The sequence below is a fragment of the Kribbella sp. NPDC020701 genome (assembly GCF_055562215.1).
The window spans coordinates 169,009-223,194 of sequence record NZ_JBVHFT010000018.1 but is presented as its reverse complement, the minus strand read 5'-3'; the positions used below and the strand labels follow the sequence as shown (position 1 = coordinate 223,194).

The window sequence follows — 54,186 nt, the reverse complement described above, 5'->3', positions numbered from 1 at the left end:
ATGGGCAGCGTGAGAACTCCCATCATCGGAAGACCTCGACCCCTACCCGGCCACCGACGCGCCCACCCCCGCTACACCCTCAACTGCGAAGAGCCACCAAAGGCCTCTTCGTCGGCAACGACGGCGGCGCCGGCGTCCTCGGCGGACCGGCGCTGTGGTCGGCCGGGCTGGACTACCTGACCGAGGACAACCAGTTCGGCTTCGACGACCCCGCCGCGGTCGAGTCGCTGCGCAAGCTGCGCGAGTTCTGGACCTCGAAGGTTCTGTTGCTCGGGGCACCGACCGACTGGTCCGACCCGTCCGCGTTCACGCAGGGCCTGACGGCGATGCAGTTCACCGGCCTCTGGACCCTGCCGGCCATCCAGAAGGCGTTCCCCGACGACTTCGGCGTACTCCCCTGGCCGAAGCTGAACGCGACCACCGGCAAGCCGAGTGTCCCGGTCGGCGCCTACGGCTCGTGCGTGAACGCGAAGTCGAAGAACGTCGACGCGGCGAAGAAGTTCGTCAAGTGGCTGTGGGTCGACCAGACCGACGACCAGCTCGACTTCGCGCAGTCGTACGGCTTCCACATCCCGGCCCGTAAGAGCCTGCTCGCGAAGGCGGACAAGCTCACGTCCGGCCCGGCCGCCGACGCCGCGAAGTTCGTCAACGAGAACGGGCACGCCCAGACCCCGATCCTGTGGTCGCCCAAGTCCGGTACGGCGTATTCCGACGCACTCAACCGGATCATCCGCAGCGGCGCCGACCCGGCCACCGAGATCAAGAAGGTCAAGTCGGTCGTCGACGCCGAGCTCCAGCGGATCGCCGGCTGATGGACATTCAACCCCTGACCGACGACGACCGTGAGCTGATCGAGCTCGCCCGCCGTACGGTCGACGCGAACACCGACGGACCGGACGGCGTCCACACCATGGGCGCCGCGGTCCGCGGCGTGGACGGGCGGATGTACGCAGGGATCAACCTCTACCACTTCACCGGCGGCCCCTGCGCCGAACTCGTCGCCCTCGGCCGGGCCCGCGCGGAAGGCGCCCGCGAACTCACCACCATCGTGGCCGTCGGCAACGAAGGCCGCGGCGTCGTCGGTCCATGCGGCCGGGACCGCCAGGTGCTGGTCGACTACCACCCAGGCATCCGCGTCATTCTCCCCACCGCGGACGGCGTCGGCTCAGTACTGGCCACCGACCTACTCCCCGGCGCCTACCGCTGGACCCCGAACCCGTAACCCCGCAGCAGTATCAGGCGACCTTCCACGTCCTGTCACCGAGCGTTGCGACGAGGTCCACAGTGCCGCCGAGGGCGGCGACGTATGCACGAATGACCTCGATGCCGGAGATCTCGCCGTTCTCGATCTTCGAGATGCGGGCCTGCGAGACATGCAGCAACTCCGCAAGACCTGCCTGGGTAATCCCCGCGGCCTTGCGCATCTCGGCAAGCTGATGTCCGCGAACGTAGGACTCCCTACGCTCGCGGGCTACCTCCTTACCCGCGGCACGCTCGGCGGCAGTGCGCGGATCGGCGGCGCGCGCCTTGGCCTTGACGTCCTTCCAGTTGGCGTTGTCGCTCATCCTCACCCCTCCTCCTTCAGCGCGATCAGGTGTTCCGCGAACCGCTCATCCGCCAGCGGAACGGCCGTCCGGTACCAACTCTCCCACCGACCCGACCTGTCGCCTGCCACCAGATGACGGCTTCCCGCGCCGGATCGAACGCAAAGAGCATCCGGATCTCACTCTGCCCCGCCGACGGCGGTCGCAACTCCTTCATATTCTGGAATCGACTGCCCTTGACCCGGTCGACCAATGGCCGCCCGGCTGTCGGCCCCTCGCGGACCAACTGATCGATCGCATCCTCGATGAGATCGCCTGTCTCCGGCTCACTCTCGCAGATGGCCAGGTACCACGCCTCGACCTCTCGATGGAGTCTGATCTCCCAGCTCACCTGTCAGAGTATAACCTATTTGTCATATCGTGAAGCCGAGTAACGACGATCTCACTGATCGGTGCGGCGGTCAGGCCAACCGGATCTCGCCGGCGCGGAACCACCAGGTGATTACCTCGGCCTCGAGGATGCCTGCCTGCACGGCCGGATCGTCGGCCGCGTGTCGGCGGGCCTCCTCGAGGCCGGTCCGATAGACACACAGGCCACGGAGTTTCTCGTCATCGTGGTCGCGGAACGGACCGGCCGCACCCATCACGCCCTCCTTCCGGAGCGCGTCGAGGAAGTCGAGATGGGCCTGCTGGACCCGGTCCTGCTCGTCGTCGGACAGCGCGGGTGGATGGGCCGGCCGCCGGAGCAGGACGAGCGCAAGGCTCTCCATCCCCGGCCGCGGTGGTGTGCTCACGACTCCCTGGCCGTCGGCCGTGCCACTTCGACCAGCCGCTGGGCGAGCATGAACGTGTTGCCGTCCGGGTCGTAGAACGTGGCCAGGCGCACCTCGTCCGCGATCTGCCGGGTCTCGCCGTCGAAGCGCGTCCCGAGCGACTCCAGATGCGCGCGGGCCTTGTCGATATCCAGGACCCCGAAGGTGACGACCACCCCGCCGTCGGTCTTCGGCTTCTCGACCTGGCCGATCCCGACCGAGATCCCCGGCAACGGCGTACTCAGCTCGGCCCAGCCCCAGGACTCCAGCCGGTGCACGACCTCGAATCCGAGCGCCTGCTCGTACCACCGGAGCGACTGCTCCAGATCGGCAACCTCGAGCGCGCACGTCGCGCGCCCGTCGTACTCGATGCTACTCATAGTCCTGTTTTTATACTAAGCTTACTTTCGTGTCAACGCTGGTGACCCTGGTCCACCTCCGCTGGGCCGTCCCGGTGCTCGCCCAACTGCACCGCGGCTTCGGCGGCCGCTTCGTGAACCTGACGCACACCCTCGGCGTCAGCCGCGAGTCCCTCAGCCGGACGCTCGCCTTCCTGATCGAGGCCGGCCTCATCCGGCGCAACCCGGGGCACGGCCACCCGCTGCGACCGGAGTACCTGCTGACCGAAACCGGCGCCCGGCTCGCCGAGCCTGCCGCCGCGCTGACGGACCTGCTGCAGGAGCTCGACGCCGGCGATGTCGGCCTGAAGAAGTGGTCCTTGCCGATCCTCGCGCTGCTCGTGGACGGCGAGCGTCGCTTCTCCGAGCTGCGCAACGCCCTGCCCGGTACGTCGAACCGCGCGCTGACGCTGGCGTTGAAGGACCTCGAGTCCGCCGGGCTGATCATCCGGACCGTGACCACGGGCTATCCGCCCACGACGTCGTACGGCGCGACGCCCCCCGGACTGCGGTTGGCGCGCGCGGCCGAGCGACTCCAGCTCAGAACGCCGGAATGATGTCCTTGCCGTAGGCGGCCAGCGTCTCTTCCTTGGCGTCGTGCTGGAGGTAGACGGCGAACTGGTCGACGCCGAGTGCCTTCAGTTCCTCCAAGCGGGCCAGGTGATTCTCGACCGGGCCGAGGATGCAGAACCGGTCCACGACCTCGTCCGGCACGAAGTCCGTGTGCGTGTTGCCGGCCCGCCCGTGCTCGGCGTAGTCGTAGCCCTTGCGGCCCTCGATGTAGTCGGTCAGTGCCTTCGGGACCGCCCCGGACGTGCCGTACCTCGCGACGATATCGGCCACGTGGTTGCCGACCATCCCGCCGAACCACCGGGTCTGCTCACGCTGGTGCACCAGGTCGTCCCCGACGTACGCCGGTGCCGCGACACAGAACTTGATCGCCGCCGGATCACGGCCGGCCTCCTCGGCGGAACGTCGTACCGCCCCGATCATCCACTGGGCGATGTCTGGGTCGGCGAGTTGCAGGATGTACCCGTCGCCGACCTGGCCGGTCGCGGCCAGCGCCTTCGGGCCGTACGCCGCGACCCAGACGTCCAGCGCGCCGTTCTCGACCCAGGCGAACTTGAGCTGCTGACCGCGGTACTCGACTGTCTCGCCGCGCGCCAGCGACCGGACCACGTCGACGCACTGCTTCATCTCGTCGATCGTGCCGGGCTTCGAGCCGAGCGTCCGCAGCGCGGAGTCGCCGCGACCGATCCCGCAGATCGTCCGATTGCCGAACATCTCGTTCAGCGTGGCGAACTGGGACGCGATCACGGTCCAGTCCCGGGTGCCCGGGTTCGTCACCATCGGGCCGACGATCACGCGCTGGGTCGTGGCCAGGATCTGGCTGTAGATGACGAACGGCTCCTGCCAGAGCAGGTGCGAGTCGAACGTCCACACGTAGTCGAATCCGGCCTCCTCGGCCTTCCGCGCCAGGTCCACGACCGTGGACGCGGGCGGATCGCACTGGAACACCACACCGAAGTCCACTGTCGCTCCCCCAAAGAATTCAACACAGCTACATCAAATACGAGGACAGGCCGCGCTTCAGGAACTTCCCCCGGCCCTTGCGACCATGGTAGTTGCCGTCAGCCACAATCACCTCGCCGCGCGAGATCACGGTGCCCACCCGGCCCTGGATCTCGACCCCTTCGTACGCCGAGTAGTCCATGTTCATGTGATGCGTCTCGACACCGATCCGCGTCGTACCGTCCGGGTCGTAGACGACCAGGTCGGCGTCCGAGCCGGGCTGGACGATCCCCTTCTGCGGGTACAGCCCGAACATCCGGGCCGGCGTGGTCGAGATCGTCTCGACCCAGCGCTCCAGCGAGAGCTTGCCGTCCACGACGCCCTGGTAGATCAGGTCGACGCGGTGCTCGACGCCGCCGATGCCGTTCGGGATCTTGGAGAAGTCGCCGACGCCGAGCTCCTTCTGGTCCTTCATGCAGAACGGGCAGTGGTCGGTCGAGACGATCGCCAGGTCGTTGCTCCGCAGGCCCTTCCACAGGTCCTTGGCGTGCGACTCGTGCTTGCTCCGCAGCGGGGTCGAGCAGACCCACTTCGCGCCCTCGAAACCGGGCGCGCCGAGCTGGTCCTCGAGCGTCAGGTAGAGGTACTGCGGGCAGGTCTCCGCGAACACGTTCCGGCCGGCGTCGCGGGCGTGCGCGACGGCTTCCAGCGCGCCGCTCGCGGACAGGTGGACGATGTAGAGCGGGCAATCCTGCGCGACCTCGGCCAGCGCGATCGCCCGGCTGGTCGCCTCGGTCTCGAGCGCCGCGGGCCGGGTGATGCCGTGGTAGATCGGGTCGGTCTCGCCACGGGCCAGCGCCTGCTGCACGAGTACGTCGATCGCGATGCCGTTCTCCGCGTGCATCATGATCATCGCGCCGTTCTCCCGCGCGGTCTGCATCGCCCGCAGGATCTGGCCGTCATCGGAGTAGAAGACCCCCGGATAGGCCATGAACAGCTTGAAACTGGTGATGCCCTCGTCGGCGACCAGTTGGTCCATCGCCTTCAGCGCGTCGGTGTCGACCCCGCCGAGGATCATGTGGAACGCGTAGTCGATGTGACAGTTTCCATCGGCCTTGGCATGCCATGCGGCGAGCCCGTCCTGCACCACTTCACCGGTGCGCTGGACGGCGAAGTCGATGATGGTCGTCGTACCACCCCAGGCCGCCGCGCGGGTCCCGGTGTCGAAGGTGTCACTGGCCGCGGTGCCGCCGAACGGCAACTCCATGTGCGTGTGCGCGTCGATCCCGCCCGGGATCACATACTTGCCGGCGGCATCGATCACCTCGTCGGCGGTGACCGCGGGCGTGTACGACGGGTCGAGCACGGCGACGATCTTCTCGCCCTCGACCAGCACATCCGCGACCCGCGTACCGGTTGGTCCTACGACCGTTCCACCCTTGACCAGCAAAGACATCCAGGCCACTCCCCTTTGAGCGGTTGTGTGTTACGGCTTGGTCAGATCCCCGTACGCATCCGGCCGGCGGTCGCGGTAGAACTGCCAGCGGTCGCGGACCGTGTCCAGCAGGCCGAGGTCCAGGTCGCGGACGATCAGTTCCGGATCGTGGTCGTGGCCGACGTCGCCGACGAACTTCCCCTCCGGGTCGACGAAGTACGACGTACCGTAGAAATCGTTGTCACCGAAGTCGGACTCGATGCCGACCCGGTTGATCGCGCCGATGAAGTACTCGTTGGCCACCGCACTCGCCGGCTGCTCCAGCTTCCAGAGGTACGCCGAGAGCCCACGGCTGGTCGCGGACGGGTTGAACACGATCTTCGCGCCGGCCAGGCCGAGCGCCCGCCAGCCCTCGGGGAAGTGCCGGTCGTAGCAGATGTACACGCCGATCCGGCCGACCGCGGTGTCGAAGATCGGATAGCCGAGGTTCCCCGGGCGGAAGTAGAACTTCTCCCAGAACCCCTTCACCTGCGGGATGTGGTTCTTCCGGTACTTGCCCAGATACTTGCCGTCGGCATCGATGACGGCGGCCGTGTTGTACAGCACCCCCGGCTGCTCCTGCTCGTACACCGGGAGCACCATCACCATCCCGAGCTCCTTGGCCAGCGCGGCGAACCGCTCGACCGTCGGCCCCGGCACGGCTTCGGCGTACTCGTAGAACTTCGGATCCTGCAGCTGGCAGAAGTACGGCCCGTAGAACAGCTCCTGGAAACAGATCACCCGCACCCCGGCCGCAGCCGCCTGCCGCGCATACTCCTCATGCGCCTTGATCATGGACTCCTTGTCACCAGTCCACGACGTCTGCACCAACCCAGCCCTGACAACCTCCGCCACCAGAACCTCCCCTATAGCCGAGCCCCCATGCTCTATCTCCCGCCCCACACCCGTCAACGGATGCCCAGCATCGCCACCAACCCGGAACACTCGTTGCTCCACGAACCCACCCGACGTCCGTGCGTAACGCTTACTGTCTCAGCGCGGAGAACTCTTCGTCGTTCATCTCGAGGTAACCGTCACCGTCCACGAAGAAGATCTGCTGCTCGAACGCCTGGGCGAGGGTTGCCAGCATCGCGGCGAGCGACGGGTACTCGATCTCATCGCTCGAGTTGGATGGCGTGCGGGCCGGCGCCGTCGGCTACCTGCGTCGCCCCGGGCCGACAGCTCCTCCAGACCCAAGAGTCTGCTCGGGGATCGGTGCCGGGTGGTCGGCGGGAGTGTCCGGCTCCGCGCCGCTGTCCTTCGCCCAATACACCATGCGACCCCGCCAGACGCCCCAGTCGATCTGAGGCGAGCCGACGACCATCTCGGCCTCGAGCGGCGGGTCGTCGGGGAGCTGCAGGGCGTCCAGGTCGGAGAAGGCATCGTGGACGATCTCCCGGACATCGGCGGAGTCCCGTCGTACCCAGAACTTCAACGTCACATGATCACCGGGAAACTCCAGCCCCACCGCCGTGATGTCAGGCGTAATCAGCCTCAGCAACGCCTGAACGGCACTCACGACATACCCGTTCTCCAGCGCCATGCCCCGCTCGACGCTCGCCAAGCTCGATCTCCACCTCAATCCACGATCTCGGTACTTCGGCTGCCGGCCTCGTTCCTTAGCGTGGTAGATCGTCCGCCCCGCCCACGTCTCCCAATCCACCTGGCGCGGACCGACGACCACTTCACGCTGGATAGGCAGGCCGTCCGGAGTGGTCAGAGCCTCCATCTCGAACACAGCCTCGTCGACCAACTCTCGTATATCCGCGCTGTCCTGCACCACCCAGAATTTCATCACGACGAAATCACCCGGAAACTCGGGACCGACCGCCGAGATATCCGGAGTGATCAACCGAGAAGCGCCTCAACGGCCATCAAAACGTAGCCGTTCTCGACCCGAAGATCCCGATCAACTGCCATCATTTCCGCACGACCCAGTCGTACTGGCGAGTGCTACACCTGCACTCACGCTTCCCTTGATCAGATGAACATCCCCTTGACGCCCTACTCTGCCGGCGATCCCGAGGAGTCGCGGGACCGCAACTCCCTGATCTCCGCGACAAGGAGGGGCAGGAATGTTCGAGCCGCCGCTATGAGATCCAGGTATGCCGCATCGGCCAGTCGTCCCTCGCGTTCGACATAGATATCCTCACCCCGGTCCTTACCACTCCTGACCATGATGAAGCTGTCTCCGGAATCCTGGTCCCGTCCTTCCACGATCGAATGCCACGGCGGAGCATCACAGGCATCGGACAATTCCTGCAGATAATCCAGCGTCTCATCTGGAATCGCCATCAGCGCTCCTTCCATGGATTCCGGATAGTTGGCGTGAAGAGTTGGCTGAATTTATCTGCCGTGCACCCGCTCAGCAAACAGTGATACGGGTTGTTTCTTGTCGGATCTGGCGTGACAGTACCACCAGCTCGGCGAACGTCTCCAACAGTGGTAAATCCGACCTGGCCGTTCAGGATCCCGGCCGATGCCTCCTTGACAGTTCTCCCACGGGTCACGGATACGCCAGACAGGCGGCCGTCTGCGTCGGCCGTGACACCACTGCCATTGGTGAAACGCTCGGGGACGTTGGTTCCGCCTCGGACTAGGATGACATCGTCAGCGAGTTCTGGCTGCCCGCCACCTCCCCTAGCACCGCCCTTGCCTCCGCCGAGCTTGCCGCCTGCACCGGGGCCGCCGCCGAACATGAAGCCGCCGGCTACGCCTGCTTGGATTGCGCCTTGGAGGGGGGTGGGGCGGTCGCCGGCGCAGTAGATGCCGGGTTGTTTGCAGACTATTTCCATGAAGTAGCCGACGTCGAGCCAGCCGGAGCCCATGCACAGTTGTTCGTCGGCGTTGATGCAGGCGGTCGATGGGAGATGTGCCTCCTGGCTGCCGTGGCTCATCTTCTTGCGCCAGATCTTGGCCGAGGTCTCCCAGGCGACGCCGAAGGTGTGACTGCTCTCGGCGACGAGCGAGACCCGCCCGACCTTCCGCTTGGTCGGTTTCGTGTAGTAGTCGACCTGCTCGTCGTGGCTGCGGGTCAGGCCGACCCGGCCTTCGTGGTCGCTTCCGGGGTCGACCGCGGGCGGTGGGGACCACGGATCGCCGTGGCTGCCGCCCTCCGTGTCGTTCATCAGGCCGGTGGGATCCGAGCCGGTGACCGGGTTGTCGTTCGCGTAGGTGTACCCCAGCATCTGCTGCGGGTCGGTGACGTCCAGCAGCGGATCGACGCTGATGAAGCGGCCGATCGAGGGGTCGTACTCGCGAGCTCCGACAGTCGTGAGGCCGGTCGTCTCGTCCTCGGGTTTCCCGAGGAATCCGTGATTGTCGGGCCAGTCCGTCGGCGCCGCTCCCCGGAGGTCGCCGAACGGCGTCGCATAGCGGACGCTCGCATCCAGGGTCGCCGCGTTCACCGCCACATGTGACGTCTGGTGATAGTCGTTCACCAGCCAATACACGTCCGAAGTGGCCGTCCCGTTCGCGGAGCGGACCGCGATCGCCTGTCCGTTGAACTCGTACTGGCGCTTGCCCAGGACCTGCCTGGTGGCCTTGTTCAGCGTGAGCTCGAGCTCGCCCAGGAACAGAGTCGTTTCCGTCGGTCCACGACGCACCAGCAGGTTGCCGCTGGCGTCGTACACGTAGTCGGTGTCGCCACTCGAGCCCGATACCTTGGACAGCTTGCCCTGTGGGCTCCAGGTCAGCGTCTGGCCGGGACGCACGGTCGTGTTGCCACGGGCGTCGTACCCGTAGTTCTTGTCGGCACCGGCACCCGTCACCTTCGCCAGCGTGTGGGGCTGGGCGGTGTTGTAGGTGTAGGTGCTGGTGACGTTACCCGTCGTCGAGTGGTCGACCTGCGTCTGCCGTAGACCCGTCGCTGTGTAGGTCCACGACTGCCAGTACGGCGCCGCGCCGCCCAGCGAGGTCGCGTTCGGTGCCTGACTGCAGTCCCCACCGGCCGGCGTCCACGCTTCGGTGAGGCGTTGGTGCCCGTCGTAGTCGAAGCACTGGGTGTCACCGCCCCTGACCAGGTCCTGGTCCTGGATGATGTTCCCGGCCGGGTCGTAGTTGTAGAGGTGGTCGGCGAAAATCGTTCCCTTGCCACCGGTACTGCGGCTGAGCCGGCGCGTGTCGTCCTCGTACAGGTTCACGATGTTCATGTCGCTCGCAGAACCGAGGTCGTACAGCGAGGGCTCGCCCAGCTGCGTATATTGCGCCCCGTTCACATAGGTGCCACGCGTGCTGTACATCCGAGACGGCAGGCCTAGCGCGGTGTAGTCGAACTGGACGTCGTCGGCCCCCAGACCGCCTCCGCCCGAGTACGAGATCAGGCTCGGTGATTCCTGGTCCGGCTTGTAGGTGAAGTAGGTCGAGTAGGCGCCGTCCAGTTCCGTACCCTCGGCCGACGGGATGTTCCGGATGATCGTCGTCGGGTTGTAGAGGTTGTTCCGGGCGAAGATGATCTCCTGGTACGCCGGTCCGCTCTTGCCCGCGGTGTAGCTCGTCGAGGTGTACGGCTGGCCCAGCAGACCCGCCTTGTCATAGGTCCACTCGGACAGCTGGTTCGCGGGATCCACTGCCGATTTGTAGAGCCCGGTCTGTCGGTCGAGCGCGTCGTAGGTGTGAACCAGCGTGTTCTGGTCGGAATCCGTCGTCGAGATCAGCCGATCCGCGTCGTCGTACGTCGAAACGGTCAAGCCCGAGTCGGGATCGGTGCTGCGGATCTTCCGTCCCTGCACGTCGTACGTGTTCGTCCACGTCCCGCCCGCACCGACCATCTGAGTCATCCGGCCGGCCAGGTCGAAGGCGTACTTCGTGATGTCGGGCGTCCCGGTGACGGTGTTCCCGCCGTACTCCCGGCTCTCGATCACCTGGCCGCGGACGTCCATCACGGTCGCCTTGGCGCTCCCGCCGTCCGGCGGAAGAACCGTGGTCGTGTCGCCACCGTAGAGAGTCGATGTCGACCATTTCGGCTGCAGCACCGACTGGAAGGTCGCTTTGACCACGCGACCGGTACCGTCGTACTCGTTGTACGTCTGCGTCGGCACGGATGCATTGGGAACGTTGACCATGGCAGCAGCCGGCGCCCCCGAATCCCAGATGTTGCTGTTCTGGTACGTGACCAACCCGCGCGAGTCATAGCGGGACTCGGTGATGACCCGGCCGCTGTTGGCACCCGGTGCCTGCGTCTGCCTCGGCCGCAGCAATGAGTCGAACTGCGCATACGACGTGTTGTAGCCATCCGCTGTGACGTTCAGCTCGTCGGTCCGCACGACCGATGCGGCGGTCTGCGACAACGTGTAGGTGTACTTGGTGCTGGCGAGTTTGCTGGACGCCGGGGCCTGGCTCGGCAGCCACACAGTGGTCAGCCGGCCGAGTGCGTCGTACGCCAGCTCGGTGACCTTGCCGTTGGGGTCGACCGTCTTCGACGGCAGTCCCCACTCCGGTCGCAGAGTGGTAGTCGTGGCGAAGTTGGCCGTCGTCCCGCCTTGGACTGTGACAGTCGGCGTCTTCACCACCGTCTGCGTCAACGGTCCGCTGGCGGCCGGCGTGTACGCCGTGGTTGTGACGCGTCCCAGAGCATCGGTGATCGACGTCGTACGCCCCAAGGCGTCGTACACCTTCGTGCCCGTGGTGAGGTACGACGGCACACCGCCGGTGTAGTCGTGCAGCCGCTGGACGCTCGTTGCATCGCCCTTCGTCGCATCGCCATAAGCGAGGTTGTCGTAGAAGGTGCGAACGTCGGAGATGACGCGGCTCTCCGGCGGATTCGGTGAGGACGTGTCGCACACCCCCGACGAGGACACCACCCGGTTCGCAGTGGACAGCAGCCAGACGTCGGGCTTCTTGGCGAAGCTGGTGATCGTGCAGGTCTCGTCGACCTTGGTCGAGTCGCCGTAATCCGTCACCTTCGACGGCAGGTTGTTGTCGGGGTCGTACTCGGTGTTGATGATCCGGACGAGATCGGCCCGGCCACCGTCGCGCGCCGTCCGCGCCTTCGTTGCCGAGTCTCCGACGAAGTTGGCGGTCAGCGTGCCCCACGGCACCGTCTGGGTCGCCGTCGGCCGGATCACGTGATCGGTGATCGTGGCGGATACCTCGGCCGTGGTCGACGCGTTCTGATAGAGGATCTGCTCACGCGGACGACCGGCCAGCGGCGCGGCGTCGGCACGGACCGTTCCCTCCGAATCCGTGACGTCCGCACTCTTCAGCGCGGTCGACCCTTCGAGCTTGTCGCCGTCCATGCCGCGGAAGTACGTGGTTGTGGTCTTGCTGCGCTGGCCCGGACCGGCCGGGTCACCCGTGTAGGTGGTGACGGTGCCGTAGCCTCGCCAGTCCGACCAGGTCTTGTCCTTGTCCTTCAGCAGCGCCGTTTCCTGGTAGTGCCAGGCGGCACCACCGGAGTAGACGTAGTTGGTGACCATCGTCTCGCCGTTGCCGGTCTGGTCGGACGTCACGACGCTGTCGAGCACGTACTTGTGGAACCAGTCCGTCCGTTCGACCTCGCGCGGAGGCGTCCACGTCACCGGGTAGCAGCGCTTGGTGTTGCTGTCCTTATCCGGCTTGGCGCCGGCCATGCACTCCTTGCCCGCGTAGTTCAGCATGATCTTCGCGCCGGTCTCGGTGTTGATCTCACTGACCCGGTACCGAATCAGCCCGTTGAGGCCGTCCGATCCGCTGTCGACCCGATTGGCGAGACCAACGGCCTTGAACGTCACGTTCGGCACGCTCAACGTCGTACCGACCTTGCCGCTGTGCGAGATCCCGGCCAGCCACATCGGGGCGCCGGTACTGCCGTCTCCGGTCGACGGGAAGGTCAGGCTCGTCTGCCAGAAGTCGACGGCCTGGTACGCCGTCCCGTTCCAGACCTGGGTCTGGATCTGGTAAAGGCGTTTTCGGCTGAAGAAGGTCGGTGCCAGCTTGTTGGTACAGGCCGCGCCGGTGTCACAGACCTGGTCGAAGGGCACGTCCGGCCAGTTGCCCTTGGTCGTGCTGTTCAGCACGGAGCAGTTCGCCAGACACCGCTCCGCAGTCGTGAAGACGACCTGCTGCGGCGCCTTCGCGGCCAGGTTGTCGGAACGCTGGCCGTAGTCGATCCGCAGGAGATAGCCGCCCCGGTCGTACGGCGTACCGGGCGAGGCGACACCGTTCTTCGCGTAGTTGTTGGTCTCCTTCGCGTAGCTGTAGGTCATCGCGTTGCCATGCAGGTCGACGACATAGTCCAGGTTCCAGCGCCAGGCCTGGGTGCAGAACGAGCTCGCGAACACCGCGTTGTAGCAAGGCTCGCCGCTGTCGTCACTCGAGATCGGGGCGGTCCAGACCGAGTTCTGCCCGAGTGTCTGCAAGCCGAAGTAGTACTGCGTTCCGTCGGTGGTCGTGACCTTCCAGTACTCCTTGAAACGGTCACCGTTGTCGTTGGTGCCGATCACCTTCTCGACCCGCGAGCCATCGTCGTTCTTGAGTTTCCACGTGCTCGCACCGATCGTGGCACCGCTGCTGCGGACCAGTTCGTTGGCAGCGCCGTTCAGCACCAGGGTCGCGTTGTCGTATTTCCAGCACAGGTCGAACTTGTCGGCGTGCCCGTCCTGGTCGCAGCTCACGTACTTCCGCTCGACGTAGGACTCCGTCAGGTCGAATCCTTCGCCGACCCAGGACGCCTGGTTGTTGCTCGCCGACGTACGACCGTCGACTGCCTGCGACGAGTACTGGAACGCCAGCTTCGGTTGCGGACCTGCTGCGGGCGGCGGCACCCGCAGTGGGTACGACCAGTTGAAATCTCCGCTGGCGCCGCCACCCGACCAGCTGGCCGACGGTGACAGCTGTGTCGCCGCATAGTCTCCGGTGCTCGACTCGGACCCGGCGGTCACCGCGAGCACCGCTGCGGTCGGTCCGACCGGGACGGCTGCTGTCACCTTGCGGACGGCGGTGTCGTTCTGCGTCACCAGCGGGGTTGCGACTGTGCAGGCGGGCGCCTTCGGTGTGGTGAGGATGCACGCTGGCAGGGCAACCACAGTCAGCCGCGAACTCCAGTCCGCACCGAATGCGTTGGCATAACCCGAGTAGTCGAACGTCAACTCCACATCGCCGCGGGCCGGGGCTTTCGCGGTGACCAGGACGCCGCTGATACCGGCTCGCAGGCTAGCGGCCTGGTCGAGAAAGTCCAGCTCGACGGTGCCCGTGGGCCGCGCCGACTTCGATCGCGCCGACACCTGAGCTGCCGTCGCCGAGTCGACAGGCGTGACCGCGAGACTGCGGCGCCCGGGCGCCGGCCACACCACGGGCTTGGCCGCGTCCGCGGCCGTCTTGTCGACCGCCTTCTTCATCTCGGCGGACTCGGTGGGTGCCGCGACCGGCTTGACCGGTTCGACATCGGCATCCTTGAGATCGGCCGGCTTCACCTTGGCCGGCTCCGGCGTCGAGCCTGCCTGTGCCGGGCTGGTGGCTCCGGCGAGCAGAACAGCTGCCGTCAACGACAGGGCCAGAACTGCCGGCAGGACGCGGGTTCGGAGATCGCGATGGATTCGCTTCATCACGAGCAACTCGTTTCGTCGCCGAGGTCGGTGCAGAGCTGGCGTTGGGGAACTACTCCCGCATAAAGCCGGAAGTCATCGACGTAACCGGCGAACGGCAGTGCCGTTCCACTGGTGGGGGCCTTGCCGACGACTGTCGATCCGGACGTCACAGGGGTCGTGGTGAAGGATGCGAGGCCGCCATCCTGGGACCGGTCCGCGACCTTGAGAGAGATGGTGTCGCTGGCCGCGTCGTACTGACCGACCAAGGCCGTCCAGTCGGTGGCGGTGAAGACGTTCGTGGATTGGGTCACCTCGGTGACCGTCCCCGAGCTCGAGTCACTGCTCGTGCGTGAGAAGACCCAGAGTCCCTCGTCGGTTGTCTCGCCGAGCCGGTACTCCAGACGCCAGGAGTCTTTCGTCGTGCCGGCCTGGCGCACGATGACGTGAGGTGTGGAGGTGTCCGAGAGCTTGACCCAGACGGTCATGGTGAAACTGGCCGACGCATCAATGATCGGGCGGGGCAGCGAGACCGCCTCTGTGGCGGCACCGGTCATCGCCAGGACTTTGCCACGGTCCGGATCCTCGACAATGGCGGACGACTGGTCGGCCGTCCCGCCGAACCCGGACACCACCATGTTGGCGCCGTACACGGTCTCACCGGTCCGCCAGACCTGATCGGTGCCGGCGGCAGAGTTGTTGAACGGGTAGTTCGCGGTCAGGCCGGCGACGGGTTCGTCGTTGCCGGAGGGGCCGCCGCGCGGATCGGCCGCCTGGTTCGCCTCGGCGGCCGTGAGAATGCGGGGGTAGATCTTGACGTCGTCGACTCCGCCGGTCATGACGCCCTTGTAGGTGCCGACCCGGTACGACCCGACTTCGACCGAGCCGGTGGCCTTCCATGGTGTGTGGGTGAAGGCGGCCGTGCCCTGCAGGCGACCGTTGACGTAGAGCTGGATCGTCTTGCTGCTGGCGTCGAAGACCCCGAGCAGGTGCGTCCACGTGTAGAGCACCGGGGGCGCGAGCGAGTCGACCCGGGCCTGGGCCGCGGTCGTCGAGTCGGAGACGTTCTGGATGAACGTCCACCGGCCGGCCGAGGCGGCGTACCGCAGGATCGCGCCGTAGGCCTGGGTTCCGGTTACGGCGACCACGCCGAAGTCGTTCAACGCGGTCGGCCGGACCCAGGCCGAGATGCTGAAGTTCGCCGAGGTGTCAACGATCTGGCCTGGGACGGTCGCCCGGTTGTCACCGTCGTTCTGCCCGTTGAAGACCATCGACCCGGCGATCCGGCCGGCGTCGTCGAACTGGGCGCCGGTGACTGTCAGGGGATGATTCTTCCCGGACGAATCGGCCACCGTCGTACCGCCGCCCTCGTCGAACGCCCAGGCCGCCACGGGCGGCAGTCCTGGACCGACGTTGATACGGAAGATCGACGTCGTGCTGGTGTGATTGGCGGCGTCGTGGCTCTTCGCTTCCAGGTCGATGAGTGTCTGGCTCGGGGTGACCAGCGAGACCGTCACCGATCGTCCGGTGACCTTGGTCAGCTGCCCGTTGAAGCCGTAGCTGAGGGCAACGACATCGGTGCTGGTCGACGAGATCGTGTAGGTCACCTTGGCACCGAACGGAACGACCTCCGGGCAGATGTCAGGCGTGGAACTCTTCGCGCAATTGGTCAGCGCTGTGCCGTTGTAGGTGGCAGTAATGGTCGGAGCGGGTGGCGGAGTGGTATCCACCTTGAAGTAGCAGGTGCCTGACCATGCCGAGACCAAGGTTCCACCCGGGATTGCATAGAGCGTCCGGGCCCGGTAGGTGTACAGGGATCCGGAGGCGAGGTTCGACGGGGCGAGCATCTTGACCAGAACGCCTGGGGCGACAGTCGTGCCCTGGAACTCCCAGATCTGCTGGGACTGGCTGATGATCTGGAACTGGACGACGATCCGCGCGCCGGTGTCGCCGGTTCCGACCCGGCCCTTGGCCGAGATCTCCGGCCTCGACGACGCGACGATGGTGGGGTCGTTCGACGGCGCGCACGGGTTGGGCAGATCGGTCTGGGTCGCGGCGCCGAGCTCGTAGGCCGGCAACGGGTAGGCGACGTACTCGATGGTCAGGATGCCCGTGCTGTCGAACTGCTTCCAGGCGATCTCGTCCGCCTCGTTGGCCGCCCGGAGGCGGAACGTGGCCACGCTGCCGTTAGCGGTGGACGTGTACTGGATCGAACTCGTCACGCTGAACTCGACGAAGGCCGCTGGACAGGACGAGTTGTAGCCGTTCGCACCGACGTAGGTCGCGACGTCGGCCTGCCACGCCGGTTGCTTGTTCCACGTCGTGGCCGACGAGATCGGGCCGGTCCGCGACAAGGTCACCTGCCGGTCCGAGCAACTCGCGGAGTGGATCTCGTAGGTCCGCAGCGACGCGGAGATGATCTTCTTGCTGGTGAACGCCCTGGTGTCGAACTGGAAGAACGACCGGACGATCTTGTCCTGCTCGAATCCTTCGTAGCCGACCCCGAGGCTGTGCGTGGTCTTCCAGAACGACGTGGTCGGATACAGCTCCCAGGCCGCGGTCCAGCCGGTCTTGGGCGCGGTGCCCGTGATGGTCGGATCGAGCACGACCGGGAAGACGGTGGCGGCGTCCTTGAGCATCCGCTGATCCGGCGTGACGGTCAGCCCCTTCGCGTCACCGCCGAACTGCATCAGGGCTCGCTTCGCCTGACCGGACGGACCTTCGTCGACCGCTGCGGCGGCGTTCGACTTCGACTTGCTGCTCGCGCCGGCCGAGTCCCACATCAGTGCCTCGCCGACCGTCAGCACCTGCCGCCCCTCGCGGTCGACGTACGCCGGACGCCCGGCCTGCGTGGTCCGCAGTTCGAGGTTCCGCGTCGTCACCGGGAACGTCAGCGTCCGCAGCGCCGGGTTCGCCGCCGCCGCGCGTGACTTGACCACGAGGTTGTAGCTGAACCCTTCCTTGGTGGCGTCGACCACCAGGTCCACGCCGGGAAGTACGTCGGCGTACGTGGCGATGGAGCCGACGATCACCGGTTTCGCCAGCGGCCAGGGCGACTTCATTTCGAAGACGCCGTCGCTGTCGGTGTACCGCGCCAGCACGCCGTCACCGCCGCCCGAGAAGGCGACGTCAATCGTCGACGCCTTCGGCGCGATCATGCCGTCCGGCCGGGTGGCCAGGGTGGTGTCGATCGACACCCAGCCCGAGTCCTTCTTCACCCGCACCGGCTGGTTCGACACCTCGGCGCTGAGCGTCCCGTTCGGCGTCGCGACGGTCCGCGAGTACTCCGTCGTCTTCTCCTCGACCTCGACCGAGGTGCCGTACTGAGCCGCGAGCCGAGTTGCCTCGGCAACCGTCTTGGCGGATGCCGGTGGACTCACCGGCTTGGCGGCAGCGGGAACCGCGACCAGCCCCGCGGCGATGACCGAGAGAATTCCGACCTGGCGCACGAGCGCGCGCAGAAACCACCCGTTGGATGACATAACCCCACCCCTGAAAGTGACAACAGCCGAACTGCGAGCACCCCCGAGGTGCGCCACCCAGCGACGCTGAGGGCGGACTAAGAGTGACCGGCCGTTACCCGACGCGTCAACGAAATTGCAACAAGTGACAGACCTCGTCCGGACCCCTGGTGTTTTGGCCGCAGAAATGCTGTCAGACGTCGATGGTGCGGGGTTCTGCTGGGAGGACTCGGCCGCCCACGGTGGCATGGGCCGGGGGGTGCCAGGTGGTGTGGAGGTGGGAGCCAGCGCCTTGGATGACGAGGAGGTCGCGGCAGAGTCGAGCGGTTAGCTGGGTGACGGCGGAGCCGGTGGCTTCGTCTTCGGGGACGTTCATGGCGGGGGCGAAGGCTCGGGCTCGGACGGTGGCGGTGGGCTCGTCGATCCAGGACCAGAGGAAGGTGTGACCGGCTGAGTACGTCGTGGGGTCGGCGGACAGCACGTCATCGGGGGTGGGCAGCTGGTGCCAGTCCCAGGTGCTGCCCCAGGTGGTGTCGGCTTGGACGAAGATCAGGTCGCCGGTGCGGGTGACGGGGATCGTGCCGGCGGGGACGTGGAGGGTGTCGACCGGGTGGCCGTGGTGGTGGAGCCACCAGGCGGCGCCGACGGTGGGGTGGCCGGCGAAGGACATCTCGCCCGTGGCTGTGTAGATGCGGAGAGTGCCGGTCGCCGGATCGTCGACGTACACGGTCTCGCTGTAGCCGAGTTCGGCGGCGACGCGCCGGCGGTCGGCGGGTGGGACGAGGTGGCCTTCGACGATGCCGAGGGGGTTGCCGAACCGGCCGTCGGGGTCGGCGAAGACCCTGACGACCTCGACGTGGAGGGTGGTCAACCCGTCAGAAGACGGCGATCGCGGCGATGACCGCGATCAGGACCACCGCGGCACCGACGACGGCCAGGACGCGGCCGTTCAGCTTGGGATCGGTGGCGGCCTCGGTCTGGCCCTCGTTGACGAAGGCGCGGAACATCTGGGTGTTCGCGCCCGGGTCCTGCTCGTTCTCCAGGTTCTGCGGGACGTTCTGCTCAGCCATGGCCACAGACCCTACCTGGCACCGGAACGAGCGCGACGGACGCCCGTCGAAGCCTGACACAGTGCTGACCTTTCTCTTGGCCTGATGTACCATTTGGTACATGCGCTTCGATCATTCCAGCACGATTCAGGCCTCCCCCGAGCGGGTGTGGCAGGTGTTCAGCGACGTCGAGCGGTGGCCCGAGTGGACCCCGACCGTCGAATCCGTCGAGCGGCTCGACGCGGGCCGCATCCACATCGGCGCCAAGACCCGGATCCGCCAGCCGAAGCTGCCGGTCGCGATCTGGGAGGTGACGGAACTCAAGGAGGGCGAGTACTTCGAGTGGGTCTCCAAAGGTCCCGGCATCAAGACCACCGGCGGTCACCGCGTCGTCAGTACGCCGGAAGGCACGGTGGCGACCGCGACGATCATCCAGGAGGGTCCGCTCGGCTGGCTGTTCGGCAAGCTGTACGCCGGTCTCACCAAGCGCTACATCGCGACCGAGACGGCAAAGCTGAAGCAAATCAGTGAGTCGTGAGTCTCTGCTGTCCGAGGCCGTCGAGCACTTCGCGAAGAACGGCATCGGAGACGCCAGCCTGCGTAGTATCGCGACCTCGATCGGCACCAGCCACCGGATGCTGATCTACCACTTCGGCTCCCGCGAGGGATTGCTCGCCGAGGTGGTGCGCACCGTCGAACGACAGCAGCGCGATCTGCTGGCCGAGGTGATGGCAACCGACCTACCCCTGGCCGAGCAGAACGAACTGTTCTGGCGACGTGTCACCGAGGCGACGCTGATCTACGGGCCGTTGTTCTTCGAGCTCAGCGCACACGCCATGCAGGATCTGCCGCACACCGAGGCTCTGAAGGCAGATCTGATCAACGTGTGGCTTCCACCGGTGATCGAGTTGTGCATCCGTGCGGGCATCCCGCCGGAGGAAGCACCGGCGTACGCACGGCTCGGTCTGGCCGCGTCCCGTGGGTTGTTGTTCGACTTGCTGCTGACCGGCGACCAGGCGGGCGTCGACGAGGCGTCCGCGCTGCTCAACCGGCTGTTCAGTCTCCCGGCCGAACCGGCGTCCTAAGCGCCCGGTTCGGTCGGCGTCGCGACCCAGCCGGCCACGATCGGCAGGCGGGACTCCCGAAGTACGGCGGCGAACGCGAACGGCCGGTCCAGTACGACGTCGAGCCGGCGGGCCTGGCGGGTCGGCATCGAGGCGCGCATCAGGCCCATCGCCGTGACGGCCGCAGCCTCGAACCCGGTCGCGAAGAACCGCGCGAGCACCTTCTGCTTGGCCTGCCCGACGGCGAGCGGGGTCGGACTGATCGCGCTGAAGTGCCCGCGCTCGCCCGGATCCGTGGTGACCGCGCTCAGCCCGAAGAGCTCACGCAACGCCAGCAGATCGTGCTCCGCCTCGACGTTGAACGACGGCAACGTCAGCTTCAGATCCGGCCGCGGCGCCGTGGTCTGGCCGATCTTCACCCCCGGCGCGACCCCGGACCCGGCGTCCGCTTGCTCGATCAATGCGCTCCCTGGGACGCCGTCGGCCGGACGCGCGGCGACATCCAGCAGACCGGCGAGTACGTCGGCCTGCGCGACCTGCGGCTGCCCAATACCGAGGAGGACGTCCACGTCGGCGTCACCTCTGACCGTGACGACCGTGAGCCACGCGGCAGACGGGTGCTCGTACCGACGTACGGCGTCAAGATCGTTGTCGACGCGGTCCAGCCAATGCCACGAACCGGCCCATGGACCGTCGCCCACGCGCCTGATCTGCTCGGTGAACGGGCGGACCCACGTGGTGCGCAACGACAGCGCCGAGGCGAGCACGAGCATGACATCCGGCGTGATCTCGAGCGGCATCTCACGGATCAGGTCGTTCGTATGCCGCGCCGCCCACGCGTCGAGCTTCGGCTTGTCGACAGCGGCCTGCCCGGTGAGCATGCCGACCAGCGGAGCCGGCATGACGATGTCGAAGGCCTCGGAGAGCTTGAGGTGCTCGCTCACCCACACACCCAGCGCCGCGTGCAGATCGGCCGACCCCTCGATCGCCTGGATCAATGCGAGCGCCTGCCGGGATCCCTGGTCAGCCGGAAGACCGGCAGCGGCAGCCAGCTCGGCGCGGCCCGGTTCGTCGGCGGCGGTCGCCAGGATCGCGAGCAACGGCCACAGGCCGAGCCCGGACACCACGGTGTTGCCCGCCGGGAGTTCGCGGGCCCAGCGGGTGGTGAGGTCGTTGACTGCGCGCACCACGTCGGCATCCATACCTCCACCCTGCCACACGGCTCCCGACCGGGATGACGCTGATTTTCATTTGCAAATACTTTGTGTCAGGATGCCGCCCATGACGACGCCGTCCGGCACCGTGAAGGAGCCTGAAGGGTCCTCGATCGCCTTCACCACGACCTTGGTTCTGCTGGTCGGGCTGGCGTTGTTCGGACGGCGGATCTTCAACGACCTGTTCACCGACGACGGGGTGCGGACCTGGGCGACGATGTTCGTCGGTGTCACCGTGCAGGCGCTGCCGTTCCTGGTGCTCGGGGTCCTGCTGTCGGCGGCGCTGACCGCATTCGTCCCGGCGTCGTTCTTCGCGAAGGCGTTGCCCAAGCACCCGGCCCTCGCCGTACCGGTGGCCAGCGCGTCCGGCGTCGTACTGCCCGGCTGTGAGTGCGCGTCGGTGCCGGTGTCGGCGGCGTTGATGAACCGGGGCGTGACGCCGGCCGCGGCGATCGCGTTCCTGTTGTCCGCGCCGGCGATCAACCCCGTCGTACTCGCGTCGACCGCGGTCGCGTTCCCCGGTCAGCCGAAGGTGGTGGTCGCGCGCGCGGTGACCTCGCTCGCGCCGACCGCGCTCGCCGTCCGGGACTACGCCGTCTGGGCGGTCTGGGAGAAGGAGAGCATGAAGGGCCGCGCGTTCCAGCTGACCGGCTTCGTCACCCCGGCCAAGAACGGCACCTGGTACGTGACCCGCATCGGCCTGACCTGCTGCGTCGCCGACGGTACGGCGTTCATGGTCGAAGCCCGCGGCCAGACCGCGCCACCGAAGAACCAATGGGTCACGGTGACCGGCCAGTGGGCCGAGCCGACCAAACGCGTCGACGGCGACGTCGCCGCCCTCACAGTCGAGACGGTCAATCCCGTCACCGCCCCATTGAACCCCTACGAGTAGTTCACCCAGCCGGCCACAACGGGCACACCTGTCGGCCGATGTACGGCGATGAACCCGAACGGCTGCTCCAACGACACCAGCAGCGCCTTCCCACCCGGCATCGGCGCGGACCCGGCGGCCATCGGCATCGCGGTCACGGCGGCCGCTTCGAACCCAGTCGCGGAGAAGCGTGCCATCACCGCCTGCTTGGCCTGGTCGATCGCCAGCGGCTGCGAGCTCAACCCCGGGAAATGCCCGCGGCTGTTGTCCATCGCCGTCCGCAGCCCGAATACGTCGGGATGCTCGAGCAGATCGTGTTCCGCGTCGACCTCGAAGTACGGCATCGACAGGATCACGCTCGGCTGCGGCGACATCGACTCGATCACCTGCAACGCGGGCGCCGTCCGCTCGCCGGCCAGCAACTCCGCCCCGCTCACCCCGGCGCCGCTCAGCTCGAGCGCAGCCGCCAGTACGGCGCCCCGACCAGCCGCACCCGCCACCAGGCGTACGTCGAACTCCCCGACGCCGACGACCGTCACAACCGTGAGCGGACCGACCGCGCTCTCAAAAACCCGAACGCTGGAGAGGTCAGAGTCGGTCCGGCCCAGCCAGCGACGATCTCCGCGTGGGTACTCGGTGAAGGGCAGGGCCCACTTGGTCTTCAGCGCCAGCGCGGACGCGAGCACCAGCATCACATCCTGGGTGAGCCGGATCGGCATCCGGCGCAACAGACCGTCCGTCCGCTCGACCACCCAGGCATCCAGCGCGGCCTGATCGGTCAACGTGCCCCGCACGTCCGGCGGCAGGAACCGATCGACGCCCGGCTGCAACACGATCTCCGGCCGGGTCCACAGCCCCAAGGCCATCCGGAGTTCGGTCGTGTGCGGGAGACCGTCGTACCGTCCACCGGCGGCCGCGGCGAGCTCGCTGCGCGCCGGGTCGCTGGCGAGCTCGGCGAGGATCGCGAGCAGGGGTTGGACTCCGAGGCCGGAGACGACGGTGCTGTCCTCGCCGGGAAGGCTCTCGATCCAGCGAGCGGTCAGACGAGCGACGTTGCCGGCATCCATCGCCTCAGACGTCCGTGAAGTGCTCGACGTGCGGCGGGTTCGCGAAGTGCGGGCCGATCAGGCCGCGCCAGACACCGAACGCGTCGCTCGCGCGGAACGCCTCGTGCGCCGCGACCGACTCCCACTCGACCTGAAGGACGAAGCGGGTGGACGTCTCGATGCCGCGGACCATCCGGATCTGTCCGCTGCCCTCCGCGTTCTCGAGCTGCTTGCGGGCTTCCAGATAGGCGGTCGCAAAGGCGTCCTCCTGGCCGGCGATCACATCGAACAACGCGACTTCGAGCACCATGCCGCCAACCTTCTCACGGCTCAGGCGGCCGACTCGCTGAGGATCCGTTCCCCGGACTCCGCCGGGCGCCGCGGACGCCGCCGGATCACGGTGCAGGCCATGCCGCCGATCACCAGCGCCGCCGCGATCGCCTGCTGGAGTCCGACCGTCTCGCCGCGGACGAGCCAGGCCGTGGCCATCGCGACGATCGGGACCAAGAGGGAGAACGGCGCCACCGTGCTGGCGTCGTACTGGCGCAGCAGATAGCCCCACGTGCCGAAACCGAACAGGGTGGCGACAAAGGCGAGGTAGCCGATCGCGCCGATGCCCGTGAGCTGGATCCCGCGCAGCGCGTCCAGGTCCTCCCGCGGTCCTTCGGTGAGCAGGGACAAGAGCGTCAGCGGTACGACGGCCACCGCGCTGACCCAGATCATGAAGCGCAACGTGTCCTGCGGCTTCGCATGCCGGGTGATCGTATTGGAGACGCCCCAGCAGGCGCCGGCCGCGATCACCAGGACGAGCCCTCCGAGCGGAGCGGAGAGACCGTGGTCGAGCATGATCAGGAGCATTCCGACACAGGCGATCACGATGCCGGCCACCTGCGCCCGCCGCGGCCGTTCGCGCAGTACGACGATCGCGAAGACGACCGTGAAGATCACCTGGCTCTGCAGCACCAGCGACGCCAGACCCGCCGGGACGCCGTCCTTCATCGCGATGAACAGCAGGCCGAACTTCGCGACACCGAGCGCGAGGCCGACGCCGATCACGTACCGCCAGGCGACCCGCGGCTTGCCGAGCAGGAAGATCGCGGGCACAGCGGCGAAGAAGAACCGCAACGCCGAGAACAGCAACGGCGGGAAGTCCTCCAGCCCGACCTCGATGACGACGAAGTTCACGCCCCAGACGAGGACGACGGCGAGCGCGAGCAGCAGGTCACGGGGTTTCATGCCGTCCAGTCTCGGCGGGACTACACTTAAGGACCAGCACCGATTTCTACTGCCTTCGATGTAGGAGCGCTACATGATGGATCTCGGCCGGCTCCGCGCTCTGCAGGCCGTCGCGCAGTACGGCTCGGTCAATCGCGCCGCCGAGGTGCTCGGGTACACACCGTCGGCCGTGTCGCAGCAGCTGGCCAAGCTCGAGCGGGAGACGCGCACGACGCTGGTCGAGCGCCAGGGACGCGGGATCGTGCTGACCGACGCGGCCCGGCAGCTGGCAGCGACCGCGACGCAGATTCTCGAGCTGGTCGAGGACGCCGAGCTGACATTGGAAGAGCAACGGGGACAGGCGATCGGGACGCTGACCATCGCCGCGTTTCCGACCGCGGCCCGAGGATTGTTGCCGCATGCCTTGGGGCGGTTGATGGACGACAACCCGGGCCTCGATGTCGGTCTCGTCGAGACCGATCCGTTCGAGGCCGTTGCCGCGGTCAACCGCGGTGAGGTCCACGTCGCCGTCGTGCACGACTGGCACAACGCGCCGCTCAGCCTGCCGGAGGGACTGTCCCGCGTGAAGCTCGGGTCGGATCCGGCGGATGTGCTGGTCCCGGAGACGCATCGCCTGGCCGGCAAGGAGTTCGTCCGCGCCGAGGACCTGGTCGGCGAGCGCTGGATCTGCCAGCCGGCCGGTTCGGTCTGCTACGAGTGGCTGATCCGGACAATGCGCCGCGCCGGCGTCGAACCGAACGTCGCCTACTCGGTCGCGGAGTACCAGACCCAGCTGGCCATGCTTGCCCGCGGCATCGGTATCGGCCTGCTCCCGCGGCTCGGCCGCGGCACACTCCCCGACGGCGTGGTCGTGATCCCGCTCCAGCCCGCCCCGAGCCGCCGCCTGTACGCCGTCTGGCGGACGACGACCTCCCGCCGTCCGGCGATTTCGGTCACCCTGCAGACGTTGAAGACAGCCTGGCCCGACCGCGACACCGCATGATCGAATGTGATCACCTTGCGCGACCGGTTGACAACATTCCGGAGTGACCACTAGGTTCGCATGAACTATTAGGAAACCTTCCTAACCATCCTCTCGTCACCGCCCCGATCGACCGCACCAACACCATCACCGGCGGCAAGGCCATCACCAACCCCGGCATCCCGGTCACGTGACCGGCCCTCGCGCTACCCCGGCCGCCCTGCCCGGCGGCCGGGGCACGGCCGGCCGGCTGACCGCCCCTCAGCCGGCCCTTGGTCCGGCCTTTCAGCTGGAGCCGACGAGGGTGCGGAGTTTGGTTTCGGTTTCCTCGTCGGCGGCGGTGTAGATGTTGGCGCGGAGTTGGCCGGCGCGGGTCAGCCACATGATCGCCGGCTCGATCCGCAGGATGCCGGCCTTCGCGTTGTCCAGCACCTTGATCCGGGTGCTCGGCGCGGCAACGTCGTACCGCTCCCACAACTCCGCGAACAGCGCCGAACTGGCCAGCAGCCGCTGGGTCAGGTCCTGCCACACCGGCTCGCCCAGATGATCGGCCAGCGCGGCCCGGTACGCGGCGACCATGTGGTGCTTCATCGACTCCGCCTCCGTGAAACTGCACCGCCACTGTTTCGACACGAAGGTCAGCCAGAGGATGTTGCGCTCCTCGACCGGGATGACGCGCAGGTCGAGGATCACGTCGCAGTACGCGTCATTGAACGCGAGGATGTCGTAGCGGGCGTTGAGTACGAGCGCTGGGTACGGCGAGACCGTGTCGAGCATCTTCTGGATGGACGAGGGCAGGACCGTGCACTCGCCACGGGCGGGGCCGAGTGGGAGACCGGCCAGTGTGTAGAGGTGGTCGCGCTCCAGCTTGTCGAGCCGCAGCGTGTTGGCCACGGACTCCAGCACCTGCGCCGACACGTTGATGTCGCGCCCCTGCTCCAACCACGTGTACCAAGTGACGCCCACGCCCGCGAGCAACGCCACCTCCTCCCGCCGCAGCCCAGGCGTCCGCCGCCGCCCACCCGGCGCAAACCCGACCTCCTCCGGCTGAATCCGCTCCCGCCGGCTCCGCAAGAACACCCCCAACTCCCGCCGCCGCTCCCCCTTACCCACACCGTCCCGGACCGGCCCGGCCGACTCCTCCACACCGCGGCTCGTGGTGCGCAAGGAATTGTCCGTGGTGGCTGGAACAGTGGTCATGACACCATCATGGGCTGAAGTACAACCTGGTTCCAGGTGGTGTGAATACCAGGATAAGTAGACTCTCACCACCAGGCTGCGAGTGAGCGCAGGGTGGAGGCATGACAGACCAGCTCCAAGCTGCCACCGCCCGTGACACCCCCGCCACGCCGCAGCCTGCCGTCGCGTCGCCGCTGGGGCCGGTGGCTCTGACCACCCTGCTCTTCGGCGCCTTCCTGCCGATGCTCTCCTTCTTCATCATCAACGTCGCGCTACCCGCGATCGGATCCGACCTGCACGCCAGCTCCGGCGAGCTCCAACTCGTCGTCGGCAGCTACGGCATCGCCAACGCGACGCTGCTCGTGGTCGGCGGCAGGCTCGGCGACGGCCTCGGCCGCAAGCGCCTGTTCCTGATCGGCCTCACCGGCTTCACCGTCATGTCGCTGATCTGCGCCATCGCACCGACCATCGGCGTACTCCTGGCGGCCCGTGTCGCCCAAGGCGCAGCAGCCGCCGCGATGACCCCACAGGTCCTCGCCTCGATCTCCAGCCTGCTCACCGGCGAACATCGCGCCCGCGCGATGGCCATGTTCGGTGTGGCCGGAGGCGCCGCGGCCGCACTCGGTCAGATCCTGGGCGGCGTACTGGTAGAGGCCAACGTCTTCGACCTCGGCTGGCGCGCAGTGTTCCTCGTCAACGTCCCAGTCGGCATCGTCGCCGTAGCAGCCGCGATCCGGCTGCTCCCGGAGACCAAAGCCGACAAGGCACAGCGCGTGGACCTCGTCGGCGCCGCACTGCTCGCAGTGACCCTGGTGCTCCTGCTGCTGCCGCTCACCGAGGGCCGACCACTCGGCTGGCCGCTGTGGACCTGGCTGTGCCTCGCCGCCACCATCCCGGCCGTAGCGGTGCTCGCCGTACACCAGCACCGGTCTGAGCGGTCCGGCCAGTCTCCGCTGATCCCACCGACCGTGCTGCGGCTGAAGGCGATGCGGATCGGTCTACTGCTCGCGGTGGCGTTCTTCACCACGTTCGGCGGCTTCATGTTCGTGTTCGCGCTCGCCACCCAGGGTGAGGCGCACATGTCCCCACTGGAAGGCGGTCTGAGCCTGCTGCCGATGGCGGTCGGGTTCCTGATCACCTCGATCTACGGCCCCCGCCTGCAGGTGCGGTACGGCGCCGGCCTGATCCTGCGCGGGTGGATCATCCAGGCCGTCGGGTACGCCGTACTCGCGGTCGTCGCCCTCACCCTGTGGCCGGACGTGGACCCGTGGAGGCTCGCCGTACCGATGCTGATCGCCGGATTCGGTTCCGGCCTGGTCATGGTGCCGCTGATCGGCGTTGTGCTCAGTCAGGTCCCGCCGACCCAGGCTGGCCTGGGCAGCGGCATCCTGCTCACCAGTCAGCAGACCTGTCTCGCACTGGGCGCGGCTACGGTCGGTACGGCGTACCTCGCGCTGGCTGGCACGTCGTGGGGCCAAGGCAAGGCACTCGCCGCGGTAGCGCTGGCCATCACCGCGGTGTCACTGCTGATGACTCCGATCACGCACCAACTGCGCTCACGCGCCTGAGCGGTGCTCACCAGTGCGGCGGGCGGCTGACTGCCTGCGGGAGTTTGGTGGCCTGGTCGCCTCTGGCGGCGTTGACCTGGGATTGCGTGAGGAAGAGGGCGCCGGTCAGGTCCGCGCCGCGCAGGTCCGCGTCGCGGAGGTCCGCCCCGATCAGGTCCGCCTGGCGGAGATCGGCGTCGCGAAGGTCCGCGGCGATCAGGTAGGCACCGCGCAGGTTGGCCTTCGCGAGGTCGGCGCCGCGGAGACGGGCGCCGATCAGGTCTGCGCCGCGGCGCTCCTTCTTCTTGCTCTGCTTGCCACGGACCAGCTGACTGGTCTTCAGTAGCAGCTCGTTCACCGCGGCCCGCTCCGCCATCACGTCGACCGTCGTGAGGTCCGCCGTACGGCTGACACCCTCGACTCGCTCGATGGCCGCCCGCACCTCCGCGTCGAAGGCCTTGTATTCAAGGGCTTCCGTGAGATACCAGAGCAACTCGTGCAGCTGACGCAGGATCGGCAGCGCCGCGAACATCTGCTGACCGGGCTGCTCCCGCCAGCTCTGGCCGGCCCGGCGTGAGATCTCCTGACCGGCGCCGAAGCAGTCGTAGACCGTGCATCCCTGGAAGCCCGCCGTACGCAGCTTGCTGTGAATCGTGCAGCGGAAGTCCTGGCTGAGATTCGGGCAGGCCTCACCCGCGGGCTTGTCCAGAGCGAAGTCCGCCGACTTCGCGAACGTCAGCGCGACGCAGCAGAGGCCGAAGCAACTGCCGCAGTCGGCGCGAAGATCAGTTCTGCTCAGCAACCGTCTGGCCGGTGCGGCGCCAGCGGATGCCGGCCTCGATGAACTCGTCGATCTCGCCGTCGAAGACGCCGGACGTGTTACCGGACTCGTACTGCGTGCGCAGGTCCTTCACCATCTGGTACGGGTGCAGGACGTACGACCGCATCTGGTCGCCCCACGAACCCTGCACGTCACCGCGCAGCGCGTCGATCTGGGCCCGCTCCTCGGCCTTCTTCAGCGCCAGCAGCTTGGCCTTCAGGATGACCATCGCGGAGGCCTTGTTCTGCAGCTGGGACTTCTCGTTCTGGCAGGAGACCACGGTGCCGGTCGGGATGTGCGTGATCCGGACCGCGGAGTCGGTCGTGTTGACGCTCTGACCACCCGGGCCGGACGAGCGGTACACGTCGATCCGCAGTTCCTCTTCGGGTACGTCGATCTCGTCGGTCTGCTCGAGCACCGGAACCACCTCGACCGCGGCGAACGAGGTCTGCCGGCGGCCCTGGTTGTCGAACGGCGAGATCCGGACCAGCCGGTGCGTGCCCGATTCCACACTCAGCGTGCCGTACGCGTACGGCGCCTTGACCCCGAAGGTGGTCGACTTGAGCCCGGCCTCTTCGGCGTACGACGTGTCGTAGACCTCGGTGGGGTAGCCGTGCCGCTCGGCCCAGCGCAGGTACATCCGCTGCAGCATCTCGGCGAAGTCGGCCGCATCCACACCGCCCGCGCCGGAACGGATCGTGACCAGAGCCTCGCGCTCGTCATACTCACCCGAGAGCAGCGTGCGGACCTCGAGGGACTGGATCGACTTGCCCAGCGAGCCGAGCTCCTTCTCCGCCTCGGCCAGGCTCTCCGCATCGTTCTCCTCGCGACTGAGCTCGACCAGGACCCCCAGGTCGTCGATCCGACTGCGCAGCGCGGTCACCCGCTCCAGGTCGGCCTGCAGGCTGGACAGCCGCGACGTCACCTTCTGCGCGTTCGCCTGGTCGTCCCACAGGTCCGGCGCGGCGACCTGCTCTCCGAGGTCGGCGATCTCGCGGCGCAGAGCGTCAAGATCGAGCACCTTCTCGATCGAGGTCAGCGTCGCGTCGAGCTGCTTGAGCTCCGCGTCAAAATCCAGTCCAGCCACAACCAAGCAGCGTACCCGCTAGGCGGTAGTTGTCGCTAAACCGTGCCTTAGTACTGCGAAGACCTGGGCGACGGCCGGCTCGAACTTCTGCTGTACCTGGTCCGGCTCGACCGGGGTCGACTCATCGGGCAGCAGCCGCATCAGCTCGTCCTCGAGCACCTTCATCGCCGCCGCGAACTGGGCCGCGATCAGACGGTTCCGGAGCCGGCCGGGGTGCCGCTCGTCGAGCGCGGCGGTGAGGAGTGTCTCCATCTCGGCCGCGTTCAGCCGCCGGCGGGCCTGCAGCGCGGCACTGCCTTCGATCGTCCGGACGAACTGCTTCCAGGTCGCCAAGTGCCCGGCCTCGAGCCGTTCCCGGATCCCGGTCAGGTAGCTCGCCTCCAGCACATCCATCGGATCCGCGTCCGCCGGTGCCTCCCGGATGGCCCGCGCCGGGCCGCGCCACCAGCCCTGCTCGTCGAAGAACAGGTCCTCCTTGGCGGGGAAGTGGTTGAAGACCGTCTGTACGGCGACATCCGCGGCGCGCGCGACCTCCGCCACGGTCACCGCGTCGAACCCGCGCTCGATGAACAGCGTCGTCGCGACGTCCGAGATCGCCTGCCGCGTCTGCCGCTTCTTCCGCTCCCGGCGCCCGCTCTCCTCCATTGGACAGAGGGTAGGGCATCCTGCTTTACTTCATCCAATCTTGTAGTCACTACACTTTTGGAGCAGATCCAATGACGATCCTCGTCACCGGCGGCCGCGGCAAGATCGCCCGCGCCGTCACCACCGGCCTGGCTGCCGCCGGCCACGACGTCCGCGTGGCCTCTCGCGAGCCATCCGCCGTACCCGCAGCTCCTGGCATCACCGTCGTCGGGTACGACGCAGCCGACCCGGCACCCGCCTTGGACGGCATCAGCCAGGTCTTCCTGTACTCCGACCCGATCACGGCACCCGCATTCGTCGCGGCGGCCGACGCGGCCGGGGTGAAGCAAGTGGTGCTGCTCTCGTCGCTGTCCGCGCTCGGAGGTCCCGAGGATCCGCATGCGAAGACCGAGCACGTGATCGCCGGTGGGTCCTACGCGATGACCCGGCTGCAGCCCGGCGCCTTCATGAGTAACGCGATGTTCTGGGCCTACCAGGTCCGCGCGACAGGGCAGATCCGGCTCCCGTACCTCGACGCCGAGGAGGCCCCGATCCACGAGCAGGACATCGCCGACGCCGCGCTCCGCGTGCTCCTCGACGGTCCGGGCAACGGCCACGACGGTCGCGGTTATCCCCTGACCGGCCCGGCGTCCATGACCCGGCGCCACCAGATCGAGCTCGTCACCCAGGTCACCGGCGTACCGATCGAGGCCGTCGATCTCACTGCCGACCAGGCCCGGGCCGAGCTGCAGATGCGCGACGCCGGCCAGCGCGAGACGCTGCTCGCCTACTGGGCCTCCCGCGTCGGCGTCCCCCAGCCCATCGAGCCCGGCGTCGAACTCCTCACCGCCCACTCACCCCGCACCTTCACCACCTGGCTGACCGACCGCCCAGGCCTCTTCACCTGATCGGTACGACGGCCGCGGCCTCTGAGGCGATGTCGGCGGAGCCTTGCCAGCCTGGGGGCTTGAAGGGGAGGTCGACGGATGAAGTGAGGCGTACGGTGACTGTCGTGCCGGCGACGTCGGCCGACCAGTCGAGGCCGTCGAATCTGTTGCTGGCGGCAACTTGGTCCAGGTACGCCGCGGTCAGTCGGCGCGCCTCGTCCGGATCGAGCTCCGCATTTCCGTCCGCCGCGGGCTGCGCGTAGATCGCCGCCAGGCCGTTCGCCGCGGCCAGTACCGCGCCGTCCGCGGTCGCGTCCAGATCGCGGCGTACCAGGAACACCTTCGAGATGTCGGTCACCACCACGATCATCAACAAGATGATCGCCGTGAACCCGATGATCAGGACGGTCATCTGACCTTCCTCGTCGCGGCGCCTCATCCGTTGCCCTTGGCTTCGCGGTAGTCGCCGTACGGCTCGGTGTGGGAGGCGCTGACGTGGATCGCCGGGGGTTCGCCGCCGAGGGCGTCCGGGATCAGCGGCAGGCGTACTGCGGTGTCGAGGGTGACCGTCACGGTCGAGCCGGGCTCGAGGCAGGCGGGGCTGCAGGTGATCGTGAGCTGGTCAGGGCTCAGCTCCATCCCCTGGTCCTTCATCGCCAGCCGTGCCGCCTCGAACGCCCGCGCCCGGGCCTCGTCCTCCGACAACCCGGCCGGCACGATGATGAACGCCCGCCCAGCTGCCCGGGTCGCCGCGGTCGCGCCGTACGAGGCCCGCTGGACGTCGAACACCGCGAGCATCACGTACACCAACGGGACCATCAGCAGGATCGCCAGCCAGGAGAACTCCACCACCGCACTCCCGCGCTCATCCCGCCGGCGAAAGGTCCACCAGGCGGCACGCGGACTCATTCGCCGGTCTCCTTGATGGCGTGTCCTTCGACGCTGAAGTCGATGCCCGGCCCCCACAGACCGAGCGGTGGCATGTGCGCCTTGACGACGACCTCCACCCCAGGCTGCCCGTCGAGGTCGGTCGCCTCGGCCGACACCGAGTCGATCAACTGGTCGCGAACCACACCGCTCACCAGCTCGCGCGTCCGCGCCTCACCGTCGCCGGGCACCCGGTTCAGCACGGCCGCATAGTGCGCCCCCTCCGACGCCGCCGCCGTCACCGTGTTGCGCACGTACAGATACAAGCCCACCTGCAGAATCCCCAGAAACAACGGCACGACGAGCGTCGACACCAGCACGAAGTCGACGACCGCCGAACCACGCTCCTCCCGCAGACGTGGTCGAAGGAGCATCACTTGCTGCCGACGGAGTCCAGGGCGTCTTGGAGCATCTGCTTGAGCTGGGTGCCGGCCAGTTGCCAGATCGCGACGACCAGGCCGGCGGTCATCACGGTGATGAGCACCCAGCCGGGCACATCGCCGCGTTCCCGCCGCGCCGGGCGCGGCTTCAGCAGCAACGCCAGGAACACTCTCGTCAGTAGCAGGGACATGACCTCTCCTCAGTTCATCCGGCGATCAGCCGGATTCCGACAGCGCCCGGATAGAAGGCGAAGGCGATGGTCACCGGCAGAACCAGAAAGATCACCGGGACCATCATGGCTACCTCACGTCGCGCGCCGGACTCGATCAGCTCGCGCCGCCCGGCCTCACGGATGTCGCCGGCCTGCGCCCGCAGCACGTCGGCCAGCGGGGTGCCGCGTTCCAGCGCCACCGCCAGCCCGTCCGCGAATCGCGACAACGCCAGCAACCCCGTGCGGTCCGCGAGCGCGTCCAGCGCGCGGACCAGTGTCTCCCCCGCCCTGGTCTCACCCAGGACACGTTTCAGCTCCTCGGCCAACTCGCCCCGGCACGACCGCGCCACCCGGTCGAGGGCCGCGGCCGGGCCCTCACCGGCCGCCACCGACAACGCCAGCAACTCGGCCACGGTCGGCAGCTCGACGAGCAGCCGGCGCTCGCGGCGCCGGACCTGCGAGGTCAGATAGGTGTCCCGGGCAAGCACTCCGAGGACGCCGAGCAGAGCACAGAACACCAGCATCCCGAACGGATTGCCCTTGCCGAGCGACAGCGCTACCGCCGACGCGAACAGACCGGCGCCGAAGGCAACGGTCCCCCACAGCAACTGCTCGATCCGGAACTCCTCGATCGTCCGCTCCAGCCCCGCCCGCACCAACCGCCGCCGGATCGAGGCCGCTCCACCGAGCAGTCGCTCCAGCCGCCGGGCACCCGCCCGCAACGACGGCCCGAACAACCGCAGGATCGCGTAGAACGGTGAACTCGAGTCCACCACGCCGACGAACACCTCGGGCCCACCGAGATCGCGCAGGTACGGCGAGATGCGCTCGTCCGCAGTCGGCTTCCGCAGGAACGGCAAGCGCCGTACGACGACCAGCAGGCCGGCACCGAAGACCGCACCGACCAGACCTCCCATCAACACCGGGCTCATCGCAGCACCCGCTCGGGCTCGGGCAATCGTCCGATCCGCAACATCAACCGGTACGCGATCACGCAGACGACGGCCCCCGCACCGATGATCAATGCGCCCATCGGCGAGTTGTAGCGCTGGATCACATCGCCCTGGAAGGACAACAACGCCAGCACCAGCCAGGGCGCGGCCACCGCGACGCGGGCACCGTTGACCGACCACGACTGCCGCGACTCGAGCTCGGACCTGGTCCGGGCGTCGTCGCGCAGGAACGTCGACAACGAGCGCAGCAACCGGCCGAGGTCACCACCACCGACCTCGCGGGCGATCCGCAACGCCTCGACCACGCGATCGCCAACAGGATCCGCGAGCCGCGCCTTCAACCGATCCAGCGACTCCGCGAACCGGCCCGTCGACGCGTAGTCCGCGCCGAACCGGCGGAACGGCTCCCGCAACGACAGCGGCCCACGCTCGCCCACCTGCGCGAGCGCCTCGGACAGCGACAGCCCGGCCCGGACCGCCGACGCGATGTTGTCCACCACGTCCGGCCACAGCTCCCGGAACTCGGCGAGCCGCTTCCGCGCCCGGCTCCGCAGCAACGCGATCGGCAACCCGCCGGCCATCAGGCCGAACACCACGCCCACCGGCCACGCGCCCGACACCAGGAACATCGCCACGAACCCGACGAGCCCGGTGATCACGCAGGCGCCGATGAAGGCACCAGGCGTCACGCCTTCAACCCCGGCACTCGCCAGAAGCTCGCGGCTGCGGGCGATCAACCGGCCGTCCGCAGCGGGCCCGGTCTCGGCCGGCGCCACGAACGTCGCGATGATCAGCAGCAACCCGATCCCGAAGAACAGCCCGAGCAGCAGCCCCATCAGCCCACTCCTCGCGGCAGCTCGGTGAGCAGCCCGGCCAGGTTGTATCCGGACTGCAGGAACCGCTCGGGATGCGGCAGGTGCCCCTCGGCCCGGCGCAGCAGCCCGTCGACCGTGCCGAAGATCGTCTCGGTCTCGATCGTCTGCTCCTCGATCCGCCCGCTGACCCCGACGATCTCCCGCACCCGCCGCTGCCCGTCCGGCCCGATCCCGAGGTGGATGACGAGATCCACACACCCGGCCACCGTCGGCAGCACGAACCGGCTGCCGATGTTCTCCCCGGCGAGCAGCGGCAGCGTGCACATCTTGGTCAGCGCTTCACGCGCCGAATTCGCGTGGATGGTGCACATGCCCGGCAGCCCGCTGTTCAACGCCAGCAGCAGATCCAGGCACTCCTCGCCGCGCACCTCACCGACGATCACCCGCGACGGACGCATCCGCAGCGACTCTTTGACCAGGTCGCGCAACCGCACCTCGCCGGTGCCCTCGAGCCCCGCCTGCCGCGTCTGCATCGACACCCAGTCGGGGATCGGCAGCTTGATCTCGAAGACCTCCTCGCAGCTGATCACCCGCTCGCTGCCCGGGATCGAACCGGCCAGCGCGTTCAGCATCGTGGTCTTGCCCGCCTGCGTGCCGCCGGAGACCAGGATGTTCAACCCGACCGCGACCGCTGCCTCCAGCACCGCGCCCGCGTGCGGCGTCAGCGAACCGAGCGCGACCAGATCGGTCAGCCGGGTCGCGCGCACGGTGAACTTGCGGATGTTGATCGCCGCGTACCGCTGGGTGATCCCACCGAGCACGATGTGCACCCGGCTCCCGTCCGGCAGCCGCGCGTCGGTGAAAGGCTGGGACACGTCGATCCGCCGGCCGGTCGTCTTCAGCATCCGCTCGACCAGATCGCTGACCTCTTCCTCGGTCAGCACGGTCGTGGTCAGCTCGTGCCGGCCGTCCCGGGCGATGAAGACCCGGCTCGGCTCGTTGATCCAGATCTCTTCGACCGCCGGGTCGTCCAGATACCGCTGCAGCGGGCCGAAGCCGGCGACCCGGTCGTGCACCTCGCGGCTGACCGCCTCCAGGTCACCGATCGGCGGGACCACGCCGGTCAGGCTGCGCTCGTCGTACTCCCGGACGACGGTGGCGACGATCACGTTCACCGCGGCCGGGTCACGGAGCGGATCGATGCCCTCCCGGCGGACCACATCGCGCACCTGCGCGTCGATCAACTCGACCGCACCGTCCCAGCCCGACGACCGGCGCGCGGCAAGTCTGTCGGCTGTCATCGGTCTCCCCGTGTGTGTCCCGTCTGGCGACCACGCGGTCACCATGCGCGACCATCCTTTCAACCGTGGGGCACCCGGCGCCACTCGCCTCCGACGCCCTGTGGACAACCGTGACATGCGAAAGGCTCACCGAGCGTATCCGCCAGGTCACGGCGAGACCACGAAATTGCAGCTTGTTGCAGATTCAGCGATGGACGAGCGTGTGCTCGAAGGAATAGCGGCTCGCCCGGTAGAGGTGGGAGCCGTACTCGACCGGCTGACCGTGGTCGTCGTACGTGATCCGGGTCGTCGCCAGCAGCGGTGAGCCCGGCTCCTCCGACAGCAGGCGAGCGTGCTCGAGTGAGGCGGGGACGGCCGAGATCGTCTGGTGCGCCACCTTCAGCCGGACGCCCTCGGCGCGCAGCAACTGATAGAGCCCACGCTCGGCCAGCGTGGCCGGGTCCGTTTCCAGGAGATCCGCCGGGAGCCAGTTCCGCATCAGGGCCAGCGGCTCGCCGTCTGCCCGCCGCAGGCGCTCCAGCCGAAGCACTCGGTCGCCCTGCTCACACTGCAACGCGGCAGCGACCTCCGCGGTGGCCGGAGTGATGCCGAACCGCAGTACGTCGGTCTCCGGCTTGCGGTGCGCCGCGGCCAGGTCGTCGTACAGGCTGGTGAGCTCGAGGGAACGTCGTACCTGGCCGGAGTTCCCCACGACCTGCGTGCCGACGCCGCGCTTGCGCACCAGCAGTCCCTGGTCGACCAGTCGCGCGATCGCCTGCCGCACCGTCGGCCGGCTCAGCCCGTACGCCTCCGCGAGGTCGACCTCGTTGCTCAACCGGGATCCGACCGGCAACTCACCGCCCTGGATCGCCGCTTCGAGCTGCTGCGCCAACTGCACGTGCAACGGCGTACGGCTGTTCCGGTCGACCTGGACCTGGACGGTGCTCATGCGCACATCCTGCGGCCTCGGCCCGATTCCGTCGAGCCACCACCCGGATTTGATCAGATGGCTTCCTTTGTGAACGCGTCCCGGAAACGGCGCAGCGCGAGCTCACTGTCGGTGGCGGCGAACGCTTCCAGCCCGACAGTGCCCTCATACCCCAGCTCACGCAGAGCAGCCGCCACCGCGGGGTAGTTGATCTCGCCGGTCCCCGGCTCACACCGGCCGGGTACGTCGGCCACCTGGATCTCACCGAGCTGCGGGAACGCCTTGCGGAGCAGCTCGATCAGGTTCCCCTCGCCGATCTGCGCATGGTACAGGTCCAGCATCAGCTTCAGCTGCGGGTGATCGACAGCCTCGACCAGCGCGAGCGTGTCGGCCGCCTTCCCGAACGGCACGCCGGGATGGTCGACCTCGGCATTGAGGTTCTCCAGCACGAACATCACGCCGTACCGCTCGGCGAGCTTCGCCAGCTTCTCCAGCGTGTGCGCGGCCGTCAGCCACATCCGCCCGGTCACCTCGTACGCCGGTACGACGGACAGCCCGCGATCGTCGAGCTCCGTGCGGTGCAGGTTGAGCCGTGGACACCCGAGCTCGAGGGCGACGTGGACGGACTGCTCCGCGGTCTCCAGCAGCCGAAGCCGACCTGGAAGGCGACCCCGGCGGCGTCGGTCGCGGCGATCGCCTGGTCGATCTCCTCGAGCGTCAAGGAGGCAGGCTTCTCACACCAGACCGGCTTGCCCGCGGCGGCCGCGCGCTGGATCAGGTCCAGGTGGGCGGCCGCGATCGAGGTGATCACCACGCCGTCGACGTCCTTCAGCAACCCGTCCACGTCCTGGGCCTCGGTGCCGTACCGCGCCGCGAGCTTCTCCGCTGCCTCCGGCCGGGCATCGGCGACCGCGGCCAGCTCGGCGCCGGGCACGTGCCGCGCGATGTTACCCGCGTGCATGGTGCCGATCCGGCCGGCTCCGATCATCCCGAGCCGAACCAGCGGCAGTCCGTGGTCTGTGCGCATCCGCCACCCCTTCAGCAGCAAGGACTAGAGCGCTCTAGTCATCGCTAGCGAACACTGCTTTGATGGTCCTGGTCAAGACCCTGGGAGAATCGCCGAGATGAACCACCGACCGACGATGGAGGACGTCGCCGCCCGCGCCGGCGTGTCCCGTGCGCTGGTCTCGATCGTCTATCGCGACGTACCGGGGGCGAGCGACGAGACCCGGGCCCGCGTGTTCGCGGCCGGCGACGACCTCGGGTACCGCCCGGATCATCGGGCCCGGCTGCTCGGACGTCAGCGCACGCGGCTGATCGGCGTGGCGTTCGACGTTCGCTATCCCTTCCACGGCGACCTGGTCGAGGCGCTCTACCCGGCGGCCGAAACCCTCGGCTACGACCTCACGTTGAGTGCGGTCACCGGCTCCCGAGGAGAGGCGGTCGCGGTCCAGTCCCTGCTGGACTACCGCTGCGAGTCGCTCGTGCTGCTTGGTCCTACCTCACCGCCGGCTGCGTTGGCCGCTCTGGCCGAGGCTCAGCCGACGGTTGTCGTCGCGCGCAAAGTACGGGCCGCAGGCGTTCACGTCGTACGCACGGACGACGCTGCCGGCTCACGTCTGGCGGTGGAGCACCTGTTGTCGCTCGGCCACACCCGGATCGCTCACGTCGACGGCGTGCGGGCTCCCGGCGCGGCCGAACGTCGTACGGCGTACACCCAGACGATGCGCCGCGCCCATCTCGAACCACTCGTGATCCCCGGCGGCCTGACCGAGGCCGCGGGCGCAGCCGCCGCGCGCGAGCTGCCACCCGAGGTCACCGCCGTCGCTGCCTTCAACGACGCCTGTGGGATCGGCCTCCTGCATGCGCGGAGATCTCCGGAGCTGTCGATCATCGGGTACGACGACTCGACGCCGTCGCGCTTGGATCACATCCAGCTGACGACCATCGCACAGAACGCCGACCGGCTCGCGTCGGCCGCACTCGGGCTCGCGATCTGCGAGGACCGCGATCCGCCGCAGGAGATCATCACCGACCCGGACCTGCTGGTGCGTGCGACCACCAGGCCGATCTAGACCCGACTGGATCGCCGGTACGCCGATGGCGACTGGCCGGTGTGGTTGGTGAAGACGCGGCTGAGGTAGAAGGCGCTGCGGTATCCGCTGCGTACGGCGATCGCCTGCAGCGTCTCGTCGGTCTCGGTCAGCAGCTCGCGTGCCTTCTGCAGTCGGACGCCTCTGAGGTAGGCGACCGGTGTGACGCCGTGAACAGCGTGGAACCGCCGCGTGAGTTGAGAGGGGCTGATCCCCAGCGCTGCCGCCAGTTCGCCCAGGGAGAAGTCCGGCGAGGTGAAGTGGTCGAGGATGAACGTCGTCGCATTCCGCACCACCTGATCCCCGCGGACACCCTGGCGCTGCATCATCAGGATCAGATCGGTGACGACATGAGCGACCACCAGCTCGCTGTGACTGTCGAGCATGGAGAGATTGGTGCGGAGACGTGCGAGATCCTGCACCCGGCTGCATCCGGCGGGCGGCACCACGTCGGTGCTGAAGCGTGCATGGAAGAACGAGGTCGGCGACGTCATCCGGCGGTGCAGCGTGCCACCCGGCGGGCAGACGACGATGTCGCCGAACCTCGCCACCCCGCGGATGTCGCCGACCTCGTAGATGAACGAGCCGGTCCGCGGCAGCAGCAGGCACCAGTTGTCGTAGGTGTCGAAGCTGAGGCTGAACTGCGTCCGGCGCGGCGCGAGCAGGTAGCCGTCGAGCGTGAGCACGGCAAGAAAGTACATGTGCATGCTCAGATCCGCCATACTGCTGGTACTTGCGCTCTTCTTAGAGTGCATGAGTGATCGATATCTGTGTCTACGGAGGAACGCCCGCGGGCTGCGTCGCCGCGATGACGGCACACCAGGAGGGTGCGTCCGTGATCCTCATCGAGCCCAGCCGTTGGCTCGGCGGGATGCTGAGTGCGGGGATCAAGCCGGCGCAGGACTGCCCTGTCCCCGCAGCCGTCGGCGGCCTCTCGCGCGACGTGGTCTTCGGCTTCGGGGACAACCCGTACGACGTCATGCGCGCCTTTCACGACTGGATCGCCAGTGCCGGCATCGAGGTGATCTTCGAGCGCCGCGTTCGCTCGGTGACCCAAGAGGGCAACCGCATCACCGCCCTCCACCTGGAGACGTCGCCGCCGGACCAGTGGGGCGTCCCGCTACCGTCCGCGGAATCGGTGCCCGACGGTGAGGTGCAAGCGAGAGTCTTCATCGACGCGTCCTACGAGGGCGACCTGATGGCGCACGCCGGTGTCCCGTACCGCACCGGACGCGAGTCCCGCGATGCGTTCGGTGAAGAGGTTGCCGGCGTCTGCCCGGTCACGAACTGGACGCCGATCGACCCGTACGTCGTACCCGGTGACAGCACCAGCGGACTGCTCCCACTGGTCGAGCGAGATCACGGTCTGCCGGTCGGTGCGGCCGATGACTACACCCAGGCCTACAACTACCGCTTCTACGTGACCACCGACGCGGAGCGCCGTGCTGAGCTCACGGCCCCCGACGACTACTCACCCGATGACTACGAGCTGGTCCGGCGGTACGTCGAACATCTCGACCTCGAGGGTCTCCGGGGCATCTTCCCCGGCTGGCTCAACTCGGGCGAGTACAACTACCAGCGTGCGTCTCTGGTGACCAACGCTCCGCTCGGAGTGAGCCGCGAGTACCAGGACGGCGACTGGGACGATCGCTCGCGGATCTGGCGCCATCACATCGACTATCTGCGCGGACTCCACCACTTCCTCTCCACCGACCCCGCCGTACCTGCGGAGTTCCGTGCCGAGACGGCGGCGTACGGGCTGGATGCGAGCGTCTTCCCCGATACCGACGGCTGGCCGCCGCAGCTGTACGTGCGGGTGTCACGGCGACTGGAGGGCCGCTACACGATCACGCATGCGGACGTGATCAACCAGACCGATCCGACCGACAGCATCGGCCTCGCACTGTTCGGTGTGGACATCTATCCGGTACGGCGGATCCCGCATCGGGACGCATCGGGGCAGCTGGGGGTGGCGACCGAGGGCGATATGTTCATCGGCGGGCACCTGGGCACCGGTCGGCCGTATCCCATTCCCTACCGGGCGATCACGCCGAAGCAGGAAGACTGCGGCAACCTGCTCGTACCTGTGTGTCTGTCCGCGACGCACGTCGGCTATGCGGCCACCCGGATGGAGCCTGTCTTCTGTGTGCTCGCCGAGTCGGCCGCTGTCGCCGCAGTGCAGTCGCTTCGGTCGCAGATCGACATACAGGAGCTGGATGGGGCGGAGTTGCAGCGGCGAATCGTCGAGCGTGGTCAGGTCATCCAGGCAGGTTGTACGGCGTGATCGGGTGCAGGTTGCTGGGCGTCGTACGAACCGCTGGGAGCAACTGGTGAGCCTGCAGGAGGTGCTGGCAGGCGTGGTGGAGATCGGTCGGGAGGTCGTGGTGCAGGACGACGGACAGGGCGCCGGAGCGGAGTAGCGCGACGTTGTCGGCGTCGAGGTCGTGGGCGACGAAGCAGCGGTACGTGCGGTCGAGATCAGTGAATGCCTGGACGATGGCACTGTTGCCGCCACCGATGGAGTAGACCGCGTTGATGGCCGGGTCCGCGGTCAGTGCGGCCAAGGCTTGCCCGTGCATGGTCGTGTCGAGCCCGTCCGTCTCGGCCAACTCGACGACCGACCGGTCCGGTGACAGCCGGCGCAGCGTGGACCGGAAGCCCATCTCACGTTCCTCCTCACCCCGGAACGAACCACGGCTCAGCGTCACGAGCACGTTGCCGGGCTCGGTGCCCAGCCATTGCGTGAGGAAGTACGCCGCGGTCGCGCCGGCGGAGCGGTTGTCGATCCCGACGTACGCGAGGCGCCGGCTGGTGGGCAGATCGGTGACGAGAGTGACGACTGGGATGCCGGCGGCGACCAGGCGGTCGACGGCCTCGATCACTTCGGGTTCGTCCGGCGCTTTGAGGATGACGCCCTGCGAGCCGCGCTTGCGCAGCTTGTCCAGAGTCGCGGTGACGTCGGCGGCGGAGGCGGTCTCGCTCAGGTCGAACCGAGCTCTGATCACTGCCGGACGCAGACCGGGCAGGGCCGCCTCCAGGGCGGTGCGGACCGCTTGGGAGAAGCGGCTGGGGGCCTGCATGACCAGGTCGATCACCAGCGTGCGCCCGCCCAGCCGGATCTGGGTCGCCTGCCGGTCCAGATCGTGCACCGCCTGGTCGACCTGACGGCGGGCGCGGGCACTCACGCCGTCGCGATCGTTCAGCACCCGGTCCACGGTCGTCTCGCTCAGCCCGGCCTGGACCGCGATGTCGCGGACCCGATGCTCGCGTGCCATCGCGTTCTCCTTCCCGCGAACTGCTGTCTGGAATGACGGGTTTTTGGTGGATTCAGGGGATTCCAAACCCACCAGGAAACCCCCACGCTAGAACAACCAGGCAGAGAGGAGCCACCCCATGTGGTTGACAACGTCCGACGTCCGGCTCGAGGACCTGCTGACCGTGCTCAAGCAGCAGACCGACCCCGCGGACTACCCGCACGCCGAGCGGATCGAGCAGCAGGTGCCCGTGTACGACGCTGCGCGGCTGCGGAGCGCGGATCCCCGGGCCATGCAGGCCGAATTCGTCACCGCGTTCGCCGACGGGCCCGGGATCGTCGTCCTGAAGGGGGCCTTCGGCAACGAGGTGGTCGATGCGACGACGACCGAGTTCAACCGGCTGATCGGCGAGCAGCGCCGCTCCGGTACCGCGGCCGGTGACCACTTCGCCAAGCCGGGTACGAACGATCGGGTCTGGAATGCCCTCGAGAAGCTGGCGGTCGGTGCGCCGGAGGTGTTCGCGGCCTACTACGGCAACGACCTGCTCGCGCTCGTCGCGTCCGCTTGGCTAGGTCCGGCGTACCAGGTCACGTCCCAGGTGAACGTGGTGAACCCGGGTGGCGACGGGCAGACGGTCCATCGCGACTACCACCTCGGATTCCAGTCCGACGAGGTGGCGGCGCAGTACCCGGCTCACGTGCACCGGTTGTCGCCCGTACTGACTTTGCAGGGGGCGGTAGCGCACTGTGACATGCCGGTGGAGTCAGGGCCGACGCTGTACCTTCCGCACTCGCAGAAGTACGAGCTCGGGTATCTGGCGTACCGGCGGCCCGAGTTCTCGTCGTACTTCGTGGAGAACCATGTGCAGCTGCCGTTGGAGAAGGGCGACGCGGTGTTCTTCAACCCGGCGCTGTTCCATGCGGCCGGCAGCAACCACTCGGCCGAGATCAAGCGGATGGCCAACCTGTTGCAGATCTCGTCCGCCTTCGGCCGAGCGATGGAGAGCGTCGACCGGGCCCGGATGATCGACGCCGTCTACCCCGTCCTGCTCCGCTTGTCGGATCGTGCGATTGTCGACAACGTCATCGCGGCCACGGCCGAGGGGTACGCCTTTCCCACCAACCTCGACCGCGACCAGCCCATCGGCGGCCTCGCACCGCATTCCCAGGCCGACCTGCTCCGTACGGCTTTCGCCGAAGCCTGGCCCGCCGACCAGTTGCGGGAAGCCCTCACCGACCACGCCACCCGCCGCCACACTCAGTGAGTGCCCACGGCAAGGACGTGAACGTTGGGTGAACCCGGTCCGGATCTCGGGCAGGTGGTGTCCGGGCGGGGTGATCGTCAGGCAGGATGGCACGTTCGCCGTCGTGGAGTAGGGCTACCCTTACCTGCGCGCCAATCGAGGACCCCGCCGGACGCCGCCCGTACGGCCGACCATCGAAGGAGAAGGCATGGAACCGCTGCGTATCGGGATTCTCGGGGCTGCCCGGATCGCCGACCGGGCGATCGTGGCCCCGGCCAGGACGACCGGCGCCCGGTTGGTCGCGGTGGCGGCCCGGGACTCCGGCCGAGCCGGGGCCTTCGCGGCGGAACACCAGGTCGAACGGGTGCACGCGTCGTACCAGGACGTGCTGGACGACCCCGAGGTCGAGGCGATCTACAACCCGCTGGCCAACGGCCTGCACGGGCCATGGAACCTGCGGGCCATTGCCGCGGGCAAGCATGTGCTGACCGAGAAGCCGTCGGCCAGCAACGCCACTGAGGCAGTGCGGGTACGCGACGCCGCCCTCGAACGCGGCGTGGTCTTCATGGAGGCCTTCCACTACGCGTACCACCCGGTGATGCGTCGCCTGCAGGAGCTGCTGGCCAAGGGCGAGCTCGGCGACCTGCAGCACGTCGAGGCCACCATGGTGATGCCTCCGCCACCGGACCAGGACCCGCGCTGGTCGCTACCGCTCGCCGGCGGCGCCGTCATGGACGTCGGCTGCTACGCCATCCATGCGCAGCGGATGTTCGCGCCGTACGCCGGTGGTGCGCCGAAGCTCGTCAGCGCCCGCGCCGGCGAACGCAAGCGACTGCCAGGCGTCGACGAGTGGCTGAACGCGGACCTCGAGTTCCCCAGCGGGGCGAGCGGCGCCGTCCGTACGAGCATGGCCGCCGAGAACGTCGAGTTCAGCCTGAAGGTCGTCGGCACCCGAGGCGAAGCCTTCGCCCCCTTCTTCGTCCTCCCCCAGAACGACGACCGCGTCATCGTCACCACCAAAGAGGACACCTGGGTCGAACACCTGGGCACCCGAACCTCCTACACCTACCAACTAGAGGCCTTCACAGCGGCGATCCGCAACGGCGCCCCGGTACTCACCGACGCCGAGGACGCGCTGGCGACGATGGAGCTCATCGACGCCTGTTACCAGGCCGCCGGCCTCCAGCCCCGACCCGTCTCCGAGATTTAGGCGGGCCACGCCGGGCAGCGCCAGCTGTAGCCGTCCCACTCGACGAGGAAGGGCGCCGCGTGGGGTAGCGGTGCTCCCCACACGGTCGCGCCGAGGTCGCAGAGCTGATCGAGTGCGAGGGTGAGGCTGGCGACATGTCCGACTACCAGCACGGTCTCGTCCGTGTGACGTTCGATGATCTGCTGAAAGGCTGCCGCCATGCGCTTCAGGACCTCGTGGCCGCTTTCGCCGTCCGCGACCCGCTGACCGAGGTCGCGCTCGACGATCCAGGAGCGCAGCACCTCAGCTGCCCGTCGCCGGACGGCGGGATCGCTGCTTCCCTCGTGCCTGCCAACGCCACCCTCCGCCAACTCCGGCACGGCCTGGACGTCGACGCCGGACGCGACTGCGAACGGCTGTGCGGTCTGTCGAGCGCGTACGGCGGTGCTCGAGTAGACCCCGCTGATCGACTCACCCGCGAGGCTCCTGGCTGCGATCAGGGCTTGCTCATGGCCGCGTTCGGTCAAGGGCTCACTCGGCACTGCGCCGGCCATCCGCTTGATGACGTTCTCCGACTCGCCGTGCCGTAGGCACCACACTCGAACACTCACACGCCCAAGCATTGCTCACCGCCCTTGCTGGCTGGCTGCGCGGGCGAAGGCTTGGATCAGGGCGTGGGGGCGGGTGCCGTCGCCGGCTAGTTCTGGCTGGAAGAGGGTGGCCAGGTAGAACGGGTGGTCGGGGAGTTCCGCGATGCGGGGGTCGCCGGCGTCGTCGTACCCGCTGAAGACCATGCCGTGCTCGCGGAGCAGATCCATCCGGCCGCTGTCCAGGCCGTAGGAGCAGTGGTACCGCTCCACGGTCCGCTCGACGCCGAGCAGCTCGGCGGCGCGGGTCCCCGGGGTCACCTGGATCGGCGCCTCGTGATCGACCAGTGAGCACGCGAGCGGGACGATGAGCAGGTCGTCGGCCGTCGGATTGTTCTCACCGTGCTGCACGGCGGCCGCGCCACACACGGTACGGGCGAACTCGAGCATCGCGTGCTGGAAGCCGGCGCAGGTACCGAGGAACGGGATCCCGTTCTCCCGCGCGATCCGAACCGCGGTCAGCGCGCCGTCCTCGTCCTGGTACGGGCTCCCGGGCAGCAGCCAGATCCCGTCGAACTCCTTCAGTGCCTCGTCTGCCTCGCCGGTCGGCACCCAGTACACGTCGAGATCGAGCTGGTCGCGATCCCGTAGCCGGTCGAGCAGGCCGGGCACCCGGGTGTGCGAGCGAACGTGCGGCGAGCGGTCAGCGACCAGGGCGATGCGTCCGGAGTATGCGTTCATGGCACTCATCCTGGGCGCTCGACCAGCATCAGTGCCAACGATGATCTCTGCACAGTCGATAAGCGATACTGATCGGCGTGGATCCTCACCTGCTGCGGACCTTCGTCGCGGTCGCCGAGTGCGGTTCGTTCTCCGCCGCCGCGGCCCGCCTCGGCTACACCCAGTCGGCCGTCTCCCAGCACATCGCCGCCCTCGAACACGACCTCGGTACGCCGCTCCTGCACCGCCGTCCCGTGGTCCCGACCCCGTCCGGCGAGCGTCTCCTCGAACACGCCGGCCCCATCCTTCTCCGCTTGGACGCCGCCCGGGCCGACGTCCGCCGTACCATCGCCGACCCACCCGGCGCGCTCACCATCGCCGCCTCCCCCTTGGCCGCCGGCCACCTGGCCATCGCGTTGCGCGAGGTACGCCGCTCCCGGCCGGGCACCGAGGTCGCGCTGACGGTCTGCGGCCGCGCGGCGGTCACCGAAGGCGTCGCGGCCGGCGAGTTCGACCTCGGCCTGGTCGACGGCATCGCGGCCCCCAGCGATCCACTCCGCTTGTCCGACGCCGGATCACTCCGCACCACGGCCGTCGCCCACGAGCCGCTGGTACTCGCGCTCCCGAAAGACCACCCGCTGGCCCGCCGTCGCGCCCTCGCCCTTCACGACCTCGCCAACGCCCGCTGGATCGAAGCCCCCGACCTCGCCGCGCCGCTGTCCACCCTGCGCACCGCCACCGGGTCCGACGCCTTCCGTCCCGGCCTCACCTACACCGGCACCGACCTCCACAGCCTGCTGACCCTGGTTGCCGCCGGCCACGGCTTGGCCGTCCTCCCCCAGTCAGCCGCCTCGGCCGGCATCGCCGCCGTACCTGTCACCACGCCGCGGCTCGTCCACCGGATCGAGCTCCTGCACGGCCACCTCACGGAACCGGCCGCCGCCGCGCTGGCGTCCGTACTCTCGGGCGAGTCAGACGTCGAGTAGTTGCTCGAGGCCGGCACGTGTCATCGGCCGGTCGAGGAGACCGACGGCCTCCCGCTCGAGGAACCCGGCGCGCTCCGGATCGTTCGGACCATCCGGATCGATCGCCTCGCAGATCGCGTTGTAGGTCCAGTTGAGCCAAGCGGTCACGGCGACGCCGAACGAGCTCAGGTCGAGCTTCGGCCACTCCGCGACGTCGAGATAGCCTTCGCGGAACGCCGCAACCGCTTTCGGGTTGATCGACGGCCGCATGGTCCAGTGCGTCAGCGCGATGCCGACCTCCAGTTCGGCGGTGAGCGACCCGGCGAAGTCCCACTCCATCACGACGAGCTCGCCGTGACGGCCTAGCCGGACGTGCGACGGGATGCAGTTCTGGTTGCAGACGATGAGCTTGGCAGAAGCGACGTCGGCTTCGATCCCGTGCAGATCGAGGAGAGCCGGAAGCAACGCGTCGAGCTGCTCGGCCCACGGTTTGCCGGCCGCACGAGCTCTGTCGCGCAGCTGATACCAATCGGCCTCGGGACGGCGCCAGATCACGTACGGGTTGATCGGCGTCTCGCTCGGGATGGCCAGCGCGTGCAGCGTCCCGTACGTCGTACCCGCCCGTCGCGCCAACGCCGTCGAGATCGGCAAGGTCGGCGACGGCCCCACCTCGATCCACTCGTGAACGCGCCAACTCTCGTCACGCACACGCTCGATCAGCCGCCCTTGCGGACTCCGTACGACGACCGGCGCGGTCACGCCGGCCTTGACCGCGGCATCCCGCAGCCGGGCACCGATCGCCGCCTGCTCCTCGGTGATCCAGTTGTAGACCGTGACCGCAAGCCAGCGGCCACGGTCGGTCATGATCGCCCAGCACCGTCCCATCGGCGTGAACGAAACCGGCCTCGCCGGCTCGCTCAGCGAGCCCAACCCGAACACACCAGCCAGCTCCTCAGCCAGCCCATCAGGAGCAGTCGGCGTCGCCCCGGCCCGCCGCTCGACCTCGGCCTTGAGCGCCGGCCAATCGCGCTCGCCATACTCGGCAGCCAAGGCCCGCTGCGCGTCCGCCAGCGAGGTGTCGGGATTGGATTCGCGCAGTACGCCCTGCAGATCCTTGGCCTCTTTGCGCAGGTACTCGATACTCGGTCGATCCGGCAGCAGTCTCACAACGCGTCCTCTCGCACCCGGACTCGCACAGGCCACAAGAGAGCGTTACCCACCGCGCTCGACCAAGGAACCGTGAGGTGGCTTCCAGCCTTCCGGCGAGTCTCGGCGCGTCCTCACAACGCCCGCGAAACGCTACCCAACCTCTCCCCACCGGTCAACGGTCCCAGCTCAAGCCGCGTGCACCGAGCGGCTGTCGACGCCGGGTGGTTGACCAGCTCCGATCAGGTGACCAGCGCGTCCAGCCGACAACCGACGAGCTCCCCGGCCGGGGCCAGAGAGCTCGGGCTGCTCGGCCGGGCCGAGGAGTTCGCGACGATCGGTTACTTCCGCGCCTGCTTGGTGGGCGGGATGGTCCCGCTGTCGGCCGGGTTGGCCTTCGGCTGTTTGGGTTGCTTGGGTTTGCGGACTTCGCGTCCGCCTTTGTTCTTCGCCATCACGCACTCCCGGGGCTGATGTTCGCTGGGTTCGGACGGGCCGACCGGCCCTTCGTACGCCGCGGTACTCCTGATGCCCCGGGGGTTGCCTTCGACGCTACACCCAAGCAGCCCGTTTCAGTCGTGGGTCGGGAAGCCGAGGTTGATCCCGCCGTGCGACGGGTCCAGCCAGCGCGACGTGACAACCTTGCCCCGGGTGAAGAAGTGGACGCCCTCCATGCCGTGTGCGTGGGTGTCGCCGAACAGGGAGTTCTTCCAGCCGCCGAAGGAGTAGTAGGCCATCGGGACCGGGATCGGTACGTTGATGCCGACCATCCCGACCTCGACCTCGTTCTGGAACCGCCGGGCCGCGCCACCGTCGTTCGTGAAGATCGCCGTGCCATTGCCGTACGGGTTCGAGTTCACCAGGTCGAGCGCCGCGTCGTACGACGCCGTGCGAACGACGGACAGCACCGGGCCGAAGATCTCGTCGGTGTAGATCGACATCTCCGGCGTCACCTTGTCGAAGAGTGTCGGCCCGAGCCAGAACCCGTCGGCCGCACCGTCGAAGTCACCTTCCCGCCCATCGACGACGAGGTCAGCGCCTTCCTCGACGCCGGCGGCGACATACCCGGAGACCTTGTCCCGGTGCGGGCCGGTGACGAGGGGGCCCATGTCGCAACCGCGCGTACCGTCGCCGGTCTTGAGCTTGGCCATCCGGTCCTTGATCTTGCCGATCAGCTCGTCGGCGATCGGCTCGACCGCGACCAGCGCGGAGATCGCCATGCAACGCTCACCCGCCGAGCCGAAGCCGGCGTTCACCGCGGCGTCCGCGGCGAGGTCGAGGTCAGCGTCGGGCAGCACGATCATGTGGTTCTTCGCGCCGCCGAGGGCCTGCACGCGCTTGCCGTTCTTGGTGCCGTTCTCGTAGACATAGCGAGCGATCGGGGTCGAGCCGACGAACGAGACCGACTTGATGTCCGGGTGCTCGAGCAGCCGGTCGACCGCCTCCTTGTCGCCGTGCACGACGTTGACCACGCCGTCCGGCAGGCCGGCCTCCTTCCAGAGCTCGGCCATCGCGTTCGCCGCCGACGGGTCCTTCTCGGACGGCTTGATCACCACACTGTTGCCACAGGCAACCGCGATCGGGACGAACCACATCGGCACCATGGCCGGGAAGTTGAACGGCGAGATCACCGCGCAGACGCCGAGCGGCTGGCGGATCGAGTACACGTCCACCTTCGTCGACACGCCCTCGCTGAAGCCGCCCTTGAGCAGGTGCGGGATGCCGCAGGCGAACTCGATCACCTCGAGGCCGCGGGTCACCTCGCCGAGGGCGTCGGACAGCACCTTGCCGTGCTCGGCGGTGATCAGCGCGGCGATCTGCTCCTTGCGCTGGTTCACCAGCTCGCGGTACGCGAACAGCACCTGCGTCCGCTTGCTGAGCGACGTCTGCGCCCACGCCCGGGACGCCTCGTGGGCAACCTTCACCACCTCGTCGACGGTGGCCGCCGAGGCGAGGTCGAGCTCCCCGCTGACCTCACCCGTCGCCGGGTTGTAGACGTTGCTGGTGCGCTCGGCGACGCCGGTCCAGCTGGCGCCGGCGACGAGGTGGGTGATGCGCTTGATCTCAGTCACGATGCTTCCTTACTGCACGAGTGGACGGGAGGCTGGTCAGCCAAGGACTTTTCGGCGGTCGGCCAAATCGACGTCGACGGGACGGCCGGTGCTGAGGGACTCGATACCGGCTTCGCAGACGGCTGCGGCCGCGTAGCCGTCCCATGCGCTCGGGCCGTCGATCTGGCCGCGGGCAGCGGCCTCGATCCAGCGCTGGACCTCGATGTCGTACGCACGCGCGAAGCGGACCCGGAAGTCGGCCGGCATCGCGCCGCCCCACTGACCTCCGGCCCGGGTGAAGACGCCCGAGCCGAGCCCGATCGTCGCGCTGCCGCGCTCGGCGACGGCTTCGCAGCGAACCTCGTAGCCGACCTGAAAGTTGACGAACACCTCAACGTCAGCCATGGCGCCGTTCGCGAGCTCGAACACAGCCAGCTGCGGATCGAGTACGCCGTCGCCGACGAGGCTGGTGGACTTCGGTGCCCGCACCGTGATCCGGGTGATCTCGTCGCTGAACAGCCAGCGGGCGACATCCACCTCGTGCACGAGCGAATCCCGCACGATCATCTCGCTGCGGAACGTCGCCGGGACCGACTTGTTCCGGTGCACGTTGTGGAGCAGGAGCGTGCGGCCCAGTTCTCCGGAATCGAGCAACTCCTTCAGCGCGGCGTACTCAGGATCGAACCGGCGCATGAACCCGACCTGGATGATCGATCGTCCCGCCTTGTGCTCGGCTTCGACCACCTGGAGCGCAGAGGCCGCGTCCATGGTCAGCGGCTTTTCGCACAACACGGGCTTGCCGTGCTCGAGACAGGCGAACAACTGCTCCCCGTGAGCAAACCCCGGCGACGCCAGAATGACCGCATCCACGTCATCGGCGGCGATCAGATCCAATGGATCCTCGACCACCCGGACGCCATCACGAGACGACGCGGCGAACGCCGTACCCGCGGCCGGGTCCGCTGACAGTTTCGCCGCGAGAGCCTCGGCTCGCGCGATGTCAGGGTCGGAGACCGCGACGAGGCGAGCGCCCACGGTGTGGCGCGCGACTCGCTCGGCATGGTCGGCGCCCATCACCCCGACGCCTACGATGCCGATCCGGAGTGTCATGGCCCCTCCTTCTTCTGTTCATTGTCCACGACCGCGCCCACCTGACGATCCTGGACGTCGCTGTTCGCCACCGAGGCCGGGTCGACGACGGCACCGGGGTTGGCGTCTCGCAGCTCGTGACTCAGCGCCTCGAGCTCGGAGCCGCCTGCCATCTCGGTCGTCAACTGCTCCAGCGTGATGTCCGCCCGGTGCACGTCCAGCGCGACCCGGCCGAGCTTGAGCACGACGAAGTGGTTGCCGACCAAGTACGCGTGGTGCGGATTGTGGGTGATGAAGATGACCCCGATGCCCGCGTCCCGCGCCTTCACGACGTACTTGAGGACGATGCCGGACTGGTTCACGCCGAGCGCCGCGGTGGGCTCGTCCAGGATCAGCACCTTCGCGCCGAAGTGAATCGCCCGGGCGATCGCGACGCACTGCCGCTGACCGCCGGACAGCTTGCCGACCGGCTGCTCCAGGTCGGGGATGGAGATCCCCATCTTGGTCAGCTCCTCCTGGGCGATCCGCTTCATCGTGGTCGTGTCGAGCTGACCGAACGGACCTCTGGTGATCTCGTTGCCGAGGAAGAAGTTCCGCCAGACCGACATCAGCGGCGCCAGTGCGAGGTCCTGGTAGACGGTGGCGATGCCGCTGTCCAGCGACTCGCGGGGCGAGGAGAAGTGTCGCTCCTCGCCGTTCACCGACATCCGGCCGGAGGAGTAGTCGTGCAGGCCGGCGATGATCTTGATCAGCGTCGACTTGCCCGCACCGTTGTCCCCGAGCACGCAGGTGATCTCGCCCTGCCGAACCGACAGCGACACCCCCCGGAGCGCGTGGATGTTGCCGTAGCTCTTGCCGCAGTCCTCCAGGTGGACGATCGGCGTGGTCGGGCCGGCGGCCGCCTCGCTCGCGAAGCTCTCCGTGGTGGTCATCGTGCTTCCGCCCTGTTCTTGACGACGAGGTTGACGATGGTTGCCAGTAGCAACATCGCGCCCAGGAAGGCCTTGAACCAGTCCGGGTTCCAGCCGGCGTACACGACCCCGAGCTGGACCATGCCGAAGATCAGCGCCCCGACCGCTGCACCCACGACCGAGCCGTAGCCGCCGGTCAGCAGGCAGCCGCCGACCACGGCCGCGATGATGTACAAGAACTCCTTGCCTACGCCCTCACCGGACTGCACGACGCCGTTGGAGTTGAACAACAGCTGCATGCCGGTGAACCAGGCGAAGAAGCCCACGGCCATGAACAACCCGACCTTGACCCTCTTCACCGGGACGCCGACGGCCCGGGCAGCGGCGGCGTCTCCACCGACAGCGAAGATCCAGTTCCCGATCTTCGTCTTCTGCAGCACCCAGGCGGCGATGACCACGAACACGATCCACCACACGACGATGATCTTGATCGTGATGCCGCCCAGCTTGAACTCCGACGCGAACACCGCGTGCGCCGTGCTGAACCCGTCCATGTCGCTGATCGAGTTCGATGCCACCGCCCCGGAGGCGATCCGGGTGACCGCGATGTTCAGGCCTTGCAGGATGAAGAAGGTGCCCAGCGTCACCAGGAAGCTCGGCAGACCGGTCCGCATCAGCAACCAGCCGTTGAACGCACCGATCAGCAGCGAGAGAACGAGCGCGGCCACCACGCCGACCCAGACGTTCAGGCTGAATTGGTAGGCGAGCAGCCCCGCGGTCAGTCCTGCGGTTGTCACCGCGACGCCGGCCGACAGGTCGAACTCGCCGCCGATCATGAGCAGCGACACCGGCACGGCCATCACACCGATCAGCGCGGCCTGGTACAGGATCGTGCCCGTGTTGTTGATGTCGCGGAACGGCGGCGCCGTGACCAGGAAGAACACGAGGATGACCGCAGCGCCGACGAGCGACCCGATCTCGGGACGGCTCAGCAGACGGGCGCTGATCGACCGCGTCGTGACGCGATCATCAGGCGTCGTGGGTGATGTGATGGTCGATGCCATGGCGATGCCTCAGCGCGTCCCGGCCGCGGCGAACTTCTCGACGGCGTCGATGTTCGACTTGTCGATGAAGGCCGGCCCGGTCAGCGTCGCCTCACCACCGCCGATGGTGTTGCCGTTGGTCCTGTAGAGCCAGATCGCGTCGATCGCGAGGTAACCCTGCAGGTACGGCTGCTGGTCCACGGCGAATTGGACGGTGCCGTCCTTGACCGCCTTGGCCATCTCCTTGCTCATGTCGAAGCTGCCGATCTTGGCCGACGACCCGGCGTCCTTGGCTGCCTGAACCGCGGTCAAGGCAATCCCGGCGTTCAGCGCGACCACGTAGTCGGCGGTCTTGTCCGCCTGGAGCTTGGACGTCAACGTCGCCTGTGTGCCCGGCTGGTCGGTCCCGTTGACGTTCACGTTCTCGACGGCGCCGAACTTGTCCTTGATGCCTTGGCAGCGGGCTTCGAGGCTGACGTTGCCCTGCTCGTGGATGACGCAGATGACCTTCTTCGCGCCGAGCTGCTTCAACTTCTCACCGGTCGCCTGGCCTGCGATCCGCTCGTCCTGACCGAAGTACCCGACTGCGCCGGTGGACTTCCATGAGTCGAGACCGCCGTTCAGGACGCTCACCGGGATGCCGGCCGCGATGGCCTTCTTCACGTTCGGGATCACCGCGTCCGGCTTGTTCAGGGTCACCGCGATGCCGTCGACCTTGGAGTCGATCGCCGTCTGCACCAGGTTCGCCTGCGCGGCGCCGTCCGGGTCGGACGAGTACGTCAGCTCGATGTTGTCCTTCTTGGCCGCGGCTTCGGCACCGCGCCGGACGATGTCCCAGAAGGTGTCGCCAGGCCCGGAGTGGGTGATCAGCGCGACCTTCATCCGCGGAGTGTCGGCTACGTTCCCGCCGCTGCCGCTCGAGCTCTGCTCCTCCTGCTTGCCCCCGGAGGAACTGCAGGCGGCCAACGCCGCGGCGAGCGCGAACGCCGCGCCGGCAGCTGCCGCCTTCTTCTGCCACCTAATCATGACTTCAACCAGCCTTTCAGATGCCGCGACTACGCCGCGGAGTTGCGTGGGACCAGAGAGTTTCACACTCTGCTGGTCGTCATCTCG

At 67.8% G+C, this 54,186-nt stretch carries 56 protein-coding genes (1 of these 56 only partly in view); 14 read left to right on the top strand and 42 right to left on the bottom strand.

What is annotated here, in order from left to right:
- Together ACZ3HV_RS35795 and ACZ3HV_RS35790 are read left to right on the top strand one after the other, a co-directional pair.
- Window positions 1–812 (top strand): extracellular solute-binding protein (locus tag ACZ3HV_RS35795; protein ID WP_465691039.1); only part of this gene is annotated, 812 nt, incomplete at its 5' end.
- Window positions 812–1,222 carry a cytidine deaminase family protein gene (locus tag ACZ3HV_RS35790; protein WP_360378201.1) on the top strand — a complete coding sequence of 137 codons (411 nt, stop codon included), beginning with the start codon at window positions 812–814 and terminating at the stop codon, window positions 1,220–1,222. The genes ACZ3HV_RS35795 and ACZ3HV_RS35790, both read left to right, overlap by 1 nt.
- A 13-nt stretch (window positions 1,223–1,235) precedes the next feature.
- On the opposite strand, the gene ACZ3HV_RS35785 is transcribed toward ACZ3HV_RS35790, so the two are convergent.
- The 4 genes from ACZ3HV_RS35785 to ACZ3HV_RS35770 form a co-directional block, all read right to left on the bottom strand.
- A complete protein-coding gene (locus tag ACZ3HV_RS35785) occupies window positions 1,236–1,565 on the bottom strand; it encodes a helix-turn-helix domain-containing protein (protein ID WP_360378198.1) in 330 nt (109 codons plus the stop codon).
- A gap of 25 nt (window positions 1,566–1,590) precedes the next feature.
- A complete protein-coding gene (locus ACZ3HV_RS35780; protein ID WP_465691037.1) occupies window positions 1,591–1,935 on the bottom strand; it encodes a type II toxin-antitoxin system RelE/ParE family toxin in 345 nt (114 codons plus the stop codon).
- Window positions 1,936–2,005: 70 nt separating this feature from the next.
- A complete protein-coding gene (locus ACZ3HV_RS35775) occupies window positions 2,006–2,338 on the bottom strand; it encodes a YciI family protein (RefSeq protein ID WP_465691035.1) in 333 nt (110 codons plus the stop codon).
- The gene (locus tag ACZ3HV_RS35770) at window positions 2,335–2,736 is read right to left on the bottom strand and encodes a VOC family protein (RefSeq protein ID WP_465691033.1); all 402 of its coding nucleotides are present in this window, start codon (window positions 2,734–2,736) and stop codon (window positions 2,335–2,337) included. Before ACZ3HV_RS35770 ends, ACZ3HV_RS35775 begins: the two co-directional genes overlap by 4 nt.
- A gap of 29 nt (window positions 2,737–2,765) precedes the next feature.
- Here ACZ3HV_RS35770 and ACZ3HV_RS35765 point away from each other — a divergent pair, with 29 nt between their 5' ends.
- Window positions 2,766–3,311: a winged helix-turn-helix transcriptional regulator gene (locus ACZ3HV_RS35765; RefSeq protein ID WP_465691031.1), complete on the top strand. Its 546-nt coding sequence runs from the start codon at window positions 2,766–2,768 to the stop codon at window positions 3,309–3,311.
- Here ACZ3HV_RS35765 and ACZ3HV_RS35760 read toward each other — a convergent pair.
- The 9 genes from ACZ3HV_RS35760 to ACZ3HV_RS35720 all read right to left on the bottom strand — a co-directional run bounded on the left by ACZ3HV_RS35760 (window position 3,295) and on the right by ACZ3HV_RS35720 (window position 18,772).
- Complete coding sequence (locus ACZ3HV_RS35760; RefSeq protein ID WP_465691029.1) at window positions 3,295–4,287, bottom strand: TIGR03842 family LLM class F420-dependent oxidoreductase; 993 nt, start codon at window positions 4,285–4,287, stop codon at window positions 3,295–3,297. The two genes, ACZ3HV_RS35765 and ACZ3HV_RS35760, sit on opposite strands and share 17 nt — an antisense overlap.
- A gap of 28 nt (window positions 4,288–4,315) precedes the next feature.
- Window positions 4,316–5,722 (bottom strand): dihydropyrimidinase, encoded by a 1,407-nt coding sequence (hydA, locus tag ACZ3HV_RS35755; protein ID WP_465691027.1) that lies wholly within the window; start codon window positions 5,720–5,722, stop codon window positions 4,316–4,318.
- 30 nt (window positions 5,723–5,752) lie between these two features.
- Complete coding sequence (locus tag ACZ3HV_RS35750) at window positions 5,753–6,595, bottom strand: nitrilase-related carbon-nitrogen hydrolase (protein WP_360378183.1); 843 nt, start codon at window positions 6,593–6,595, stop codon at window positions 5,753–5,755.
- A 301-nt stretch (window positions 6,596–6,896) separates the two neighbouring features.
- The gene (locus ACZ3HV_RS35745; protein ID WP_465691025.1) at window positions 6,897–7,538 is read right to left on the bottom strand and encodes a hypothetical protein; all 642 of its coding nucleotides are present in this window, start codon (window positions 7,536–7,538) and stop codon (window positions 6,897–6,899) included.
- A 206-nt stretch (window positions 7,539–7,744) separates the two neighbouring features.
- Window positions 7,745–8,035 (bottom strand): hypothetical protein, encoded by a 291-nt coding sequence (locus ACZ3HV_RS35740; RefSeq protein WP_465691023.1) that lies wholly within the window; start codon window positions 8,033–8,035, stop codon window positions 7,745–7,747.
- Window positions 8,035–14,262: an RHS repeat-associated core domain-containing protein gene (locus tag ACZ3HV_RS35735; RefSeq protein ID WP_465691056.1), complete on the bottom strand. Its 6,228-nt coding sequence runs from the start codon at window positions 14,260–14,262 to the stop codon at window positions 8,035–8,037. Before ACZ3HV_RS35735 ends, ACZ3HV_RS35740 begins: the two co-directional genes overlap by 1 nt.
- Window positions 14,262–17,723: a LamG-like jellyroll fold domain-containing protein gene (locus ACZ3HV_RS35730; RefSeq protein ID WP_465691022.1), complete on the bottom strand. Its 3,462-nt coding sequence runs from the start codon at window positions 17,721–17,723 to the stop codon at window positions 14,262–14,264. Before ACZ3HV_RS35730 ends, ACZ3HV_RS35735 begins: the two co-directional genes overlap by 1 nt.
- A 172-nt stretch (window positions 17,724–17,895) precedes the next feature.
- The gene (locus ACZ3HV_RS35725; RefSeq protein WP_465691020.1) at window positions 17,896–18,573 is read right to left on the bottom strand and encodes a PhzF family phenazine biosynthesis protein; all 678 of its coding nucleotides are present in this window, start codon (window positions 18,571–18,573) and stop codon (window positions 17,896–17,898) included.
- A gap of 4 nt (window positions 18,574–18,577) precedes the next feature.
- Entirely contained in the window at window positions 18,578–18,772 is a 195-nt protein-coding gene (locus tag ACZ3HV_RS35720) for a hypothetical protein (RefSeq protein WP_465691018.1), read from the bottom strand.
- A gap of 100 nt (window positions 18,773–18,872) precedes the next feature.
- On the opposite strand from ACZ3HV_RS35720, the gene ACZ3HV_RS35715 reads away from it, so the two are divergent.
- Together ACZ3HV_RS35715 and ACZ3HV_RS35710 are read left to right on the top strand one after the other, a co-directional pair.
- Window positions 18,873–19,289 (top strand): SRPBCC family protein, encoded by a 417-nt coding sequence (locus tag ACZ3HV_RS35715; protein WP_360378167.1) that lies wholly within the window; start codon window positions 18,873–18,875, stop codon window positions 19,287–19,289.
- The gene (locus tag ACZ3HV_RS35710) at window positions 19,279–19,836 is read left to right on the top strand and encodes a TetR/AcrR family transcriptional regulator (RefSeq protein WP_465691016.1); all 558 of its coding nucleotides are present in this window, start codon (window positions 19,279–19,281) and stop codon (window positions 19,834–19,836) included. The genes ACZ3HV_RS35715 and ACZ3HV_RS35710 overlap by 11 nt, the downstream gene beginning before the upstream one ends.
- Here ACZ3HV_RS35710 and ACZ3HV_RS35705 read toward each other — a convergent pair.
- Entirely contained in the window at window positions 19,833–21,017 is a 1,185-nt protein-coding gene (locus tag ACZ3HV_RS35705) for a serpin family protein (protein WP_465691014.1), read from the bottom strand. The genes ACZ3HV_RS35710 and ACZ3HV_RS35705 overlap by 4 nt on opposite strands.
- Window positions 21,018–21,096: 79 nt before the next feature.
- On the opposite strand from ACZ3HV_RS35705, the gene ACZ3HV_RS35700 reads away from it, so the two are divergent.
- The gene (locus tag ACZ3HV_RS35700) at window positions 21,097–21,921 is read left to right on the top strand and encodes a permease (protein ID WP_465691012.1); all 825 of its coding nucleotides are present in this window, start codon (window positions 21,097–21,099) and stop codon (window positions 21,919–21,921) included.
- Here the strand turns inward: ACZ3HV_RS35700 and ACZ3HV_RS35695 are convergent.
- The 3 genes from ACZ3HV_RS35695 to ACZ3HV_RS35685 are packed head-to-tail and all read right to left on the bottom strand — an operon-like array spanning window position 21,912 to window position 24,182.
- Window positions 21,912–22,967, bottom strand: coding sequence for a serpin family protein (locus ACZ3HV_RS35695; protein ID WP_465691010.1), 1,056 nt, complete (start codon window positions 22,965–22,967; stop codon window positions 21,912–21,914). The two genes, ACZ3HV_RS35700 and ACZ3HV_RS35695, sit on opposite strands and share 10 nt — an antisense overlap.
- A gap of 4 nt (window positions 22,968–22,971) precedes the next feature.
- Window positions 22,972–23,256: an antibiotic biosynthesis monooxygenase family protein gene (locus ACZ3HV_RS35690; RefSeq protein WP_360377078.1), complete on the bottom strand. Its 285-nt coding sequence runs from the start codon at window positions 23,254–23,256 to the stop codon at window positions 22,972–22,974.
- A 20-nt stretch (window positions 23,257–23,276) separates the two neighbouring features.
- A complete protein-coding gene (locus tag ACZ3HV_RS35685) occupies window positions 23,277–24,182 on the bottom strand; it encodes an EamA family transporter (protein ID WP_465691008.1) in 906 nt (301 codons plus the stop codon).
- Between the two features lie 73 nt (window positions 24,183–24,255).
- Here ACZ3HV_RS35685 and ACZ3HV_RS35680 point away from each other — a divergent pair, with 73 nt between their 5' ends.
- Window positions 24,256–25,164 (top strand): LysR family transcriptional regulator, encoded by a 909-nt coding sequence (locus tag ACZ3HV_RS35680; protein ID WP_465691006.1) that lies wholly within the window; start codon window positions 24,256–24,258, stop codon window positions 25,162–25,164.
- A gap of 264 nt (window positions 25,165–25,428) precedes the next feature.
- Here the strand turns inward: ACZ3HV_RS35680 and ACZ3HV_RS35675 are convergent, their stop codons facing one another.
- A complete protein-coding gene (locus ACZ3HV_RS35675; RefSeq protein WP_465691004.1) occupies window positions 25,429–26,343 on the bottom strand; it encodes a helix-turn-helix transcriptional regulator in 915 nt (304 codons plus the stop codon).
- Between the two features lie 101 nt (window positions 26,344–26,444).
- On the opposite strand from ACZ3HV_RS35675, the gene ACZ3HV_RS35670 reads away from it, so the two are divergent.
- Window positions 26,445–27,890: an MFS transporter gene (locus ACZ3HV_RS35670; protein ID WP_465691002.1), complete on the top strand. Its 1,446-nt coding sequence runs from the start codon at window positions 26,445–26,447 to the stop codon at window positions 27,888–27,890.
- A gap of 7 nt (window positions 27,891–27,897) precedes the next feature.
- Here ACZ3HV_RS35670 and ACZ3HV_RS35665 read toward each other — a convergent pair whose 3' ends face one another.
- The 3 genes from ACZ3HV_RS35665 to ACZ3HV_RS35655 are packed head-to-tail and all read right to left on the bottom strand — an operon-like array spanning window position 27,898 to window position 30,421.
- Window positions 27,898–28,671 carry a pentapeptide repeat-containing protein gene (locus ACZ3HV_RS35665; protein ID WP_465691001.1) on the bottom strand — a complete coding sequence of 258 codons (774 nt, stop codon included), beginning with the start codon at window positions 28,669–28,671 and terminating at the stop codon, window positions 27,898–27,900.
- Window positions 28,655–29,776, bottom strand: coding sequence for a peptide chain release factor 2 (gene prfB / locus ACZ3HV_RS35660; RefSeq protein WP_465690999.1), 1,122 nt, complete (start codon window positions 29,774–29,776; stop codon window positions 28,655–28,657). The genes ACZ3HV_RS35665 and prfB overlap by 17 nt, the downstream gene beginning before the upstream one ends.
- An 18-nt stretch (window positions 29,777–29,794) precedes the next feature.
- Window positions 29,795–30,421 (bottom strand): TetR/AcrR family transcriptional regulator, encoded by a 627-nt coding sequence (locus tag ACZ3HV_RS35655; protein ID WP_465690997.1) that lies wholly within the window; start codon window positions 30,419–30,421, stop codon window positions 29,795–29,797.
- A gap of 71 nt (window positions 30,422–30,492) precedes the next feature.
- On the opposite strand from ACZ3HV_RS35655, the gene ACZ3HV_RS35650 reads away from it, so the two are divergent.
- A complete protein-coding gene (locus ACZ3HV_RS35650) occupies window positions 30,493–31,308 on the top strand; it encodes an NAD(P)H-binding protein (protein ID WP_465690995.1) in 816 nt (271 codons plus the stop codon).
- Here ACZ3HV_RS35650 and ACZ3HV_RS35645 read toward each other — a convergent pair.
- From ACZ3HV_RS35645 to ACZ3HV_RS35600, 10 genes are all read right to left on the bottom strand, one after another.
- Window positions 31,301–31,699, bottom strand: coding sequence for a pilus assembly protein TadG-related protein (locus ACZ3HV_RS35645; protein ID WP_360377054.1), 399 nt, complete (start codon window positions 31,697–31,699; stop codon window positions 31,301–31,303). The genes ACZ3HV_RS35650 and ACZ3HV_RS35645 overlap by 8 nt on opposite strands.
- Before the next feature lie 23 nt (window positions 31,700–31,722).
- Window positions 31,723–32,196, bottom strand: a complete 474-nt coding sequence (locus ACZ3HV_RS35640) for a TadE/TadG family type IV pilus assembly protein (RefSeq protein ID WP_465690993.1) — start codon at window positions 32,194–32,196, stop codon at window positions 31,723–31,725.
- Window positions 32,193–32,588 (bottom strand): TadE family protein, encoded by a 396-nt coding sequence (locus tag ACZ3HV_RS35635; protein ID WP_465690991.1) that lies wholly within the window; start codon window positions 32,586–32,588, stop codon window positions 32,193–32,195. Before ACZ3HV_RS35635 ends, ACZ3HV_RS35640 begins: the two co-directional genes overlap by 4 nt.
- Window positions 32,588–32,785, bottom strand: a complete 198-nt coding sequence (locus tag ACZ3HV_RS35630; protein ID WP_360377048.1) for a hypothetical protein — start codon at window positions 32,783–32,785, stop codon at window positions 32,588–32,590. Before ACZ3HV_RS35630 ends, ACZ3HV_RS35635 begins: the two co-directional genes overlap by 1 nt.
- 14 nt (window positions 32,786–32,799) lie before the next feature.
- On the bottom strand, window positions 32,800–33,738 hold the full coding sequence (locus ACZ3HV_RS35625) for a type II secretion system F family protein (RefSeq protein ID WP_465690989.1): 939 nt from the start codon (window positions 33,736–33,738) through the stop codon (window positions 32,800–32,802).
- Window positions 33,735–34,595, bottom strand: coding sequence for a type II secretion system F family protein (locus ACZ3HV_RS35620; RefSeq protein WP_465690987.1), 861 nt, complete (start codon window positions 34,593–34,595; stop codon window positions 33,735–33,737). The genes ACZ3HV_RS35625 and ACZ3HV_RS35620 overlap by 4 nt, the downstream gene beginning before the upstream one ends.
- Window positions 34,595–35,875, bottom strand: a complete 1,281-nt coding sequence (locus ACZ3HV_RS35615) for a CpaF family protein (RefSeq protein WP_360377040.1) — start codon at window positions 35,873–35,875, stop codon at window positions 34,595–34,597. The genes ACZ3HV_RS35620 and ACZ3HV_RS35615 overlap by 1 nt, the downstream gene beginning before the upstream one ends.
- Before the next feature lie 184 nt (window positions 35,876–36,059).
- Window positions 36,060–36,803 (bottom strand): GntR family transcriptional regulator, encoded by a 744-nt coding sequence (locus ACZ3HV_RS35610; RefSeq protein WP_465690985.1) that lies wholly within the window; start codon window positions 36,801–36,803, stop codon window positions 36,060–36,062.
- A 53-nt stretch (window positions 36,804–36,856) separates the two neighbouring features.
- Window positions 36,857–37,366: a TIM barrel protein gene (locus tag ACZ3HV_RS35605; RefSeq protein ID WP_465691054.1), complete on the bottom strand. Its 510-nt coding sequence runs from the start codon at window positions 37,364–37,366 to the stop codon at window positions 36,857–36,859.
- Entirely contained in the window at window positions 37,309–37,809 is a 501-nt protein-coding gene (locus tag ACZ3HV_RS35600) for a Gfo/Idh/MocA family protein (protein WP_465690983.1), read from the bottom strand. Before ACZ3HV_RS35600 ends, ACZ3HV_RS35605 begins: the two co-directional genes overlap by 58 nt.
- A gap of 97 nt (window positions 37,810–37,906) precedes the next feature.
- Between ACZ3HV_RS35600 and ACZ3HV_RS35595 the strand changes: the two genes are divergently transcribed.
- The gene (locus ACZ3HV_RS35595; RefSeq protein WP_465690981.1) at window positions 37,907–38,857 is read left to right on the top strand and encodes a LacI family DNA-binding transcriptional regulator; all 951 of its coding nucleotides are present in this window, start codon (window positions 37,907–37,909) and stop codon (window positions 38,855–38,857) included.
- On the opposite strand, the gene ACZ3HV_RS35590 is transcribed toward ACZ3HV_RS35595, so the two are convergent.
- Window positions 38,854–39,597, bottom strand: coding sequence for an AraC family transcriptional regulator (locus ACZ3HV_RS35590; RefSeq protein ID WP_465690979.1), 744 nt, complete (start codon window positions 39,595–39,597; stop codon window positions 38,854–38,856). The two genes, ACZ3HV_RS35595 and ACZ3HV_RS35590, sit on opposite strands and share 4 nt — an antisense overlap.
- Window positions 39,598–39,632: 35 nt before the next feature.
- Between ACZ3HV_RS35590 and ACZ3HV_RS35585 the strand changes: the two genes are divergently transcribed.
- Window positions 39,633–41,159, top strand: coding sequence for an FAD-dependent oxidoreductase (locus tag ACZ3HV_RS35585; RefSeq protein WP_465690977.1), 1,527 nt, complete (start codon window positions 39,633–39,635; stop codon window positions 41,157–41,159).
- On the opposite strand, the gene ACZ3HV_RS35580 is transcribed toward ACZ3HV_RS35585, so the two are convergent.
- A complete protein-coding gene (locus ACZ3HV_RS35580; protein WP_465690975.1) occupies window positions 41,134–42,150 on the bottom strand; it encodes a LacI family DNA-binding transcriptional regulator in 1,017 nt (338 codons plus the stop codon). The two genes, ACZ3HV_RS35585 and ACZ3HV_RS35580, sit on opposite strands and share 26 nt — an antisense overlap.
- A gap of 118 nt (window positions 42,151–42,268) precedes the next feature.
- Here ACZ3HV_RS35580 and ACZ3HV_RS35575 point away from each other — a divergent pair, with 118 nt between their 5' ends.
- Together ACZ3HV_RS35575 and ACZ3HV_RS35570 are read left to right on the top strand one after the other, a co-directional pair.
- Window positions 42,269–43,393: a phytanoyl-CoA dioxygenase family protein gene (locus ACZ3HV_RS35575; protein ID WP_465690973.1), complete on the top strand. Its 1,125-nt coding sequence runs from the start codon at window positions 42,269–42,271 to the stop codon at window positions 43,391–43,393.
- 187 nt (window positions 43,394–43,580) lie between these two features.
- Window positions 43,581–44,582, top strand: coding sequence for a Gfo/Idh/MocA family protein (locus tag ACZ3HV_RS35570; protein ID WP_465690971.1), 1,002 nt, complete (start codon window positions 43,581–43,583; stop codon window positions 44,580–44,582).
- Here ACZ3HV_RS35570 and ACZ3HV_RS35565 read toward each other — a convergent pair.
- Both ACZ3HV_RS35565 and ACZ3HV_RS35560 read right to left on the bottom strand, forming a co-directional pair.
- Window positions 44,579–45,172: a histidine phosphatase family protein gene (locus ACZ3HV_RS35565; protein ID WP_465690969.1), complete on the bottom strand. Its 594-nt coding sequence runs from the start codon at window positions 45,170–45,172 to the stop codon at window positions 44,579–44,581. The genes ACZ3HV_RS35570 and ACZ3HV_RS35565 overlap by 4 nt on opposite strands.
- Before the next feature lie 15 nt (window positions 45,173–45,187).
- A complete protein-coding gene (locus ACZ3HV_RS35560; RefSeq protein WP_465690967.1) occupies window positions 45,188–45,889 on the bottom strand; it encodes a CTP synthase C-terminal region-related (seleno)protein in 702 nt (233 codons plus the stop codon).
- A 77-nt stretch (window positions 45,890–45,966) separates the two neighbouring features.
- On the opposite strand from ACZ3HV_RS35560, the gene ACZ3HV_RS35555 reads away from it, so the two are divergent.
- A complete protein-coding gene (locus ACZ3HV_RS35555) occupies window positions 45,967–46,854 on the top strand; it encodes a LysR family transcriptional regulator (protein ID WP_465690965.1) in 888 nt (295 codons plus the stop codon).
- On the opposite strand, the gene ACZ3HV_RS35550 is transcribed toward ACZ3HV_RS35555, so the two are convergent.
- From ACZ3HV_RS35550 to ACZ3HV_RS35520, 7 genes are all read right to left on the bottom strand, one after another.
- Window positions 46,840–48,000 (bottom strand): aminoglycoside phosphotransferase/kinase family protein, encoded by a 1,161-nt coding sequence (locus ACZ3HV_RS35550; protein WP_465690963.1) that lies wholly within the window; start codon window positions 47,998–48,000, stop codon window positions 46,840–46,842. The two genes, ACZ3HV_RS35555 and ACZ3HV_RS35550, sit on opposite strands and share 15 nt — an antisense overlap.
- 551 nt (window positions 48,001–48,551) lie before the next feature.
- Window positions 48,552–50,042, bottom strand: coding sequence for a CoA-acylating methylmalonate-semialdehyde dehydrogenase (locus tag ACZ3HV_RS35545; protein ID WP_465691052.1), 1,491 nt, complete (start codon window positions 50,040–50,042; stop codon window positions 48,552–48,554).
- 45 nt (window positions 50,043–50,087) lie between these two features.
- Window positions 50,088–51,140, bottom strand: a complete 1,053-nt coding sequence (locus ACZ3HV_RS35540) for a Gfo/Idh/MocA family protein (protein WP_465690961.1) — start codon at window positions 51,138–51,140, stop codon at window positions 50,088–50,090.
- Window positions 51,137–52,051 (bottom strand): ATP-binding cassette domain-containing protein, encoded by a 915-nt coding sequence (locus ACZ3HV_RS35535; RefSeq protein ID WP_465690959.1) that lies wholly within the window; start codon window positions 52,049–52,051, stop codon window positions 51,137–51,139. Before ACZ3HV_RS35535 ends, ACZ3HV_RS35540 begins: the two co-directional genes overlap by 4 nt.
- On the bottom strand, window positions 52,048–53,094 hold the full coding sequence (locus ACZ3HV_RS35530) for an ABC transporter permease (RefSeq protein WP_465690957.1): 1,047 nt from the start codon (window positions 53,092–53,094) through the stop codon (window positions 52,048–52,050). The genes ACZ3HV_RS35535 and ACZ3HV_RS35530 overlap by 4 nt, the downstream gene beginning before the upstream one ends.
- Window positions 53,095–53,103: 9 nt before the next feature.
- Window positions 53,104–54,099 (bottom strand): sugar ABC transporter substrate-binding protein, encoded by a 996-nt coding sequence (locus tag ACZ3HV_RS35525; protein ID WP_465690955.1) that lies wholly within the window; start codon window positions 54,097–54,099, stop codon window positions 53,104–53,106.
- Window positions 54,100–54,178: 79 nt separating this feature from the next.
- On the bottom strand, window positions 54,179–54,186 hold the final stretch of the coding sequence (locus tag ACZ3HV_RS35520; RefSeq protein WP_465690953.1) for a sugar phosphate isomerase/epimerase family protein. It continues 886 nt past the right edge of the window; the window shows 8 of its 894 coding nt (coding positions 887–894); its start codon lies beyond the right edge, outside the window; its stop codon occupies window positions 54,179–54,181.

Coding starts and splice junctions, on each gene's coding strand:
- ACZ3HV_RS35790 (WP_360378201.1), top strand. CDS start 812: ATGGACATTCAACCCCTGACCGACGACGACCGTGAGCTGATCGAGCTC.
- ACZ3HV_RS35785 (WP_360378198.1), bottom strand. CDS start 1,565: ATGAGCGACAACGCCAACTGGAAGGACGTCAAGGCCAAGGCGCGCGCC.
- ACZ3HV_RS35770 (WP_465691033.1), bottom strand. CDS start 2,736: ATGAGTAGCATCGAGTACGACGGGCGCGCGACGTGCGCGCTCGAGGTT.
- hydA (WP_465691027.1), bottom strand. CDS start 5,722: ATGTCTTTGCTGGTCAAGGGTGGAACGGTCGTAGGACCAACCGGTACG.
- ACZ3HV_RS35740 (WP_465691023.1), bottom strand. CDS start 8,035: ATGGCGATTCCAGATGAGACGCTGGATTATCTGCAGGAATTGTCCGAT.
- ACZ3HV_RS35735 (WP_465691056.1), bottom strand. CDS start 14,262: ATGAAGCGAATCCATCGCGATCTCCGAACCCGCGTCCTGCCGGCAGTT.
- ACZ3HV_RS35730 (WP_465691022.1), bottom strand. CDS start 17,723: ATGTCATCCAACGGGTGGTTTCTGCGCGCGCTCGTGCGCCAGGTCGGA.
- ACZ3HV_RS35720 (WP_465691018.1), bottom strand. CDS start 18,772: ATGGCTGAGCAGAACGTCCCGCAGAACCTGGAGAACGAGCAGGACCCG.
- ACZ3HV_RS35715 (WP_360378167.1), top strand. CDS start 18,873: ATGCGCTTCGATCATTCCAGCACGATTCAGGCCTCCCCCGAGCGGGTG.
- ACZ3HV_RS35705 (WP_465691014.1), bottom strand. CDS start 21,017: ATGGATGCCGACGTGGTGCGCGCAGTCAACGACCTCACCACCCGCTGG.
- ACZ3HV_RS35700 (WP_465691012.1), top strand. CDS start 21,097: ATGACGACGCCGTCCGGCACCGTGAAGGAGCCTGAAGGGTCCTCGATC.
- ACZ3HV_RS35695 (WP_465691010.1), bottom strand. CDS start 22,967: ATGGATGCCGGCAACGTCGCTCGTCTGACCGCTCGCTGGATCGAGAGC.
- ACZ3HV_RS35690 (WP_360377078.1), bottom strand. CDS start 23,256: ATGGTGCTCGAAGTCGCGTTGTTCGATGTGATCGCCGGCCAGGAGGAC.
- ACZ3HV_RS35685 (WP_465691008.1), bottom strand. CDS start 24,182: ATGAAACCCCGTGACCTGCTGCTCGCGCTCGCCGTCGTCCTCGTCTGG.
- ACZ3HV_RS35680 (WP_465691006.1), top strand. CDS start 24,256: ATGATGGATCTCGGCCGGCTCCGCGCTCTGCAGGCCGTCGCGCAGTAC.
- ACZ3HV_RS35675 (WP_465691004.1), bottom strand. CDS start 26,343: ATGACCACTGTTCCAGCCACCACGGACAATTCCTTGCGCACCACGAGC.
- ACZ3HV_RS35670 (WP_465691002.1), top strand. CDS start 26,445: ATGACAGACCAGCTCCAAGCTGCCACCGCCCGTGACACCCCCGCCACG.
- ACZ3HV_RS35655 (WP_465690997.1), bottom strand. CDS start 30,421: ATGGAGGAGAGCGGGCGCCGGGAGCGGAAGAAGCGGCAGACGCGGCAG.
- ACZ3HV_RS35650 (WP_465690995.1), top strand. CDS start 30,493: ATGACGATCCTCGTCACCGGCGGCCGCGGCAAGATCGCCCGCGCCGTC.
- ACZ3HV_RS35645 (WP_360377054.1), bottom strand. CDS start 31,699: ATGACCGTCCTGATCATCGGGTTCACGGCGATCATCTTGTTGATGATC.
- ACZ3HV_RS35640 (WP_465690993.1), bottom strand. CDS start 32,196: ATGAGTCCGCGTGCCGCCTGGTGGACCTTTCGCCGGCGGGATGAGCGC.
- ACZ3HV_RS35635 (WP_465690991.1), bottom strand. CDS start 32,588: ATGCTCCTTCGACCACGTCTGCGGGAGGAGCGTGGTTCGGCGGTCGTC.
- ACZ3HV_RS35630 (WP_360377048.1), bottom strand. CDS start 32,785: ATGTCCCTGCTACTGACGAGAGTGTTCCTGGCGTTGCTGCTGAAGCCG.
- ACZ3HV_RS35625 (WP_465690989.1), bottom strand. CDS start 33,738: ATGAGCCCGGTGTTGATGGGAGGTCTGGTCGGTGCGGTCTTCGGTGCC.
- ACZ3HV_RS35620 (WP_465690987.1), bottom strand. CDS start 34,595: ATGGGGCTGCTGCTCGGGCTGTTCTTCGGGATCGGGTTGCTGCTGATC.
- ACZ3HV_RS35615 (WP_360377040.1), bottom strand. CDS start 35,875: ATGACAGCCGACAGACTTGCCGCGCGCCGGTCGTCGGGCTGGGACGGT.
- ACZ3HV_RS35610 (WP_465690985.1), bottom strand. CDS start 36,803: ATGAGCACCGTCCAGGTCCAGGTCGACCGGAACAGCCGTACGCCGTTG.
- ACZ3HV_RS35600 (WP_465690983.1), bottom strand. CDS start 37,809: ATGCGCACAGACCACGGACTGCCGCTGGTTCGGCTCGGGATGATCGGA.
- ACZ3HV_RS35595 (WP_465690981.1), top strand. CDS start 37,907: ATGAACCACCGACCGACGATGGAGGACGTCGCCGCCCGCGCCGGCGTG.
- ACZ3HV_RS35590 (WP_465690979.1), bottom strand. CDS start 39,597: ATGGCGGATCTGAGCATGCACATGTACTTTCTTGCCGTGCTCACGCTC.
- ACZ3HV_RS35580 (WP_465690975.1), bottom strand. CDS start 42,150: ATGGCACGCGAGCATCGGGTCCGCGACATCGCGGTCCAGGCCGGGCTG.
- ACZ3HV_RS35575 (WP_465690973.1), top strand. CDS start 42,269: ATGTGGTTGACAACGTCCGACGTCCGGCTCGAGGACCTGCTGACCGTG.
- ACZ3HV_RS35570 (WP_465690971.1), top strand. CDS start 43,581: ATGGAACCGCTGCGTATCGGGATTCTCGGGGCTGCCCGGATCGCCGAC.
- ACZ3HV_RS35560 (WP_465690967.1), bottom strand. CDS start 45,889: ATGAACGCATACTCCGGACGCATCGCCCTGGTCGCTGACCGCTCGCCG.
- ACZ3HV_RS35540 (WP_465690961.1), bottom strand. CDS start 51,140: ATGACACTCCGGATCGGCATCGTAGGCGTCGGGGTGATGGGCGCCGAC.
- ACZ3HV_RS35535 (WP_465690959.1), bottom strand. CDS start 52,051: ATGACCACCACGGAGAGCTTCGCGAGCGAGGCGGCCGCCGGCCCGACC.
- ACZ3HV_RS35530 (WP_465690957.1), bottom strand. CDS start 53,094: ATGGCATCGACCATCACATCACCCACGACGCCTGATGATCGCGTCACG.
- ACZ3HV_RS35525 (WP_465690955.1), bottom strand. CDS start 54,099: ATGATTAGGTGGCAGAAGAAGGCGGCAGCTGCCGGCGCGGCGTTCGCG.